Consider the following 55851-nt stretch of genomic DNA (forward strand, 5'->3'; position numbering starts at 1 on the left):
ACGGTCAGGTACCTTGGGGTCGAACTCGACGACGCGTTGAGCATCTCGGAGAAGATCGACATCTGACGGTTTGACGGACGGCAGCAGCCGTTCGTCATCTCAAAACGGGTTTCGTCATCTCAAAACGGGTTCCGAAGTTTAGGCGCGAACGGCCGCTCCTTCGGATACCAGACTTTGGATTATTTGCGTTAAATGACCGCCATGCGGACAATCCTGCCGTTATCTCATCTTCAGTTGTAGAGTCGATCAGGTCGCACCGATCACCCTAGCCGGTGTGCTTTCTCCCGCCCTGTACGTCATCTGAATAGAACCAGTCGTCGGGATATGGATACCACCAATCCGCCTCCTTCGCCTTTGGATCAATCACGACCATCTTGGGTCGTCTGAAAGCCTCGAGGCCTTGAAGGCCTAGCGTGCGCCCAAGCCCAGAATTCTTGACGCCGCCAAAAGGCAAGGCATCGTTGTCTACGAGCGGGTTGTTGACCCAGACCATCCCCACCTGTAGCTTGTTCACCCCTTGAAATGCCTCGTCCAAGTCGCCGGTAAACAGGCATCCGCCAAGACCGAATTGTGACGCGTTTGCCATTTCAAGCGCTTGGTCAAAGTCGCTCACCCGAATGACCGAGGCGACTGGCCCAAAGACCTCTTCCTGAGTTAGCGCCATGTCCGTCGTGACGCCGGTCAGGATCGTTGGTTCGAAAAACCAACCCGGCCCGACGTCATCCGGGATACCGCCTCCTACCTCAACCACCGCGCCTTTCTCAGTTGCATCGCGCACTAGCCGCTCGACCTTGTCGCGCACCCCCTTGGAGACCAAAGGTCCGATTTCCGCCACCCCCATGCCGTCACCGATGCGCAGTTTCCGGGTTCGGGTCACGAATTCATCGACAAAATCGTCGTACACGTCATCCACTACAAAAATCCGTTCAGACGATGTGCAAACCTGGCCCGACTGCAAAAATGCAGCGGTAACCGCCCCGGCGGCAGCGACCGCGATGTCGGCGTGTTTACTGACGATCAGTGGATCGCTTCCCCCAGCCTCGATCACTGCGGGTTTCAGGTTCTCTGCTGCGGCCACTGCGACTGCACGACCTGTCGGCACGGACCCTGTAAAAGCGACCACATGGGTTTTGGGGCTGGCAATCAGCTGTTTGCCCACGTCTGCCCCCCCCGGCAGGCAAGCTATCAGGTCTTGGGGCAACGCTCGAAAAAACTCCATGAACGCCATCGTGCACAAAGTTCCTGCGGGTGAGGCTTTCAACACTACACCGTTACCTGCGGCAAGTGATGCGGCCATCGACCAGCAGCCAAGAATGAGGGGAAAATTGTACGGAACCACATGCACGGATACGCCGTAGGGCTCGAATGTCTGATACTGAAAAGATCCAGTTTGCATCGTGCCGGCGATCTTGCCAGCGTCATTGCGCGCCATCTCGGCATAGTACCGGAAAACCGGCGGGATGTTCGCAATCTCGCCGATCGATTCAGGGTAAGGTTTGCCCGTTTCCAGTGTCATCAAGCGGGCGATCTCAGTCATGTCGCCGCTATCGATGTCGTTGGCGATCTGGTGCAATACCCGCGCGCGAGACTTGCAGTCCATTGCAGACCACTTCCTTTGCGCCGCATTGACCCGGTCCAGAACCTGGTCCACGATCTGCGACGACGGTTCACCAAAAACCCCGACGGGCTGCAAGGTAGACGGGTTGAACAGAGTGGTCCCACCACCCTCCAATGGCACATGCTTGGGGTTAAGGTAGTAGCTGGATTTGAACGGGTCACGCATTTGGCAGCCTCCTTATTTGACAGGCATTGAGCCGTTAGCGGATCATGTACACTTTCTTGACCGTCTCGTGGACAGTGCAAACGCCTTTCCAGTCCTGCGGAAAAAAGGCCGCCGTATCGGGCGTAATCTCAATTACCTCGCCGCTTTCATGGACATAGGTACAGCGGCCTTCCAGAAAGTGGCAGAACTCGTCCTTGGTGACGTGACATTCCCACTTACCGGGAGTGCAGACCCAAAGGCCGCATTCTGACTGGCCGTCAGGCCCCTTGTGGATCAACTTTCCCGAGGTGCGGGATTGCCCTTCAATCATCGTCGGGATTACCCCCCAATCGACAAGATCAGTCTGCTGGAGCGGGTTTTGCATACGTGGCGTGGTCATGTTTCAGGTTCGCGATCCGTTAGGTAGTAGGTGTTGCGCAATGTTTCCTCGACAGTGCATTCCCCTACCCAACCGGCGAGGAATAGTACGGCCGTTCCGGGCGTAACTTCGATGCTTTCGCCTGCATCCGACCGATAGACCGCGCGGCCTTGCACAAAATAGCAGAACTCGTCACGCGGTATCGTTAGGCGCCAGCGGCCTGGAGTACAGACCCATGCGCCGATCTCCGGCCGGTTGTCAGGACCCTTGTGAACCAGCATACCCGATGAATGCGACTGGCCTTCAATCATGTCCGGCTGTAGCCCCCAGTCCGTGAGGTCGGTGCGGGTCGAGATTTCCGAAAGATGCGGGGCGCTGCTCATTCCGCGGCTTTCAGGATTTCGTCGAGAATGCCAGCTGCCTTGGTCGGGCCATGCCGTGACTGCATGTGAGCAGAGGTTGCCGCCATCTTCGCCTGCATTCCTGGATCGTTGATACATTTGTCGAGGGCAATAGCCAATTCATCATCGGTCCAGTCGTATCGGTGAAACCCGAACCCGTGGCCGGTTTCCTGAACACGGGTGGCGTTATCGTGGCCGTCCCAGACATAGGGCATAATGATTGCTGCTTTGCCGAAATATAGGCACTCTGTGAACGAGTTGTTACCGCCATGATGTATCACCGCGTCAACCTGCGGAATTACCGAAGGCTGGGGATACCAGCTCTGTATGTGCACGTTGTCGGGAATGTCTGTGTATTCGTCAATGTAATCCCCGACATTTACGAGCGCCCGGTAGGGCAACCTGGAAATGGTCGAAATGATCCTCTTTAGCAGGTCGGTGTCGCCTGCGCCAAGCGACCCGAAAGATACATAGAGAAGTGGTTTGTCATTGTTGGACTTAAACGTTGGCACCTCAAAGGGTTCTTCTTCGCGCACGCAACCTTCAAGATACTGAAACCGGTTTGGGTCCAGTGGGTTCTGCCGTTCGTACTTTGCCGGCTCGGGATAAAGCAGAAGGTTCATTGTGGGCGACGCTTCGAAAAACTCTCCAATCGGATAGGCGTCTTCGTTGCATCTGGCTAGGAACGCATTGTAGTCGTCGTGGATCGGCTTGATCACATCGTGGAACTTTGCCTCATAGGCCTCCATGCCCTCGCGGTCATCCACCCGGCAGCCCGATAAGTGCGGCGGCACAATCGGGTCCGGGATTTCGTTTTCGGAACATGAGATGATCCGCACCCACGGTACGCCGAACTGCTTGATGGCTGGGAACATAATGACATTATCCACGCAGATCATATCTGGTTTGATTTTTGCCAATACCTCGGGCAGATCTTTTTGCGCCCATTTTGCGCTGTCGACGATCGCCTCCCAGCAATCCTTGACGTAGTTATCGATCTGGTCGATCGGGGCTTTGCGAAAATTTGGGATGTGACCGTTGATGAAATCCTCCCAGAACTTTGCCATCGCCTCGGGTTCCATCGGCTCGGACAGGGCAACAGGATGCGCCTCAAACCCATAACCTTCATATACCTCGACAAAGCCGGGATCGCTTAGAAATACAGCCTTATGGCCCAGTTTCTCGCAGGCCTGCGCGATGCCAACCGAATTCAGCGCAGGGCCAAAGGCAGCTTCGGGGAAGAAGGCGATGGTTTTCTGTGACATTGTAGGTCTCCGGTTAGATTTGGCTTAGCAGTTGGGAAGGATGCGGGAATGTTTCGCGTCCCATACGCAGTGGACATCCTGACCCGGCTGGATATTTTCACGGTCGGCTTGGCTGGCGGGAACGCGGGCGGAAAGGGTGCTCCTCCCGCCGCAAACGCGTACATGCACACCCAGGTCTGACCCGTGATAGGCGACTTCTTCAACAGTGCCGGGAAGGCAGTTGCGTCCATCTTGAGGGGCGGTCTGCATCAGGCTGACCCGTTCCGGGCGCACAGCGATCGTTGCAGCACCGCGCAGCTCGGAAACGCCCCTCAGCATTCCCGCCCCGTCGACATCGACACCGCCGTCGACGGCGTTACCATCCAGAAAGTTCATCACGCCGATAAAATCTGCAACAAAGCGCGATCCGGGGTGTTCGTAGAGCTCGTGAGGAGTACCGACCTGCGCCAGCTTGCCATCATGCAAGACCGCGATCCGGTCGGCCATGACTAGGGCCTCTTCCTGGTCATGGGTCACAATTAGAAATGTAATCCCCACCTCGTGCTGCAACCGTTTGAGCTCCAGCTGCATCTCTTCTCGTAGTTTCTTGTCCAGAGCTGAAAGGGGCTCATCCAGCAACAGGACTTTTGGCCTTTTGACCAGCGCGCGCGCCAAAGCAACCCGCTGTCGCTGCCCACCAGAAAGCTTATCCGGCTTGCGCCCGGCAAATCCCGAAAGTTTCGCACTTTCCAGAACCTCGGCCACTCGCGTGGCAATTTCGTCCATGGGTAATTTCTCCATTTCTAACCCATAGGCGATGTTTTTTTCGACGCTCATGTGCGGAAACAAGGCATAGGATTGGAACATCAGGTTCAGGGGCCGCCTGCTGGGACGTATGTTTGTCACGTCCTGCCCGGCAACGATTACCTGTCCTTCCTGTGGCGTTTCGAATCCTGCCAGCGTCCGCAATAGTGTGGTCTTGCCGCAGCCCGATGGGCCCAAAAGTGCAAAGAACTCGTTATCGCGAATATCCAGTGAAACATTGTCGATCGCGGTCACCAAACCGTATCGCTTTGTTATATTCCTGAGTTGAATCCCTTGGCTCATCGGCTGAAAACCTCTTTGTCGGCACGCTGCGCGAAGAAGACCAGCGTGAACGAAACGAACATGACGATGGTAGCCATCGCATTGATTTCCGGCGTGACGCCAAATCGGATCATTGCGTAAATCTGCATCGGCAACGTGGTCGAGGATTGCCCAGCACCGGCGGTAAAGAAGGCAATAATGAATTCGTCCACAGACAGGGTGAAAGACAACAGCGCCCCGGCGATAACCCCCGGCGCGATGGCGGGCAGCAGGATGCGGCGAAAGGTGGTAAATTCGCTGGCCCCAAGGTCGGCGCTGGCCTCAAGTATCGAATGGTCGAAATTGCGCATCCGCGTACGCACCACGGCGACAACAAAGGCTATGTTAAAAACGACATGGCTGAGGATGATCGAATGAAGCCCCAGCGTCATGTTGAGTAGGGTGAAAAAGGACAAGAGCGCGATGGCCAGAACTATGTCGGGGATGATCATCGGTGCGAACAGAACCGCGTCTAGAACTGAAGAATTACGCCGTGTCTCGACACCGACCGCCAAAAGCGTGCCGATTATTGTCGCCAGAACGGTCGAGATTAAGGCCACGATTAGCGTGTTGCGCGCCGCCGACAGTATTGGATCCGCGGTAAACAACTTGCCGTACCATTCCAACGAAAACCCGGTCCATACAGTTGGAAGTCCGGCCCGGTTAAAGCTTAACGCCATGAGCACAAGGATCGGCACATAGAGAAAGGTGTAAAACAAAACCAGGTGCAGCTTCAGGCCCATGTTGGATCGGTCCCGCATCAGTCCTGCCCTCTCTGTCCCGCTGCGCGATTGGCCAATACCGCCTGTGCGAACAAAAGCCCCATCATAATCGCAATCAGGAACATCGACAGCGTTGCTCCGAACGGCCAGTCGCGGGCGCTCAGGAACTGGTCATAGATCAGGTTTCCAACCATCTGAAGTCGCCCGCCACCAAGCAAATCGGGCGTAATGAAATTGCCGATCGACAATACAAAAACAAAGACACCACCTGCCGCAATGCCGGGAACGGTCTGTGGCAGTATCACCCGGTAGAAAGTGGTCCAAGCGGGCGCTCCAAGATCTTCCGAGGCTTCTATGGTTTCGACATTTATGCGGTTCAGCGACGAATAGATCGCCAGAACCACAAAGGGGGTGTAGTTGTAGACAAGCCCAACGATCACCGCGAAATTGTTATAAAGCAGAGACAGCGGCTCATCGATCAAGCCTGCCCCCTGGAGAGTATTATTGATCAAGCCCTCGCGGTTAAGCATCACGATCCAGGCGTAAGTGCGGATTAGGTAGTTGGACCAGAACGGCAGGATCACCAAGATCAGTAAACCGGTCTGCCAACGGCGCGGCGCCAGCGTGATGGCATAGGCCGCCGGATAGGCGATCAGGATCGCGATTATCGTGGCTAGAAATGCGATCTTGGCCGAGCGTAAGAAGATCCCAAGGTAAAGAGGATCGGCGGCCCGCACAAAATTTTCAAATGTAAAGACGTGGTCGATGCCGCCATAGATACCGCGTTCAAAAAACGCATAGGTAAAAATAAGACCACACGGCACCACCATAAGAAGCGCAAGCCAGCCCAAGCCCGGCCCCAGCAAGATCACCGATTTCAGTCGATTGGTCATATTCTTGGCAATCTGTGGAGTGATGTCGTACAGGCCCGACCCTTTGTTCGGGTCGGGTTTTGCTCAGGGTTTGATCACTTACTGTGCGGCCATGATTTCGGTCACGGTCCGTGCAAAGGGTTTCTGGCCATTGCCGAGATCGCGCAACTGCTCATACTTGGTAAGGTCTGCAGGCGACATTCCCATGTTCGGGAAGGTTTCGATCAAGGAGGGGTCCAGCGCCTCCATTGCAGCCTTGTTCGGCGTTTTGTAAAGGATATTGCTGGCAACCCAGACACCGACGTCCGCGCCCAAGACATAGTTCACAAAGGCATGCGCCGCATCTTTGTTTTCAGATGCATCCGCGATGACTAGCGCATCTACCCACAGATCCGATCCTTCTGATGGTATCGTGTACTTGATGTCCGCGTTTTCACCGATGCCGTAGTTGCACCAGCCATCCCAGGCGTGAACCATCGTTGCCTCGCCCGATACCAACTTCAGATAAAAAGTTGCGTCGTCGTAGGCCAGCAGATCCTGCTTCGCCGCAACCAGCAGGTCCTTTGCAGCCGCCAACGTCTCATCCGACGTATCGTTCAGCGACTTTCCGAGGGCTAGCGCAGCAGCCCCCATCAGCCAGCGATCCGTCGAGAGCATTGTCACTTTGCCTTTAAGGTCGTCAGAGGGTTTGAGCAGATCGTTCCACGAAGTTGGCTCTGGCATCAGGTCTGACCGGTAGCATAAGCCCGTCGTGCCCCAAGCGTATGGCATTGAATAGTTGTTGCCCGGATCATGGGCTAGTTCTTTAGCTTCGCCATACAGGTTAGAGGCATTCGGAACCTTGTCGTGGTCGATTGCAGCCACCAGCCCCAGGTTGTTTAACGCCTCGGCAAAAGGTGACGAGACGAAAAGAACGTCGTAGCCCTTTCCTCCACCGGCTACGACCTTGCCCATGATTTCTTCGTTAGTGCCATGCACCGAGAGCTCGGCCTCGATACCGGTTTCCTTGGTGAAATTCTCCAGCAGGTCCGGCGGCATGTAGCCGTCCCAGTTCGAGATCACGATTTTTTCTGCTTGGGCCGCTCCGGCGAATACGCTGAGTGCGCAGGTCGCCCCGGCGGTGAGCCAAGCAAATGGCAAACGGAACGAATTGGTGAACTTGTTGGTCATGTCTTCCTCCCTTGACATCCGCGCTCGCTTCTGGGGCGAGATATATAATGCAATCACGGTATTTTTTGATGAAATAAAACTCAACAATTTTTTGAATCATTTTTGTATGGCCCGGAGAAGCCATTTAAGATACCGTTTTTATTGTATATTAACTGAGTGTGACGAAAGCCGTCTTCTTATGCCACCAAGCAAATACTTGAAACTTGCTCAAAAAATACTGGATGTTGCGATGGATCTCGATTTGCATCAGGGCGACAGACTGGTGGAAAAAACCCTTGCTGATTCGTGCAGCGTCTCTCGCACTCCGGTTAGATCCGCATTGAGGCTGCTGGAAAAGGAGGGGATGGCACGCAAAGCGGCAGAAGGCGGGTTTGTCCTAGAATGCGAACCCGAAAAGGGGCATTCGATACTCAACCAGCATGCGGTCAGAGCAGGCGTGGATCTCGCTGGTGCCATCCTACGAGATCGCGGCGCCCGACGCCTGGACGGTGCCATCAATGTCACAGACCTGATCCGCAGATATTCGGTTTCCCGCAGCGCTGCACAGCGTGCGCTCGAAGCCCTCCTGGCCCAAGGCGTGATTCAGAAAGCCGAAGGTCAATCCTGGGTTTTTACGCGCATGCCGGGAGACCGCTCCGGACGAATAGAGAGCTACGAATTTCGTCTGATACTGGAACCGCAGGCCATTCTGTCCGACGGTTTCAAGTTGGACACCAAGCGCGCCGATCTGGTCCGCAGCCAGACCGAAGCGCTTCTGGCGCAGTCGGAAAACTCTTTCAATAGCCAGGATTTCCAAGACGCGGATCTTGCCTTTCACAAGCTCATCGCTCGATCGTCCGGAAACCAGTATCTAGCTTCTGCTCTCATGGCCCATCATGGGTTGCGCCACCTGCCAGGCGGATCATTCGGTATGATCGACTTTCGGATGAGGCAGGCGCTCGATGAACATCTGCGTATCCTTGATTTCATCGAACAGGATCATTTCGATCTTGCGGCGGATCAGATGAGGGTGCACTTGCGGCTTTCAATGCACCAAAGGCCCAGCGTCGCCAATCGTGGTGCTCCGGCGCTAGTCCAAGCAACCCGCGGGTCAATCCGGTGAGTGAATGATGAACCGCAAGGAAGCACCCGTAATCGCGTTTTTCCCCGAAGCTAGTTTTGGGGCTGCACTGAATTGTGTGGGGATCGCTCAGGAACTTCGCGCAATGGGTGCACACCCCGTTTTCCTCACCCACGGTGGCTTTGGTGGCGTATTCGCAGATTACGGTTTTGACGAGTTCGCCGTCCCTGTTCAGTCAGAGTTGACAGAAGAGGAAACCCAGACCTACTGGCAGGAATTCCTGAGCCATCATCTGCCGCATTTTAACATGCATCCAACTGACCAACTAACCACCTATGTAGAGCCCGTTTGGAACGCAATCGTCGAGACAGCGGAATCGGTCGAACAGGGGTTGGAAACGGCGCTAGAGCGGATCAACCCAGATGTCGTCGTCCTCGACAACGTCATCATGTTCCCGGCCATCGTACGATCCGAGTGCCCATGGGTCAGGGTTATTTCTTGCGCGGAAACCGAGTTGCCAGACAACTGCCTACCGCCGTACCTGTCCGGTCTGCCGGCATCTGACGCTGCCGGGTGTGCGGCATTTCGAGACCAGTACCTGGAGACCCTTGGCCCAATTCATGCTCGCTACAACAAATTTCGCCAGGATAAGGGGCTTGAGCTATTGCCTGAAGGTGAGTTCCTAGAAACATCACCGCATCAAAACCTTCTTTTAGCGCCATCTATCATTCGCCATGATCGTGATCAGGTGCTGGACTCTGGACAATTCACCTTTCTCGAAGGCTGCGTTCGCCAGGAAGGTCCTTACCGTGTACCTCAAATGCCCCGTAACGACGGGCCTCTGGTGTACGTGAGTTTTGGCAGTCTGGGCGCCATGGATGTCCCATTCTTTGAGAGCCTGTTCGACGTATTCAAGACAATGGACATGAGGTTTCTGGTCAATGTCGGGGCCCAAATCGATGCCTATTCCAGAGTCCCAGACAATGTTCATCTGCAGGAATGGTTCCCGCAGCCTTCCGTGGTTGAACAATGCGATCTGTTTATTCACCACGGCGGCAACAACAGCTTTTGCGAAGCGCTGTATTTCGGGGTCCCGTCGCTGATCCTTCCCTATTGCTGGGACGGACACGATAACGCCCAGCGGGCAGTTGAGACCAGTGTCGGACTCAGGGTAAATCGATGGGATTGGACACCGGATCAGTTGGATAATTCGATTAACCAACTCCTTGGGGACGCGGAGATGAAGGCCCGGCTGGCTGCGAACTCAGAGATCATGCAGTTGAGAAAGTCGGTTCAGTTAGCTGCTCAGAAAATTCTGGATTGTGTAAATCCTAACCGAATCTAGGTTATTCCCGTCGATCATCCGTTTTGTCATGAAGGATGGAAGGGTGCATCGCAATGACCTCTAAATCACTGAACCTAACGTGTCGGTTTGGGCTCAAGGCAGTCATCTGAGAGTTTTTGTCAGATGGCGGCTTAAAAACGGATAGCGGTCATTGTTGGCGGCCATTCCGAGAAATTTCGCCTGTAGGTCTGCATTCAACGGCAGCGGACATTCGCTGAAATCTTCTGAACGGCAGAGTTGCGGGACTTCGCCGCCATTGGCCCGCTTTCACCGAAGGACCGTAGATAGCCCAAACCGGACATTTTCGAAAATTGGCACACTACTACCGAACTTGATAGATTCGAAAAAAGGTTGCTATTGGGAAATGCGCATGACACGCCGACTTGCCGCCATACTTGCCGCCGATATGGTCGGCTACTCACGGCTTATGGCGGCTAACGAGGCGGGAACACTTGCTCGTCTCAAAGACCTACGCCGGGACATCATCAATCCAGGTATCGAAAGTGCCGGAGGTGAGATTATCAAGCTTACCGGTGATGGCCTGTTTGCCCTTTTTAGCTCGGTCGTTTCTGCCGTTGAGGCCGCAGCGGCGCTCCAGAAGGCGCTGCACGCCGCCGAAGCCGAGAGCCCCACCGAAAGCCGGATCAGCTTCCGAATAGGCTTGCACATTGGAGACGTAATCTTGGACGAGGGCGACATTTATGGCGAGGGTGTTAATCTTGCCGCCAGACTCGAAGGCGTCGCTGACCCAGGCGGTGTCATTCTGTCTGACGACGCATGCCGGCAGGTTCGAGGCAAAATTGAACACGACATCATAGACCTTGGCGAAGTAGCGCTCAAAAACATCTCGAAGCCAGTTCGCGCCTACAGATTGGCGATGGAGGGCGAATCTGATTCCACGCAATACCAATCGCAACCCACTGACAAACCCTCAATCGCTGTCTTGCCCTTCCAGAACATGTCCAATGATCCAGAACAGGAATACTTCTGTGACGGCGTTTCCGAAGACATCATCACAGAGCTCTCGCGCTTTCCCGAGCTTTTCGTCATCGCCCGCAACTCCTCGTTTTCGTTCAGAGGTCGCCCCGTCACCCATATAGATGTCGCTCGTGAACTCGGTGTTCGCTACATGCTAGAGGGTAGCCTCCGTCGAGCCCAAAACCGCGTACGCATTACTGCCCAACTCATCGACTGCACAAATGGAGCCCATGTTTGGGCCGAGCGCTACGACCGCACGCTAGACGACATCTTCGCGTTACAGGATGAGATTACACGCAGCGTGGTCGGCGCCATCGCCCCCCAGATATCCATTGCCGAAATAGATCGCGCGTCTGTGGCTCGAGATATCGACTTCAACTCCTACGACCTCTCGCTACGTGCAATGGCGATCTTCTACGCAGGAGGCTTCTACTCTCAGGATAAGTTCGATGAGGTCATAACAGCCTCTGATCGCGCCATTGATCTCGACCCGCGCAATGTCCAGGCGCATTGGATCAAAGCGTTTGCCTACCTGATGCGTTATCTATACCAGTTCGATGAGGACCCCACCGAAAATCTGGGCCTAGCTGAGAAAAGCGTTGAACCTCTGTTTCTTGGTGGTCAACTCGACCCTCGCGCCTTATGCGTTCGCGGTGTGGTTCGTCATTTCCGTGGGGATTTTGACGGGGCCAACGCCGACTTCAGTTTGGGATTCACACTGAACCCGAACTTTGCCCGGAACATCTTCTTCATGGCCTGGCATGAGTCTTTGGTCGGGCGAACCACAGAGGCGCGTGAACATGCCCACCTTGCCCTCCAGCTTTCCCCACGCGACACTGATCTCTGGGTAGGAGACGCCTATCTGGCGCTCGCCCAAGCTGCCTTCGCCGACGCTGATTTTGAAGACGCAATGCGTTGGGGGGAGCGCGCGATTCAGATGACGCCGCGTGCGCCGATCCGCCGGGCTCTTATGATCGCCAGTGCCGCCCACCTCGGGCGTGCCGAAGCAGGCCTGCCACATGAGCAGGCGCTGGCGGATTTTGCCCCAGCGTTTCTAGACAGCATTGTCTCCGGCGCTTTGATCCTCTTCCGTCTACCCGAACACAATGCGCTTTTGGTCGAAGGCCTGAAGAAAGCTGGTGTTAAGCCGTAGAGTTGGTCCAAATGCCAAAGCTCGCAAACTACCGCAGACAAAACGTGCCAAAGGTAGATCCAATTTTGGCGCACTGTTCTCGAAAGGTTCTAAGCAATCGCTCATTGCTTCAATCGGCAACGACTGTTTTAGCCCAAAGCAGACGTTCTCAAGTTTTCACCCGCCGTCTGTTCTACGGGCAACGCAGCCATTCGCAAATAATTGTCGTCGATGCGGCGCGAGCAAGATCCGAGACCAATAAATTCCAATTTGATTATACATAATGTTGGAGTATCTTCCGATGGAGAACCAATATATAGATTGAAGGTGGCGGGGCGGATGATGAAAGGTCTTAAATCAGTAGTTGCAACTGCACTAACTGCAACGTTGATGACATGCCCCAATTTAGGCGCAGCAGACCAAGTCTCGGAACAGATAGAAGCGCTTCTAAGGTCAAATACGAATGCGAGTAGTACACTTTCAAACAGCAAGAGTTTGGACGCAGAAATCCTTGTACCTCGTTTCTATACGGCTAGAGAATTTACGCCAGCTTGGACCAGTATTGAATTGGTTGACGAGCTTTTTGAGGAGTTGGGTGGAGCAATTGATCAGGGCTTTACGCCGAGTGACTTCAAACTAGAGGAGCTTCGATCCGCGTTCAAAGCTTCACAGGGTGGCGATGCCTCCAGTCGAGCATTATTCGATATTCTGGCGACTGACGCGGCCGTGAAACTCGTACACCATTTGGTGTTTGGAAAAGTCGATCCAAATGCGCTAGACGACGATTGGAATTTCTCAAAGCCAGTAATTCAACAAGACCCTTCCGTTGTATTGAGCCAATTTCTTCAAGGTGAAGGCTTCAGCGCTTTGATTGAACGCATTGATATCGACAATGCGCAATATACGATGCTCGTTGATGCATTGCGTAAATATAGAGCTATTGCATCAAAGGGAGGCTGGAACAAAGTCCCCGAAGAAACGGTTCTGAAGCCGGAAATGGTGGATCCTGCCGTCGCCGAACTGCGCAAAAGGCTAGCGACAGAAGGCTACGAGGGAACAAATGAATTTCAAGAAATCAGCCAAAACGTCATAAATCCAGCTTGGGTTTATGACGATTACTTGGTGCAACTGGTAAAAACCTTTCAAAATCGTCATGGCTTGGAAGCAGATGGCGTCGTTGGTGGTAAGACTTTCGCGTCTCTCAACAAACCTGTCGAAGATCGCATAAATAAGTTGCGCCTCAGCCTGGAGCGAGGCCGCTGGCTCATGCGGGAAATCGACGAAGAATTCGTGCTAGTAAACATTGCAGGAGCCCGTACTTACTTAGTCAAGTCCGATGGGACGGTTTGGACCACCCGGTCGATCACAGGATCAGCCTACCGAAAAACCCCAGTGTTCCGAGATGAAATTGAATACATGGAATTCAATCCGACTTGGACCGTTCCCGCCTCGATTTTTCGGAAAGACAAGCTTTCGCGGATCCGCAAGGATCCAGCCTATCTGGCGCGCAACAATTACGTAGTTCGGAACAAAGACGGGCAGACAATTCCTGCCAACGCTGTCAACTGGGGGGCAAAGAACCCCGCCGTGACTTTGGTTCAGCAGCCGGGCCCAGACAATGCGTTAGGTTTAGTCAAGTTCATGTTTCCCAATAAATATGCAGTGTACTTGCATGATACCAACGACCGCAGTCTTTTCGACCGAAATGAGCGGAACCTAAGTTCCGGCTGCGTTCGTCTTGAGTATCCGTTCGAATTTGCCAGCCTTTTGATGGAGGGAGAGCCCGACTGGAGTCGGCAAAAGATGCAATCCATATTGGATAGCGGGAAGACAACGCGCGTTAACCTACCCGAGCCCATGCCGGTCCTTTTGACCTATTGGACTGCTTGGGTCGAAGATGGGGCCGTTCATTTCCGTGAGGATCCATACGAACGAGATGCTCGAATCCTCGCAGCTTTGGATCGATGAACACGTCATCCTCAAAGAGATGCGCAGTTCCATGTTCAAACTGCAATAGTTGTCGTCACCAAAATGAACCAGCGCAGCTGCGTTCAGGACTCACAAGCGCTCGACGCGCGGTGCAGCGCCGAGTGGCCGCTCTGGGCGGTCTAATAGTCTTTGCAATGTCCGGTTTCTGCGCATCGCTGACGTTGATGGCAAGCTCAAAATCGTTCGCTATGAGCTCGGTGCGGTCATTCGGCAGAATTCCGTGAACGTCTGCGTTGCGGACAAAGCTGCCGTCCGTCATTCAACGGCTAACGGCAGCTCTCAGCCTGAAGTAGACATGGTCATTGGGCGCCGAAGCTCTGATGGCCGCTATGGCCGTGCAACACGCCAAAGTCGACGTTGGCAAAAAGTGATCGCTTCTTACGCGGTAAAATAGTTCAAATGCTCTGCAGACTGGCCACTTTGAACACGCAGTTTTGCTCAAACTCAATACGGCTCAGCTTACTCGACAAAACCAAGAATTCGCCGATTTGAACTTCAGATCAGTCATAACCCCAACGCTGCAGCAATTGCTCCGCGAACTCCAATCGGTCTTCGCCGACTTGGTTGTAAGTTACTTCCCGTAGGCACTCCAAACCAGCCTGCGCATCATGTGGATTGGATCCAAGCATCCTCAATAACAAGTAGGCCACAAAACCAGTCCGGTGAATGCCAGCAGAACAATGGATATAAACGTGCGGCGACGGATGGGCTTCTATGACATCAAGAAGCTTGGTCATCAGAGATTTCATGTCAGCAGCTTGAAGGGCAGCGATGTTACCCCCTTCGATGGGCAGCCAAACCCATTCGCAGGTTTGGGTTTCAGAAGCCATTTTCTTGCAAAGGCTTCGGACCTGTTCTGCTCCCTCACGCGCGCTGAGCAAGGTGCAGCAATGCGTGATGCCAAGCTTTTGAAGCGCGCCGATTGACTTTTTTCCCGGTCGTGGCCCGACGGAAATTTTCGTCTGGTCAATTGTTAAGATGCCCATTGTTTCTTGCCTCTCAAATTCAGCAAATCTCTCTTTTTCACAAATCGAATTCCTGAATGCACGTTCAGAGGCTGATTTCTTCTAGAACTAAACCATCTGGCAGCCGTTGTGCAGATCGATTGGAACGAACTGAGCCGATAGTTCGGGGGGAATTCAGCTCAGCAGAGCAGCCAAGTAAGCTTTCGAATTCTGAAGCAAAAAACAGGGATGTTGGCAAGAAATCCGAACTGATCTACGGTGGCTTGCATTATGATTTTCCTCAGAAAAACGGACTATTTTGGTGAATAACATACTACTGGCGGCGGTGGCTTGTGCCGTTTTTGCGGGGCCTGCTCTGGCTGAAAGCAAACTCTGCGCAGATGCACGGGCAATGTGGTCGGATGTCAAAGAAACGTCGTCGATTGTTGCGCTGGAGAGTTTCGCGGCAACCTTTGAGGCGTGTCCGGTTTACGCAACCCTGGCTGACGAGCGGCTGAAACGGGTGCAAAAGCAGGAAAGTTCGCACCAACAGATCGGATCTGAAATCCCGTCCGATGCGCTTTCGTTGGACGAAGAGGTTTGCCTGACGCTGGCCAGCGCTCCGTTTCAACACGAAGATTTTTTGGGCGTGATGGGCCGCGACGTCATGGTGGAGCCCGCTATGGAAGCCTGTCGGGCGGCTAACATGGCGGCAACCCCCCTCGATCCTGAGGTGCGCGCTGCCTACGCGAGAGTGCTGTCGATGTCAGGCGATTATGAGCAGTCCTTTTCCCATGCGTCGCTCGCTGCAAGCGAAGGCAGCGCTCTGGGCATGAATATCATCGCGCGCGCTTACGAAACCGGTCGGGGCGTGGAAAAAGACCGTGACGCCAGCCTCTTTTGGTATGCGAAGGCCGCTGAGATGGATTTCCCGATGGCGCAATTCAACTTGGCGATAGAAGTCTCCGAGGACGATCCAAATCGCGCACTGGAATTGTATGAACGCTCCGCCGATCTCGGATATGGGCCGTCGCAAACAATGCTCGGCAACGTTTATCGGGAAGGCACCTTGGCAGCCAAAAATCTGGACACAGCCATGCGCTGGTATGAGCGGGCAATCGAGGACAATCAGGACATCACTGCCATGTATTGGGCCGCGCGGATGCTAAGCGGGGATGGCGGCGCCTATCCGTTGGATTACGCGCGTGCCGTGACCCTTTATGAGCGCTCTGCGGATGCGGGGAACAAATGGTCCCAACACAATGTTGCTTCACTGCATTTTCACGGTAAGGGCACTGCGCCAGACAGAGACCGCGCCGCCCACTATTGGAAGCTGGCCGCTGAGCAAGGGCATGTGGCGTCCATGCGCAAACTTGGGCGCATTCTTCAAGAGAACGGGGCCGTGAGCGAAGCCATCTATTGGCTGCAAAGAGCCGCTGGAGAAGGCGATGAAGTTGCGGCTGAGCTGTTGGCCAAGATGTTGGATCAATAAGGCTGGTAGATGTTATTTTACCATGTAGAGCGTGTTTTCACCGCGCTCTTCAATTCTGCCGTCAAGCCGCCCGACTTCCGATCCCATGCCATCAAATAGAACAACCTCGGATCCGGTGTCGCGGAACAGATACCCCGCAACCCAGCCGTCAAAGTCGCCAATTTGCTGCCAACTGCTGTGCCAATCCGTGTCCCAGTCAGATCCGCTAAACCGCAAAAAACCGTGGTTTGCCGTGTGCATCAAAAGTCCATCATCAATCGCCGGATACATGCCCCACACTTCATACTGCTGTGGGTCGTAGTGTGATCCGGGAACAGGCACGCCAGCGCGGACAAAATCTGTGCGGTCGTCCTCATGCAGAGCAAAAGTGTCGTCGGTCAGGAAAGCATAATCTCGAAAATGAGCCGTTGCATCGTCGCCCAAGGTGGGGCGTTCGCTTAGGATCTGTCCTGTAAAATCGACTGTGCGCACATGCCGCTCTTCTCCCAATTGCGCGAGGATATGAGGCCGGCCCATTAATGGCACATACTTGTAGAACGCGCCCTGAGACCCCGCATTCAGTATGTCTGGATTGACGGGATCATACATCTCCAAAGCGCCGTCGCCTACCACGGAGAACACGCCTGGAATGGCGTTGGCGATGTTTGGCGCAAGTGCCACCGTGTCCTGCCCGTAAGGCAAGGTGGCAAGCAAAACATAGACATTCGGATCGGTTGGGTCCTCGGACGTAAAAGTATCAAAATAGCCATACCCAAATTCAAAATCGTTGGGCTGAAAGACAGGACGCTCAAAGCGATGTTCAGCGGTCTTTGTCCCTGTGGCATCAAACACTTCAACGACCAAATCCCGCGCGACCCCCGGGCGCCATTTGTAGTCGCTTTCTATTTCCGCACTCACGCAAACAAATTTCCGATCCACACGATGCAAAGTGGCGTGGACGTAAAAACGCTCACTGTAGTGGCCAACCTTGCGCTCTTTCTCGGACTGCGCTTGACCCAAATCCCTCACATAGGCTGGCAGAACGCCATCGTTGTTGCGCAGGGCTACGCGTGCAAGGTCTTTTGACGGGATATCGCCGTTACATCTGAACTCCGGCAAAGGGACTGGGGCAATTTGTTCATCGCTCAGATAGTGTATGAAATCGTATTTGGACGAGGCGTTTGCGCTGTCCGTGGAGGCAGAAGCGTTTGCTTTTGCCTCACGGTTTGACAGCGCGTCTTCCGCCTGCTGCGCCGCCAGGCGTTGTTCTTCAGTCCGCGCCGCGATGTCGGCACGTTCTTGCTCCGCTGCTGTGGCGCTGCTGTTGAACAACAGCTTGCGAAATGTCTCATCCTTGTTGATGGTGTCAATCTTGTCCAAAAAAGGCGCGAGGTTGCTCTTTTGCTGATCAATGGCCTGTTGCGATGCCGCATCGCCTGACTGTTGTTGCAGCTGATCATGCAGGGCTTGAATGTCATCTATCGTGTTGCGCAGGGCCACGATGTTGTCGGGGGCGGTCAATTGTTGGTTGGCGGCAATCCTCTCTGCGACGCCGGGAGGATAGCCCTCAAAAGTCTCCCGTCCCCATTGCGCCAACCTGCTGGCCACTTTGGCCAGCGCCGCCGCGGTGTCATCTTCTTCGCCATAGTTGGATTTGAGCTCTGTCAGGTCAAATTCCGCGTGGGCGACATGCACTTGCACCACGTCAAACCCCGCAGAAAAAATCGCCTTGGCTTGTTCGGCGTCCAGATAGGCATAGTTTTCGTTGTCCCAAAAGTTGGAGCCAAGTCCGGGCAAAGTGAAGAATAAACGATCCCAATTGGGCGAACCAGCGGTGTTGTAACTGTCTTCGCCAGGCTCGTCTGACAAAGCGCCGGGATTGAAAGGCAAGAAAACCCGCGCGCCCGTGACGTCGGGGGCCGAAACCTCTGCCACAAGATCTACGTCAATCGGGCGTCGCTTTTTAAAGGGATCATATTGATCTGGGTTGGTTAGGCGCACAATCTCTGTCCGTCCGTAGGGTTCAATGCACGTGGTGCCGAACCCAACTTGGTTCCATGCCAGCTTTGATTGGACCACGGGTTCACCGAGTAGAAGGTCAATTGAAACAGCAGTTTTGAAACCAAACGACATGCCTTCTTCCGCAGGCCGTCCAGAGAATCCGATACTGCAAGTCGGTGTAAACTGCCCGCTAAGATCAAATGCGAATTGCTGTGCGTGCGTTGCGCTTGCGCTCATGCTCAGGCAGGCGACCGCCGCAGAAATCACATGACGCAAAGGTCGGAAAGGTGTCATTATCGCTTGCCTTAAATGATTGTTTGATAACATTATTGTCCAATCTTCTTTCAGGCAACGGTCATTCTATTAGGAAGTCTCGGGCGTTAATATGAGGTGGCCCTTTTGCAAATACTCTTAGGTTCTGCCTTAGTCTTTGGCTTGTCTGTTGTCGCTTCAGCAACTCAGGCGCAAAGCAATACATGCTTGAACGACCTACTGTCCTCTGACGCAGCCGACGTTTCGCATTCAGCATTCTTCGCTGCCCTGTCAGAGGTCACGCGCACGCCTGAAAGCTGCGATGGGATTTTGGCAAAGGCCGTGAACGGAAGTCGTGACATTGCCAAAACGCATGTGATCGCTGACCTCAAAACTTGCCGGGCCGCTCAGCAAACTTGGCAAGACGTTCGGGAGAGCGAAAGCTCTGCTGTCTTTAAGGCCTTTGCTGATCTGTTCGCGGATTGCCCATTCTACGCTGAATTGGCGCGAGAAAGGCTAAATTAGAGCCAGCAAAACACTTGCCAGCTCGGTTATGAGCTTGGCCTAATCTTGAAGTTGCCTCCCCTTGTTGAAAGTCTTCGGGCTTGGCCGAAAGCCGGCTAATGACGTTAAACGACTGTTCGAATATCGCGCACAGAATGGCGGCTTTAGGCAGTTCGAAGCACTTTGCAAAGTCCGCTTTCCTGCGCACCGCGGGAAACAGTATGTGTTGCAGCAAATTGAGCTTTGGGCTCAGAACAGTCATTCGCTGTACTTGGCATGAGCGGCTGATTTTGAGCGCGAAGCAGACGTTGTTCTTTCTAAAAGACGTAGCCGCTTTTTGTTTTGTCCGCGCTACGCCGCCCGCTCCTTGAAGCTGACAGACTTAGCGATTACATACCAATCGTGGGCGGACAGCCCGCAATTCCCCCAAACATGATGACGCTCGTCTACCGAGCTTTGCCCGTAAGTCGCGGAAGACCGCCGGGGTATGGACCGCCCGAGACATGCTTGCGACCGGTGCGAATGGTCTGGGTCTAGCGCCGATCCACTGATGAGCCTAAGGCAGGGCGAAACCAACAGCATCCAGAGCGTCACGAAAATCGTGATCACCAACCCCGCCCTGGGGTGGTCGCCGGTGGCAACAGCCAACGGGATGCGCATCAAAATGATGAATAGGAGAAATCACATGGAGCAAGATATCCAACTTGAAGCTGCCGCAGCAAGGCACATCGTCCTGATCGCTATGGCCTACTGTGAAGCCCAAACAGCAACGAGCGGCGAGGAACTCCCGATTGTGCATGACCGGCAGTGGCAGGCCTGCTGTGGTGTCGCTGCGCGCTTCCTGAGCGATCCTGAAGCTATGACACCGCAACTCTGCCACCATGAATGGCGGCTCAGCCAAATGCGGCACAGTCATCCGCAGTTCTGGCCTGCTGCCGCATCTCGCACTTGGGATGAACTCGACCCGATGGACCAGTATGTCGAGCGGGCTGGTTTGGCGGCAATGCGTCAGGCGCTGGACGAAACACGGAGGTCCTCGCGGGGTCGCACCGCGGCGCTGCAATGAACGTCGGGCGTTAAAAAGCAGCATTATGCTTGATGTGAACAACAGAAAATATACAGACGGACGAGACACAAAACATCCCAACCTCCCAACCAAACGCCCGACAGGGAAGTTGGGAGGTTTTATTGCATGTCCACCCACAACGATATGGCCGGCCTAGTTCGTTTGGCCTCGTTACAAGCTGTCCCACTTTAAATCAGGCCGTCTTGAGGATAGCATTTTCGAACCGAGCGCCTTTGCTATTGGGTCCTGGAACGAGACGGGGCTCTACATGACGCAAGCGTCGAGCGAAGCTGTTGCGCGCAGGAATTCGGCTGTCCGATACACCTTCTTCGGCACACCACAGACGGAAATTCGAATACAGATCAGCAACAGTGACGACGTTGTTTGCCTTGATGGATAGTCTCTCTGCCGCCCACGCACGAACCCGGTCCGCATCCCTCATCCACGCCTCCTTGGCTATGCGTGATGTCATGGGATCCGCCATGCGCCGCGTGGTCAAAAGTTCCCCAGCCGCAACCACGACAAGATGTAGTAGAAGATCCGCCTCGTGTTCGATTATGCGATCTGCCAATCCCTCGTCGGCCTGCTCTTCAGAATACGCTTTGTCGAAGACCAGAACCTTGAAGCGGCGCTCAACGCCGCTGTCGATCCCCCCGCTAAATGCGGGCAGCTCATTGCAGATGAACACATGCTGCGCCGTGGGAGTGAAATAGAACGGTATGCCGTATGGCAGCCGGGCATGACAGATGTCCCCGGTGATGACCTTTTTTAGCGCGTCGCCTGAAAGATCACGATCCGACGTCTCCTCCGCAACGTTCAGCGCACACCCGCGCAAAACTGAGACGAAGTAGTCTTGTCCCATCTTGGCTGGCGGCACCGACTGAAGCGCATCCGCTGAGATCAATGATGAGATGACCTTGCGCGTGGTACTTTTTCCTGCGCCGCCCGGCCCAATCCAAATAAGGGCCTGCGGGTGTTTCATTTGCGTGCCGATACCAAGTGCCGCTGCGGCGGCTGTCTGCAGGATCAGCTCAATCCGCGCGCTTTTGTCTTGTTCAGCCATGTCCAAGTCGAACTCAAGGTTTGGAGCCTCGTGCTGCAGCCGCCTCAAAGTCGTTTTAGCTGAGAACAAACCCGTGAGCAGCTTCATCACGTCGCTTCCCAAAAGCCGCTTCTCAGCATCCTGCACTGGCCATACACCACGTACGGCATGCCGGGCCCGGTGTTTGCGGGCATGTGGTTCGAGCCGTGGGACATATTCACCTGTTGCAACGTCTTGTTCGAACAAAACGAACCCGCTTTCACAGGTGATCCCAACAGGCGCACCTTCAAAAAACCCATCGTCATCGCGTTTGGACATGAGAAGCGACTTGACACTCTGCGCCTTACTTGACGTGATCTTGACCTCGCCAATGCCGTTGGACGGCGTAGGGTAAGTGGCACCGTCAAAGCGCGCGATGGCACGCGTAAGCCGATTGTCGTTGAGAGCAGTCCAAAGCTTGCCATCGTAAATCCAAACTGTGCCCTCAGTGATGACAATGCGACCAAAGAGATCTTCTAGGTTTTCCAGCACACGATCGGCAATCTCTTCGTCGCTACCGCGGACCAGCTGCTCAACGTTGGACCTGCGCTGCCGCGCGTGGATGCGGTCGGCATCATCCACGGCGGCGGCAACAGCCCGACGTCCCATATCCTGGAGCAGATCGTTCAAATCGGCCTTTTCACCAAGGTTTGACGGTACCGTGACGACATGCACCCGTGCATCTGGGTTTTCTGCCGCCAATTCACGCGCGATCTGGCGGCAGTCCTGCGCTTTGTCGCTGTCGGCAATGATCTCAATCCGACCGGCGTTTGCTCCTATCGTTTCGGGGCGGATAGACCCGAGGCACACCCTGATCTCTGCTGGCCCAGCAAACAATCGGGTCAATCCGGTTTCGATACCTTCGGCGATCGCAATTGTGCCTGTACCCAGTTTGTTTTTGATCCGAACTGAACCATCCCCGATGTAGCCTGCGCTCAGTTTGGTCTTCTTGCCGTTCTCGTCGCGTATCGGTTGCCCATTGGGGTTCAGGATTGTGCCCTGCATGCCAACAATATTTCCATCGTTGTCCGTAACCACCGCAACTAGAGCCGGGCTTTTCTTACCACCCGGTTTGCATTGGAAATCTGGAGCATATCGCAAAGCGTCGTGTTCAAGATCGATCCCAACCAATCCACGGATGTTGCGCAAGTATTCTTCGCCGGGTGAGCCGGCTAAAGGACGTGTCTTCGCAACCTGCTTCTGCACCCATGCGATCTTAGCAGCCTTTTCATCAGATGCCGCGTCGGAGCGTGCTCTTTCCTCCGCTTCTCGCTGCTCGGCTTGTTCATCAGTTTCTTCACGGTTCTCCGAGGCCGCCTGTTCTCCCGGTTCCGATTGCTTCTGCTTCCGCCGTCCTTCAAGAACCCTTTCGCCAGTTATGGCTTCAATCTCGCGTACAGCAGCGTTGAAGTCGGCAAGGCCTCGTACCTTCATTAGCGCATCGGTCAGCGAAACCCCTGTTTCGGGCAGGCACGTGCAAAAAATACGATTAGCGTCTGCATCGTAGCGAAATGAAGGGTTCTTATCTTCATGGTCAGGAAACGGGCAGCGCTGATGCTTTTTTCCAGTTTGTGGTTTGGCACCAATGGCGGCGAGAATTTTGTCCGCGTGTGATTCCTCGACGATGCGGAGACGCTCGGTCAAATTTTTCATTGGTCCCCTCATGCCCGCCACCGCTGTGTTTCGGTCCGGTATGCTGCAGATTTTGCCTGCATGCTTTGTTCCTTTCTTTGGTCTTGGGAGAGCAACAATCATCACTGGCCCCGTTGCGCTCTCCGTGCGGCGGGGTTTCTCTATTCCTATTCCGCTGCCAGATCGGGCGTGTCGATCTTCACAAGCCGCCAGTCGATACCCGCCGCAATTGCGCGGACATGTTCAGCGCGCCAAAAATGCTGGCGACCAATCTGGATGGGTTCCGGCGCATCGCCGCTGTCCACCATACGCAACCACTTGCTTGGCGATCCGGGGAACATGCCCAACGCACCGCTGTGGGTGGAAAGCTGTTTCAGTGTGACGTTCCCTGTTTTCGGGAAGCTGTCGGGGTGGATAGGCATACGGGCGACACTCATGCATACGCCTCCGTCTGAGGTTCTTCGCCATTGGCTTTTTCAATCGCAGCCCGTGACCGCTTGAAAAAACCTTTCTCCATCATTTCCTGGCCCAGCTTCTCTGCCTTCTTGGCTTCAAGGCCTTCGTAGCTACGAATGATGTCACGGGGATCGTGATCGCCACCAGCTTCTATCCAATTGGTGATGTCGCTGCCGAGATACCGGATTTGTCCCGTGGGAAGGTTCATGAATTTCGGGCCGAGATGGTACTCGCGCCAGTGGTCCAACAGATAGAACTCGTCCTCGCTGAGACCGAACAGCGCCGCCAGATACCGCTCATCATAGAGACGGTGTGGAACGGGGACTTCGATGTGATCTGACATTGCCAGCCTCCTACAAAAAGATACTGGCAATTCAGATAATGAAAGCAGGGGGGTAAAAACAAACGTTCTAATTTACCCCCCTGATCAGGTGGGTGAGAACACCTCAAGAATGACCTCTTCAACCGTCATTTGGTTGTGCATTCGAGACACTCTTTCAGTGAGTTTCCGGATCATTTCCTGCGCGGCAAAGTTCAGATTGAGGCGGTAGTTCTGATCACTGATATCTGGAGCTTTCAGCGTGGCTTTATGCCACTTGACTACATCGTCACGACCAATCTGCATTACATTTGCAATCAGAGTTCGCGCGTTTTCCACGTTATAGCCTTGCTGATTGATCAGGTACATGACGCCACCCGCAGCGCCGCCTTGAAAAAGGATTTCCCTCGGGTCTTTCGCGGCATTGCCAGCATTCGCTTTGTGCATTGCAGTTGTGAGATCTGTCAGGTGCTTGTCCAGCGCTGATGACACTATTCCTTCCTGCTCGCGCAAAACATCCAGAATGTCATGCAAGTCAAGAACGTGGGACCATTCGCCAGATTTCACGCGCTCGTTTAAACGTCCACGCAACCAGTCGAAATCTTTTGTTACCGTGTCACTCACACCTTTGCCCCCGCAATCAACGGCACCACGATAGCACCGCCCTCCTGAAGCTGAACCAGAAACTGCGAATAAGCTTCCATCATAACGCGGCGCTGGGCGAGAAACGATGTGCGGTCATATGCGCGGCCATGCTGTTCCTTCGATGCGTGGGATAACTGTGCCTCTGCCAGTTTCTCGTCGAACCCGAGATGCTCGGTCACCAATGTGCGCAGCGTAGCCCGCAGGCCATGTGCGTCGGTCTCTCCATCAAACCCGATCCTGCGGATCATGTTCATTGTGGCCGGTTCAGAAACAGGTCCGTTCTCGCTGGCGAATACATACTCGCGGTGGCCATTGAGCTTGTACATCTCGTTGAGGATTTTGATCACCGGATCCGTCAGGGGTATGGCAAGCGTGATACCTGTCTTGGTGATAGGGTTGTTCCAGACCCGCTCGCCCATGTTGATGTCCGCCCATCGCATTTTGCGCACCTCACCGGCCCTCTGACCTGTATGTGCGATAATCTGCACCAGAGGTTTACCCAAAGTTTGATGCGGCCAAGCGTCCAGCGCCTGCAGAAACAGCGCCAGACGTTCTGGCTCAACGATGGCTGGGTGGTGCTTCTTCGGCTGGGGCTTGAACCTGTCGATCACGTTTGCTCCCGGCACGACAGAGATCAAGCCTTCGGCTTCAGCATAGCCTAGAACCTGCCGCAGGATGCGAATGACCCGGCGTGCAGTCTCATGCGATCCACGATCCGCGATCTTGAGCGCAACGGCCTTGATATCGACTGCCGTGATATCCGCGACCACTACAGTCCCCAACAGAGGGATGGCATCCTTTTCGATCCGGTTGCGGGCGCGGACATAAGTCTTCTCTGCCCAGTGTGGACGCTCCTCTGCCAGCCATGCGCGTGCGACACCGGCGAATGTGGTGTCCGTCAGACCTGACCGAGCCTGTACCCCTGCGCGCATCTCCGCCACGTCGGGGGTGATATTGGTGTCTAGCAGGTTTCTCTGCACCTCGACGCGCTGTCGCGCGTCCTTGAGGCCGACAGAGGGATAGGAGCCCAAGGTCATCTCACGCTGCTTGCCATCGACCCTGTAACGCCAGACCCACGTCTTGCTGCCTTTCGGGTGAACGATTAGAGCGAGGCCACCGCCATCTGCCAGCTTGATCTTCTTATCGCCCGGCTTCGCAGCTTTGATTTGTCTGTCCGTTAGTTTGGTCATCATGCATACTTTCTCACTGGCGAACCCCACACAGACCCCCACAATGGGACTTCTGGCAGAGCCCAAGTTTCCTTGGGGGTGAGAAAGACTGGCACGTCAAAGGCCTTACTTTCAAAGCCGTATGACTGCGAGTGAATTCGAAGTGAGGATAAAGATGGTGGAGCCTAGGGGAGTCGAACCCCTGACCTCTTGCATGCCATGCAAGCGCTCTCCCAACTGAGCTAAGGCCCCATCTAGGGACTGCCGAAGCAGTGGACGGACGTTTATGAGACGGCGGCAGCGAGTGCAAGTCCAAAAATGGATTCTGGCAAAATCTTTCCGGTCATCGTCCGGGAAGGTTCGAGGCGGCGCTGGGCCGCCTCTGAACGGTATTAGTTTTCGTCTTCAGACGACATGTCTTTGATGTCGTCCAGAGAGACGTCATCATTGTTGTCGTCATCATCATCCAGCAGGTCATCGTCCAGATCGACGTCGACATTGTCGTCATCGTCCAGAACAATATCCTCGTCCGACGCATTCTCGCGCGCTTTGGCCGAGGCCGCATCTTCCGCGTCAGCCGCAATCATCCGGCTTTTGCCGGTGTCCAGCTCAACGATCTCGCCGGTATAGGGGCTGACGATCGGGTCCTTGTTCAGGTCGTAAAACCGCTTGCCGGTTGTCGGGCAAACGCGCTTAACGCCCCATTCTTCCTTGGGCATGTGAAATCCCCTTGATATCAGGTGAGTCGTAATAACGATTCAGGTCACGTGCCACATGCAGCGGGCACTGTCAAAGCCTTTGCACAGGAGAACATAACCAATGGGAGAGCACGCACTGCCCGGCACACCCCGTGTGCGGCTGACACTGCGCAAATCAGCGCGTGCCAGGCGGATCAGCCTGCGGATTTCCCAATTGGATGGACGTGTTACACTAACTTACCCCGATGGTGTGCCCGAGTCTGAGGCGTTGAATTTTGCGCATCTCAAGGCAGACTGGATACGCCAACATCTGCAAGATCGTCCGGATCCTGCGGTGGTGCAATTTGGTCAGATGTTACCAATCGAAGGAACCGAACGGCGAATCGTCCCAGCAGAAGGGCGGCGCGTGCTTCTCAGAGGCGACGAAATCGCCGTGCCTGAGGGCGCCGAGGCAAAGCGTTTGGCCCGGTTTCTGAAAGAGCTCGCTCGCGACCGGTTGACCGGTGCCTGCGATGACTACGCGGCGATGTTGGGGCGCAGTTACTCTGGCCTGACTATTCGCGATACGCGGTCGCGTTGGGGGTCATGCAGCTCGGCTGGTGGTTTGATGTTTTCATGGCGGCTGATCCTCGCGCCGTCTGAAATTCTGCACTATGTCGCTGCACATGAAGTGGCCCATCTGGTCGAGATGAACCATTCCCGAGCGTTCTGGGCTCAGGTTGAACGGATATTTGGTGACTACCGTGAACAGCGGCGTTGGTTGCGCGACAACGGGGCGCAGTTGCATCAGTACAGATTTGACGCTCCTGTGAGTTGACCCCAAATCAATTTGTGATCACATGGTCAAATGTTAAACACGCGTTCTTCCGACTCGCAGACAGCTACGCATGACAGGGTGTATCGGACCCTGCGTGCGCGGATCATGCATGGGGAAATCGCTCCGGGTCATGCGTTGACCCTGCGTGGGATCGGTAAAGAATTCGGGGTGTCCATGACGCCCGCACGCGAAGCTGTGCGGCGTCTTGCGGCCGAAGGCGCCTTGTTCCTGTCCTCATCCGGGCGGGTGTCGACACCAGAGTTGACCAATGACCGTATCGAGGAACTTGCAGCTCTGCGCGCGCTGCTAGAGGTCGAGCTTGCCAGCCGGGCCCTGCCGCGCGCGCACATGGCCCTGATCGACCGATTGCAGAGCATCAACATGACCGTTGCCGAGATGGTTACCAAGCGCGATGCCGTTGGCTATATCCGCACAAATCTCGAATTCCACCGCACTTTGTACCTGAGGGCGCAGGCTCCAGCGATGCTGGCGATGGCCGAGACTGTGTGGCTGCAACTTGGGCCGACCATGCGGGCGCTTTATGGGCGGCTGCGGCGTACAGAACCCCCGCATTATCACAAACTGATCATCGCCGCGCTCAAGGCCGGGGATGAGCCCGGTTTGCGTCTGGCGGTGCGTTCGGACGTGACGCAGGGTCTGCGGATGCTGGTAACTTAAGCGGCGATTTGCCGACATTGCCGCGTGCGTTTGTTTCGATACAGCAGTTCTGGCTTGGACGGGTGGTCTGGGTTACTCTGATCCCAAACCACAACAAGAGCAGATTTCAATCATGATCAATCGTCGGGTATTTTCTGTCGGTCTTGGATCGACCCTCTTGGCCGCCTGTTCAGGTGGCACGCAAACCACAGCTCCTGCATCGCGGATGCGGCCGGTTCCGAATGCCGGGTGGGACGCCTGGGTAGCCGGTTTCAAAACTCGCGCCGCATCGCAGGGGATTTCGCAAACAACCCTAAACCGTGCGTTCCAGGGGGCAGGCTATTTGCCCGGAGTTATCGAACGTGACCGCAATCAGGTCGAGTTCAAGCGTTCGCTCGAGGATTATCTGGCTATCGCAGCCTCGGATGAGCGGATCGAGACAGGCCAGCAGATGATGGTTCGGCACGCCGCAACTCTGTCGCAGATCGAGGCGCAATATGGTGTCGACAAAGAGGTTGTCGTCGCTGTCTGGGGGTTAGAGAGCCGATATGGCGCGCGGCGCGGGGATGTGCCGGTGGTTTCGGCAACGTCTACATTGGCCTATGACGGGCGACGCGGTGCGTTTTTCGAAAAACAGCTGATCGCGGCGCTTCAGATCATTCAGGCGGGGGATACGACACCGGACAAGATGACCGGCAGTTGGGCCGGTGCAATGGGGCATACTCAGTTCATCCCGACCTCTTATCTGGCCTTTGCCGTGGATCATACCGGCGACGGCAGGCGTGACATCTGGTCCGAGGACCCCTCGGATTCGCTCGCGTCGACAGCGGCCTATCTAGCTCGTTCGGGATGGAAGCGTGGGCAGCCCTGGGGGGGTGAGGTCGGCACGGTTTCCGGTACACCCGTCGCGGTGCTGCAGCCGCAGGTGCCGGGGCCGCGCATTGCCGTGTTTCGCAATTTTCAGGTGATCAAGCGGTACAACAACTCGGATAGCTACGCGATTGGAGTCGGACACCTGTCAGACCGGATCGCGGGGGGCGCGCCGTTTCAGGCCTCGTTCGGGCCGGATGCGACCGGGCTGACGCTGGAGGACCGCAAAGAGCTGCAGCGCCGTCTGACTGCTGCGGGTTACGACACGCAAGGCGCGGATGGGGTGATTGGTAACAACACCAAATCCGCCATCAGCGGCTATCAGCGCGCCAATGGCCTTCCGGTGACCGGAGAGCCCTCGGTCGCGCTGTTGCGCAGGTTGGGCGGCTAGGCGCTTTAGGCCGCCAGACCTTTCGAGCCGATATCCAGGAATTTCTGGCGGCGGTCGCGTATCAGGGCTGCCGGGTCTTTGCCGTCAAGCTCTTGCAGCATCGAGGCAATCGCCGCACGCACCGATTCAACAGTGGCGGAGGGATCGCGATGGGCCCCGCCCTTGGGCTCGGTGATGATCCGGTCGCAGACGCCAAGTTTGTATAGGTCTTGGGCGGTCAGGCGCAACGCCTCGGCGGCCTCGCGCATCTTTTCGGCATCTTTCCACAGGATCGAGGCACAGCCCTCGGGCGAGATCACCGAGTAGACCGAATGTTCCAGCATCGCGACACGGTTGGCGGTGGCGAACGCAACCGCACCGCCCGAACCTCCTTCTCCGATGATCACGGAAACCAGCGGCACACCGATCTTCAGGCACATCTCGGTTGACCGCGCGATGGCTTCGGACTGGCCGCGTTCCTCGGCCCCTTTGCCGGGATAGGCCCCGGCCGTGTCGATCAGGGTGATCACCGGTAGGCCAAAACGCCCCGCCATTTCCATCAGGCGAACGGCTTTGCGATAGCCTTCTGGGCGGGCCATGCCGAAATTGCGTTCGATCCGCGATTTGGTGTCTGATCCTTTTTCGTGGCCGATCACCATCACGGGCTGATCGTTGAACCGCGCCAACCCGCCGATCACCGCGAGATCGTCGGCAAAATTGCGGTCGCCGGCCAGAGGGGTGAATTCGGTAAACAGCTCTTTGACATAGTCCTGACAATGAGGGCGCATGGGGTGCCGCGCCACCTGGCATTTGCGCCACGGGGTCAGATCGCCATACAACTCATCCAGCAGCTTGGCGGCCTTGGCATCCAGCGCGGCGGCTTCTTCGGCCACGTCCATTTCTTCGTTGGCGCGGGCCAGCGCGCGCAGTTCCTCGGCCTTGCCTTCGATCTCGGCCAGCGGTTTTTCGAAATCCAGATACTGGGTCATGACGCCTCTCAACGCGGAAGTTCCCTGCTATATGACCTGACGTCGCCTGGGATGCAACTCAGCAAGATTTGTGGATCGGCAATATGTTTGTGTGAGGGGGCAAGGAAGAAGGACGAAACCGGATGGCAAACAGCTATGAAACCCGCATCCTGCGTGTGCTTGAATATATCCACGACAACCCCGCAGGGGATCTGTCATTGGATGCACTTGCGGATGTGGCGGCGATGTCGAGATTTCACTGGCACCGTGTGTTTCGGGCAATAACGGGCGAAACCTGTGCGCAGGCAGTGCGCCGGATCCGTTTGCACCGTGCCGCCAGCCGGTTGGTGCAGACCGACGTGCCGGTTGCGCAAGTGGCCAACGACGTGGGCTATCCGAACCTGAACTCCTTCGCGCGGGCGTTCTCTGACGCCTATGGCACCAGCCCTGCCGCCTTTCGCAAGGCCGGTCTGTTCCTGCCAGCACATCCACATTTCAAAACAGGAGACTACCCGATGCACCCCGTTGAAACCCGTACTGAACCTGCCCGCCGGATTGTCGCGTTGAAGCACCGCGGCAACTATGCCGAGATCGGCAGGAGTTTTGAAACTTTCGGCGCGTTGTGCGAATCCCGCAAGCTTTGGCCTCAATTAGGCCCGGTCATTGGTCTTTACCTTGACAGCCCCGACGAGGTGCCCGAGCAGGACCTGCGCAGCTACGCAGGCGCGGAATATCGTGGAGACGCGGCCCCGGACGGGATGGAAGACCTAAGTATCCCCGGCGGTAAGACCGCAGTCTTGCGCTACAAAGGTCCGTATTCCGGTATTCATGCCGCCTATCACAGCCTGTTCGGCAATTGGCTGCCGGACTCAGGCGAAGAGCCTGCGGATCAACCCTGCTATGAGATTTACCTCAACGATCCACGCGATACACCGCCCGATGAGCTGCTGACGGAAATCTGCCTGCCGCTCAAGTAAATCAAGCAGGCCAAAGGACCGGATAGAGCGACGCAACCAGCAGAGTGGCCATGGTCCAATTGAAAACCAACAAGCGGCGCGGGTTCGTGAGGACTCGCGCCATTTGCTGCCCAAGTACCGTCCATGTGCTGACCGATGGCAGATTGACGGCGCCAAAGATCAGCGCCACGATCAAAATGGCCTCGGGCGTGCGGCCCGGTGAATAGGCCGTGGTCGCTGTCAGGGCCATGGCCCACGCTTTTGGATTAACCCATTGAAATGCGGCAGCTTGCAGAAACGTCATGGGCGTTCCAGCCTCGGCCGCTTGACCTGAAGGTGCGGCATTGGCGACTTTCCAGGCCAAGAATAGCAGATAGATTACGGATGCGATTTTCAGCACCGTGTAACTGGTTGGGTATTGGTCGAAGACAGCCGCCAGACCCAGCCCAACTAAAACAACCATGAAGGTGAAACCCAGTCCGATCCCAAGCATATGAGGGATTGACCGGCGGAACCCGAAATTTGCGCCCGAGGCCATTAGCATCAGGTTGTTCGGTCCCGGTGTAATGGAAGAGACAAAGGCAAAGGTGATCAGGGCCAGAAGCAAGTCGTAGGTCATGGCGCGCAGCATTGCCCAGAAATCGGCAAATGAAATTGCAAAATTGTGCGTGTGTCTTTATTTTCAGCAACAAATGTCGAAGATAGACCAAATAAATCAATATATATTGCGCGAATTGACCCGAGATGGCCGTATCAGCAACCTGGAATTGGCCGACCGCGTGGGCCTGTCCCCCTCGGCTTGTTTGCGCCGGGTGCAGGAGCTGGAGCGCTCAGGCGTAATTTCAGGTTACCGCGCAGTATTGAACCCTGCGGCGTTAGGGGTGGGCTTTGTGGCCTATATCGGTGTCGGGCTGGGCGAGCACACAAAAGCGGCGCAGGAAGGGTTCGAACGCGCATTGCAAAACGCGCCCGAGGTGGTTGAATGCCACAACATCACCGGGACGATCGAGTACCTGTTGCGCGTAGAGTGCCAAGATCTTCCCGCCTACAAAACATTCCACACCGACGTTTTGGGAACACTGCCGCATGTCACCTCGATCACGTCATACGTGGTGATGGGTTCTCCCAAAGATATGCGCGGATGACTGCGAAAATGTGATTGTTAACTCTCTTGCCGGGTAATTTCCGACGTCCTAGTGTTGAACAAATGTCCCAACCAAAATGGGGAATAACCTCAAAGGGACCGTATCAGGGAGAAGAACATGAACCTCGTTCGAACCGGAACACTTGCCGCTGCCTTGGCGATTTTCGCCGGGGGTGCGTTGGCTGCACCCTTGAAACTGCAACCGGCAAACCCGCAACCCAATCCCAAACCCGGATTGGATGTGAAATACGCATGGGAAGGGAACCCTCCTCGCAAAATTCAAAACTTGGCCAAAGTTGGTTTTCTTCTGAAGAAAGCCAAGTCAGGTAAACCACTGCGTGGCTTGGATTATCGTGATACGACCGAAGGCGATCCGGTTTTGACATTCAATGAGGCGTTCAACGTCGCAGCCGAAGTTACTGGGTATATCAAGTTCGACTCACCCGGTGTCTATGAGCTTGAGACTTGGTCGAATGACGGTATCGACGCTTGGGTCGGGGGGCAGCAGATCGGCTATGTCAATGGGCGGCAAGGCTGCGAAGCCAATCAGAGAACCGAGGTCGAAGTGCCACAAGCCGGGTGGTATCCGCTGAAGATCACATATTTTCAGAAATATGGCACATCCTGCCTGATGATGAAATCGGGCAAGAAGGGCGAGCGTTTTACATGGACGCCCAACGACGTCTTCGGTCGGTAAAGAAAAAGGCGCCCCGCGGGGCGCCTTGCTTCGTTAACCGTTGGCGGTGATCAGTTCGGCCTGTGCCACGATCACCTCTGCCTGTTTGATCGAAGCGATATCGACCAGACGCCCTTTGTAGACTGTTGCGCCTTCGCCATTAGCCTTGGCCTGTTCCATTGCCGCCAGGATCTCGCGCGCCTCGGACACCGCTTCGTCCGACGGGGTGAAGACCTGATTGGCCAGCGCGATCTGCTTGGGGTGAATCGCCCATTTGCCCACCATACCAAGCGTGGCCGAGCGCTTGGCCTGTGCGATATAGCCCTCATCATCCGAGAAATCGCCGAACGGGCCGTCAACCGGCAGCACGCCATGGGTGCGGCAGGCGGCGACGATGGCGGCTTGCGCCCAGTGCCACGGATCGGACCAGTGCTTTTCGCCCTCGCGCAGCATGTAATAGTTTTCCTGCGTGCCACCGATGCCGGTGGTTTGCATCCCCATCGAGGCCGCAAAGTCTGCTGCCCCAAGGCTCATGGCCTGCAGACGCGGGGAGGAGGCCGCGATGGCTTCGACATGGGCGATACCAGCGGCGGATTCGATGATGACCTCAAAGCTGATCGGCTTGGTGCGGCCCTTGGCGCGCTCGATCGCCGTGACCAGCGCGTCAACGGCATAGACGTCCTCCGCACAACCCACCTTGGGTATCATGATTTGGTCCAGACGGTCGCCGGCCTGTTCCAGCAGATCAACCACGTCGCGATACCAGTAGGGCGTGTCGAGGCTGTTGATGCGGACGGACATGTATTTGCCGCCCCAGTCGATTGTGTTCAGCGCCTCGATCACATTGGCACGGGCCACGTCCTTGTCGGTGGGGGCGACGGAATCCTCAAGGTCCAGATTGATCACATCGGCCGCCGAGGCCGCCATTTTCGGGAACAGCTTGGTGTTCGATCCTGGGCCAAACAGCTGACAGCGGTTGGGGCGGGCAGGGGCGGCGGGTTGAAGGCGAAAGCTCATCTGGACCTCGTGCGAGTAAGGAAATTACGATTTTCTTGCCTCATTGGGTATTAAATTGCGCAAGCCTGCGCAAGCGCCTTTGTGCAGTTGCGGCATTGCATTCGCAGCATTCACTAAAATACGCTGCGTCCCCGGTGGTTAAAGTTTAATCGGTTTGAGAACATGAAAGATTTTTGCGGAATTTTAGGTAGCTGTGCAAGAATTTCCCAACCGGCCTCATGTTGCCCAAGGAATTCGCGAAACTCTCGCCTGCCGGCTCCACTAGGCTGCGTCGGAATCAAAGGAGTGCACCGCAATGATCGAGACACCGTATCTGTTGTTTTTGGGCGATGCGCCCGACCAGTTGGCCGCGAAAGTCGCCATCGGCATCCGGGACTGGCGTCCCGAGAACGCCGTGGGCCAGTACCGGATGGAGGGTTGCAAGGCCGATCTGGGCATGACCGACCTGACTCTGGCCGAGGCCAAAGCTGCTGGGGCGAAAACGCTGGTCATTGGCGTTGCCAACCGGGGCGGCGTGATCAGTGCGGCGTGGAAGAAAGTGCTGATCGAGGCGCTCGAGATGGGGTTTGATCTGGCCTCTGGCCTACATAACCTGTTGCGCGATGAGGGCGATCTGGTGGCCGCGGCGCAAACCCATGGCTGCACGCTGCACGACGTGCGTGTGCCGACTGTTGGCTATCCGATTGCCAATGGTAAAAAGCGCAGCGGCAAGCGGTGTCTGGCCGTGGGGACCGATTGTTCGGCAGGCAAGATGTACACCGCCATGTCGATGGATGCCGAGATGCGCAAGCGGGGCATGAAATCCACTTTCCGCGCCACGGGGCAGACGGGCATTCTGATCACCGGGCAGGGGGTTCCGCTCGACGCGGTCGTGGCCGATTTCATGGCCGGGGCGGTCGAATACCTGACGCCCGAAAATGACGCCGGTCACTGGGATCACATCGAAGGGCAGGGGTCACTGTATCATGTGTCCTATTCCGGTGTGACCATGGCGCTGATCCACGGCGGTCAGCCCGATGCGCTGATCCTGTGCCACGAGCCTACGCGGACGCACATGCGTGGCTTGCCCGAATATTCCCTGCCGTCGCTGCCGGAGCTGCGTGACGCGGCGCTGCCGCTGGCGCGGATCGCCAACCCGGCCTGTCGGGTTGTCGGTGTGTCGATTAACACCCAGAACCTAAGCGAAGACGACGCGCGTGCCTATATCGCCGAGGTTGAGGCCGAGATGGGCTTGCCCGCAACCGACCCGTACCGCTTTGGTGCGGGTAAGCTGGTTGACGCGCTGGCGGCGCTGTAACACGGTCGGACCAAGGTTTTCGTCGAAAAATCTTGGTCACTACTGCAGGGGAAAGATTTTTGATGCGGATAGACGTTTCGCGGGATGTGTTTCGGTTGGCGCAGGTGTTCACCATCTCGCGGGGGTCGCGGACCGAGGCCAAGGTGCTGACCGTTCGGATATCGGACGGGGTGCATCAGGGCTGGGGAGAATGCGTGCCCTACGCGCGCTATGATGAAACGCTGGAGTCGGTTGAAGCCGAGATCGCGGGTCTGCCTGCAGACATCACCCGGCAATCGCTTATGGACCTGCTGCCCGCTGGGGCGGCTCGAAACGCTGTGGACTGCGCGCTGTGGGATCTGGAATGCAAGCGTGCGGGCAAACGGGCGTGGGACTTGGCCGGTCTGCCGGTGCCGGGCCCCGAGATCACTGCCTATACTCTGTCGCTGGACACGCCCGAGGCGATGCAGGCGCAAGCTGCCGCCAATGCGCATCGTCCGCTTCTCAAGATCAAGCTGGGCACACCGGACGACATGCCCCGGCTTGAAGCTGTGCGCGCGGGCGCGCCGAAGGCGCAGATCATCGTCGATGCGAATGAGGGTTGGTCGGCCGCCGTTTATGCCGACCTTGCCCCGCATCTTGTGCGATTGGGTGTGGCGCTGGTTGAGCAGCCTCTGCCTGCCGGTGAAGATGACGCGCTGATCGGGATGGAGCGCCCGGTGCCCGTTTGTGCCGACGAGTCCTGTCATGATCGCTCCAGCTTGCCCGGCCTCAAGTGCAAATACGACGTTGTCAACATCAAGCTCGACAAAACCGGAGGCCTGACCGAGGCTTTGGCATTGCGCGAACAGGCGCTGGCCGAGGGCTACAAGGTCATGGTCGGTTGCATGGTCGGGAGCTCGCTTGCAATGGCCCCTGCGACCTTGTTGGCGCAGGGTGCGATGGTAACGGACCTTGACGGCCCGCTTCTTCTGGCCGAAGACCGCACCAACCCGCTGATTTTTGATGACGCCGGAGTGCATCCGCCAAAAGCGGCGCTCTGGGGCTGAGGAGAGTGACATGACCCGCACCGTTTACGTGAACGGAGAGTATCTGCCCGAGACCGAGGCCAAGGTCTCGATCTTTGACCGTGGTTTCCTGATGGCCGATGCCGTTTATGAGGTGACCAGCGTGCTGGACGGCAAGCTGATCGACTTTGACGGCCACGCTGTGCGTCTGAAACGCTCGCTGGACGAGCTGCAGATGGCCGAACCTTGCAGCAAGGAAGACCTGCTGGAGATTCACCGCAAACTGGTCGAGCTGAACGGGATCGAAGAAGGTCTGATCTACCTGCAGGTCTCGCGTGGCAGCGACGGGGACCGGGATTTCGTGTTCCCTGCGGCCGATACCAAGCCGACGCTGGTTCTGTTCACCCAGAACAAGCCAGGATTGGCCGACAGCCCGGCGGCGCAGAAGGGCGCCAAGATCATCTCGATTGATGACATTCGCTGGGGCCGCCGTGATATCAAGACAGTGCAGTTGCTGTACCCGTCGATGGGCAAGATGATGGCCAAGGCCGCCGGATGCGATGATGCGTGGATGATTGAGGATGGCTATGTCACCGAAGGCACCAGTAACAACGCCTATTTCGTAAAGGACGGCAAGATCGTGACCCGCCCGCTGTCCAACGACATCTTGCATGGGATCACCCGCAAGGCCGTGTTGCGTATGGCTGCCGAGGCGCAGATGGAAGTCGAAGAACGCCTGTTTACGATCGATGAGGCGAAAGAGGCGGATGAAGCGTTCACCACCTCGGCCAGCGCCTTTGTCATGCCGGTAGTCGAGATTGACGGCGTCGCACTAGGCGATGCCACGCCAGGGCCGATTGCCAAGCGTCTGCGTGAGATTTATCTGGATGAAAGCCGCAAGGCGGCGATCTAAGCAAAAGGCTCGCCAAACCGGCGGGCCTTTTTGATTTCAGCGTTCAACCTTTTTTGGTGACGTTTTCGTTAAAGGCGACCTCGAAGGCGGCCTGTTTTTCGGGGCTGGCTTCGGTCTGATAATTGGCTTTCCACTCATCCATGGTCATGCCGTAGAAAATTTGACGGGCTTCGTCCTTGCCCATCTCGATGCCCTTTTCATTAGCCGCTTCCTGATACCAGCGCGACAGGCAGTTGCGGCAGAACCCGGCCAGATTCATCATGTCGATGTTCTGCACGTCGGTGCGGTCTTCCATCAGGTGCTTTTGCAACCGGCGGAAGGCTGCGGCCTGAAGTTCGATTTCGGTTTGCTTGTCCATGTGCTGACTCCGGATGACAGTATCGTTGTCCTTGACCTAGCGGCCAGGAGGCGATGTTTCAACAAACAGGATGTCAGGCCAGTTTCATGGCCAGCCAAGGTACGATACAAAAAATCAATGTAAGGATCTTGTAGTTGGCCAGATACCGGAAATACGCTCGTTTCACTTCCGACCGCTCCATCTGGAATAACTTGCTGTGAATGCCGGCAATCTGCTCCTGCAGCAGTAGGACCATTAATGTTGTGAACAACAGCACTGCGATGTTCAGCGCGGCCATCCAGCCAAACACAGAGGTTGCGAATTCCTGGGTCATGGCGATCCCCTTTCGACGAATATATGGGGATCAGGTGGTATCCTCACAATGAGGTGTGGTCAAAGGTCGCTGGTATCCAGCGCGTCCTGTAGAACCACCGCCAAACGTTCCGCCCAAGCCCGTTGTCCAGCGTGATCGGCGATCAGATCATTGCGCAGCTCGATCAGGGCATTGGGGCGACCAAAGGCGGTGCAGTGCTTGTCGATGGCATCTCCGGGCAGGACACCGGTATAAGGTTCGTTTACGCCGACGCACAGGTCGTCCTCTGCCTGCAACCGGGTGATCAGCGGGCGCGCAAAACGCTCGTCCGGGGTGTGCAGCACGCCCACATGCCACGGGCGGGGGTCGCGCCCCCGCAGCTGTCGGGTAAAGGAGTGCATGGACACAATCACCGCATGGGGTAAGGCCGCCAGCTCGGCCAAAGCATTGTGATAGGGGCGATAACACATGTTCAGCCGCCGTTCCCGCTCGGCCGCGTCGGCGTGACGATTGCCGGGGATGATCGACCCATCATACAGCTTCATCAGTAGGGTCGGGTCATCCTCGCCCCGGTTCGGGTCGATCACCAGACGCGAGAAATTGGCCGCCACTACAGGCGCGTTCAGGATTTCCCCAAGATGTTTCGAGACCTCGTACGCCCCCACGTCATAGGCGATGTGACGCTCCATATCCTCGCGCGGCAGGCCGAGGTCTCCGCCGTTGATGTCGTGTGGGACGGTGTTGGTAGCGTGGTCACATGTGATCAGCCAACGCGAAGGGCGATCTGCGCCGTGGATAAAAAACGGAGAATACGTCATAAGCCTGTCATCTGGTTCGTCGCAGGTGTAGGGCAGTTGCTAATAAAAGGGAATTGCGCAATAAGCAGCTTGAAGCAATGTTTGCGGTAACATTTGCGCGACGCCCAGGGAATACGTGAGGAGAGCACCAACAATGCGACGCCTGAGAAATGTGAAAATCGTGGCGACGCTGGGTCCGGCGTCGAATGACTATGACATGATCCGAGCCCTGCACGAGGCTGGGGCCGATGTGTTCCGCTTGAACATGAGCCACGGTAGTCATGATGAAATCCGCGAGCGGCACCGGATTATCCGTCAGGTTGAAAAGGATCTGGACAGCCCGATTGCCATTCTGGCCGATTTGCAGGGACCGAAACTGCGTGTCGGCGTCTTTGCCAACGACTCTGAGGAATTGGAAGAGGGGGCGGCGTTCCGGCTGGACCTTGACCCAGAGGCCGGGGACATCAATCGCGTTTGCCTGCCGCATCCCGAGATTTTCGCCGCGTTGGAACCCGGCGCACGCCTGCTTGTCAATGACGGTAAAATCCGCCTGATCGTGCAGGAGTGCGGTCAGGATTTCGCCAATTGTACCGTTGAGGTGGGTGGCACGATCTCTAACCGCAAAGGCGTAAATGTGCCTGATGTGGTGCTGCCGTTGGCGGCCCTATCGGCCAAGGACCGCGACGATCTGGAATTTGTTTGCCAATTGGGTGTCGACTGGCTGGCGCTGAGCTTCGTGCAGCGCGCCAAGGACGTTTTTGAGGCGCGCGCGCTGGCCGATGGTCGGGCGGCGATCCTGTCCAAGATCGAAAAGCCCGCTGCGGTCGAGGCATTTGACGACATTCTGGATGCGTCTGACGGGATCATGGTGGCGCGTGGCGATCTGGGGGTTGAACTGCCGGTTTCGGCCGTGCCGCCGATCCAGAAACGTCTGGTGCGCAAGTGCCGGGGCGCGGCCAAACCGGTGATTGTCGCGACGCAGATGCTGGAAAGCATGATTGAAAGTCCAATGCCCACGCGGGCCGAGGTTTCGGACGTGGCAACCGCGATCTATGAGGGCACCGATGCTATCATGCTCAGTGCCGAGTCGGCTGCGGGTTCCTACCCGGTCGAAGCCGTGCAGACAATGAACAAGGTCGCCATCGAGGTCGAGGCGGACCCGACATATGGCCAGATTATTGCCTCGTCTCGTACGGCCAAGGGGACAACGATCGCCGATGGGATCGTTGCCGCTGCGCGCGAGATTGCAGAAAAGACTGATATCAAGGCGATCTGCTGCTTCACCCAAAGCGGGACTACTGCTTTGCTGACTGCCCGAGAAAGGCCCGAAGTGCCGATTATCGCCATGACCCCGGCCACCGGCACTGCGCGGCGACTATGCCTGAGCTGGGGGTGCCATTGTGTGATGACGCCCGAGCTGGAGCGTTTCAAGGGCGCGGTTGTGAATGCAGCCCGTGCAGCTCGTGCTGGGGGCTTTGCCGCTGAAACTGATCAGATCGTGGTGACTGCTGGTGTGCCGTTTAATGTGCCGGGCACCACCAATATCCTACGTATCGCGCCCTGTGATGAGCGTTTGATTTACAACACAGATCCGGGTTGAGGACCTGCATTGCTCAATAAATAGGCAAAATATACACTTTAAAAACATATATATAGGTGAAATTTGAGGGCAATCTGCAGTTTCCCCTCTGTTTTTCGCTGTTTTTCTCGGATACTGATTTTCACGGGTAGTCTATTGAATTCGTTCCAGACTCCGGCTGCCCGCCCGGGGGCACGGGCCCCGGTATAATCAACAATATTGGAGAAACGTCATGACAACCAAGATTGTCATCGGACTGGACGGGACAGAAACCGGAGAGCGCGCGATTGCCTTTGCCAAAGACCTGGCTGAGCGGATCGGAACGTGTGAATTACTTGTGGTTTACGTCATCGAATGGTCCCCTTTTACCTTTCAGACACCGGAAGAAAACGCCCAGCGACACAAGCGGCGCGAAGAAGAAGTTGCATTGGCGACTTCGCGCATCGTTACGCCTGCGGTTGATGCTTTGACCTCGGGCGGGTTCACGGCCCAGGGCATCGTGCGCCACGGCGACGTGGCCGAAACGCTGAACGCTATCACGGTGGAAAACGGTGGCACCCAGATCATCGTCGGGCGCGCCTCGGCGGATGGGTTCAAGAAACGGCTGTTCGGCAGTTCGACCCAGAATCTGGTCATGCATGCCGATGTGCCGGTCACGGTCGTGAACTGAGGGGAGCGATGAAAATGAATATTTATCAGAAAACGGCGCTGGCCGCCGCCGCGATGCTGGGTGCCAGCCCTGCGATGGCGCAAGAGGCAGCCGGTCTGGACGACAAGATCAATCAGGCTTTTGCCGATTTTACCGGCCCGTTCGTCAGCTTTATCTTCGCGCCGTTTCCCGGCACTGGTTTCCCATGGATCGTGGGGTGGCTGGTTGTCGCCGCGACGGTCTTTTCAGTGTATTTCGCCTTTGTGCAGTTCCGTTTCTTCGGGCACGCGATCAGCCTAGTCAAAGGCGATTATTCCGACCCGAATGACGCCGGCGAAGTCAGCCACTTTCAGGCTCTGGCGACTGCGCTTTCGGGTACGGTCGGTCTGGGCAACATTGCCGGTGTGGCCGTGGCCATCGGGATCGGCGGGCCGGGCGCGACTTTCTGGATGATCATGGCGGGCCTTCTGGGCATGGCCTCGAAATTCACAGAATGTACGCTGGGCGTGAAATACCGAAATGAATACGACGACGGCACCGTGTCGGGTGGCCCGATGTATTACATGTCCAAGGGCTTTGCTGAACTGGGCCTGCCAGGTGGCAAGATTCTGGCGGTTCTGTTTTCGATCTTCTGTATCCTTGGCGCGCTGGGCGGGGGCAACATGTTCCAGGCCAACCAGGCGCACCAGCAGATTGCGGGCATCGTCGGAGATTATCCCGGCTGGATCACCGGTTTGGTCTTTGCGGGTATCGTATTCGCTGTGATCGTGGGTGGCCTGAAGTCCATTGCGCGTGTGACCGAAAAAGTCGTGCCGTTTATGGGTGTCATGTATGTTCTGGCCGCTCTGGTCATTATCATCATGCATGCGGATCAGATCGGGTGGGCCTTTGGTCAGATTTTCGCAGGCGCCTTCACCGGCCTCGGCGTTGCTGGCGGTATGGTCGGTGCGCTGATTCAAGGCTTCCGTCGTGCGGCATTCTCGAACGAAGCGGGCGTGGGCTCGGCTGCGATCGCGCACTCGGCGGTGAAAACCAGCGAGCCGATCACCGAAGGGTTCGTGTCCCTGCTGGAGCCGTTCATCGACACGGTTGTGATCTGTACCATGACAGCGCTGGTAATCATCATCACCCAACAGCTGATCGTTGATCCGGCAACTGGCCTGTACGTGCTGAACGAAGCGGGCAACGGTATCGCAACCGTTGACGGCAATTCGGGCGTCAGCCTGACCTCGGCGGCCTTTGGCAGCGCCTTTGGCTGGTTCCCGTTCGTGTTGGCCATCGCGGTGGTTCTGTTCGCCTTCTCGACCATGATCAGCTGGTCCTATTACGGCCTTAAGGCCTGGACCTATCTGTTTGGCGAGGGTCATACCAAAGAGCTGATCTTCAAGATCATCTTCTGTGTGTTCGTGGTGATCGGTGCGGCGGCCAACCTTGGTCCGGTCATCGATTTCTCGGACGCGGCGATCTTTGCCATGGCGGTTGTGAACGTCTTTGCGCTGTATTTCCTGATGAAGGTCGTGCGCGAAGAGCTGGCGAGCTATGCGGCCCGGCTGAAAAGCGGCGAAATCCGCAAATTTGGCCACTAAATCATTTCACCGGGGCGGTCTGCGTCGCCCCGGTTCCTGACCAGTTGCAGAATCCGCAGATTCTGGTCCAAACCCCCTTGCCAGTATGATCGAACTTGCGTAAACGGCGCATCTGTTGCGTGACCGGCCGAGATGGCATGCCGAGTCGCGTCTGAAACCGAACCCTGGAAGGAGACGGAAATGCCTAAGATGAAGACCAAGTCGAGCGCCAAGAAGCGCTTTAAGGTGACTGCGACCGGTAAGGTCCTTGCTGGCCAGGCCGGCAAACGGCACGGCATGATCAAGCGGACCAAAAAGTTCATCCGCGACGCCCGTGGCAACACCACCCTGTCCGCCCCCGACGCCAAGATCGTCAAGGGCTACATGCCCTACGACCGCTAAGAGGAGATACCAACATGTCCCGCGTTAAAGGTGGAACCGTAACTCACGCCCGTCACAAGAAGGTTATCAAGGCCGCCAAAGGTTACTATGGCCGCCGCAAGAGCACCTTCAAGGTTGCCCGTCAGGCCGTCGACAAGGCCAACCAGTATGCAACCCGCGACCGCAAGAACCGCAAGCGCAACTTCCGCGCGCTGTGGATCCAGCGTATCAACGCTGCTGTCCGTTCGCATGACGAGGCTCTGACCTATTCCCGCTTCATCAACGGCCTGAACCTGGCCGGTATCGAAGTGGACCGCAAAGTTCTGGCCGACCTGGCCGTGCACGAACCGGAAGCGTTCGGCGCGATCGTCGCCAAAGCTCAGGCCGCTCTGGCTGCCTGATCCTCTGATACAGAGACAGTGAATGAAAGGCCGTCCCGCTTGGGGCGGCTTTTTTTGTTTTATGATTTCAAGTTGTGGAATTGGAACTCAAATTGACGAGGGCTGCAATAATAGCATTTGTGATGTCAAACTCTGAAAGTTCACATTGCCCTACATCACCGTAAACGGCGAGTGCTATTTGGCCCAGCCCAGTTCATCTATTCTAATGCGATAACTCTAGCTATGTCGCGGATATCGCCAATCTGGAGTTGAGAAAATTCACCTGATAATTCAGCCACTTCGGCTTCAATGTCAAATTGGGGCGTGGTGATTTGCTGTACCAATTCAAAGGCGCCCTTGCGACCAAATACAAATCGGTATTCATTCTCAATTGCGAACTTGCTCTCCTTCATAAATGGAAGACTATAAGGATCTTTGATATCGAGCGGTGCGGGTTCTCTTTCGCTGTAGTAGTGAACGTCATTGGCGATAATCCCACGGCTATCAATGGGTTTTGTACTACCGTATTTGGGCAAAGCCTTTCGCATTCTTCGCAAAAACTCATTCGGGTGATCAATTTTGATGCATTGTTGCGCTCCTTCAAAATGGACCAGATGATCTTTACTGATGGACTTCGAAAAGCACAGACAGAAAATACGATCAGGGTGCTTAACTCTGTTGTGGAAAGAAAAATCACCAGTCACTTCAAATCCCGTTGAAAGATTCTTTATCTTCACACCGCCGCCTGGGCGATCGACATGGCGCCCCTCATTAACATCTCGACGGGATCTATCCTCAATGTTTTGATAGTAGGACAAACTTCCAAATCTAAGTTGTCCATCTAAGAAAGCACTGGCATATCGGTCGGGAACATATCTAAAAAGCGAAATAGAGGTGGTAGAGATCATCGTACTTGATTTTCAAACCGTTGGTCCCTGAAGTGTTAGCATATACGTGACAAGAAACAATCGCTACATTCAGGAGGTAGTTGTCCGCTTCCTGAACTCCAATCGCAGCTTTATCTATTTAACTGCTATTCAATAGAAAAAACCGACGCGTTCCGCGCCGGTTTTAATAGGTTCATTGAGGTGACTTACCCGAACACCCGCCCCAGCGCGCCGTCCACCGCGTCGGTGATTTGGTCAATATCGTCCGGAGTGGCAATCAGCGCGGGTGAGAAGCACAGCGTGTTGTTCTTGCCCGGGACCGAGCGATTGGTCACACCGATGATTACGCCCTGCGCCATGCAGTCGGCCACAACCGCTTGTGCCATCTTTTCGTTGACCGGCTCGCGGCTTGCGCGGTCCGAGACCAGCTCAGCACCAAGGAACAGGCCCTTGCCGCGCACGTCGCCGATGACTTTGTGCTTTTCCATCAGCTCTTGCAGGTTACCCATCATGCGCGCGCCCATGTCGGTGCAGTTTTGCAGCAGGTTTTCATCTTCGATGATCCGCATGTTCTCGATCGCCGCCGCCGGGCCTGCAGTGCAGCCGCCGAAGGTAGAGATGTCGCGGAAATAGTTCATCGGGTCGTCTGCATTGTCTTTGAACATGTCAAAGATTTCCTCGGTGGTGACCATGCAAGCGATGGCGGCGTAACCCGAGGCGACGCCCTTGGCCATGGTCACAAAGTCGGGCTTCACACCATATTGCTGATAACCAAACCATGTGCCGGTGCGGCCAACACCGCAGACAACTTCGTCGATATGCAGCAGGATGTCGTACTTGTCGCAAATCTCCTGCACGCGCTGCCAATAGCCTTCGGGGGCCTCAATCACACCACCGCCAGCGGTCACGGGTTCGAGGCACAGTGCACCGACAGTATCGGGGCCTTCGCGGACGATGACCTCTTCGATCTGATCAGCAGCCCATTCGCCGAAATTCTCTTCGGGGGCGCCGTCCAGCTCGTGCTTGCGGTATTCCATGCAGTGCGGCACGCGCACAAAATCCGGCGCGAAGGGGCCGTATTGCGCGTTACGCTCATCCTGACCACCCGCCGACATCGCCGCGAGGGTCGAGCCGTGGTAGTCGCGATCGCGGTAAAGAATCTTGGTCTTCTTGCCGCCGTATTTCTTGTGGGCGATCTGGCGGACCATCTTAAAGGCTTTCTCATTCGCCTCAGAGCCTGAGTTCATGTAGTAAACGCGGCTCATCCCCGGCATCTTGCTGATCAGCTTTTCCGCAAAGATCGAGCCCGGAATCGACCCGGCCGAGTTGGCGAAGTAACACAGCTTCATCAGCTGGTCGTAGACCGCCTTGCAGATCGATTCGCGGCCATAGCCCACGTTGACCGTCCAGACCCCGCCGGATACGGCATCCAGATGTTCCTTGCCGTTCTGGTCCCAAACGCGCATGCCTTTGCCTTCGACAATGATGCGCGGATCATTGGTTTCAAAGGGTTTGTGCTGGATCAGGTGGTGCCAGATATGGGCGCGGTCGGCTTCGACCACGCGGGAAAGATCGTTTTCGTTGAACGTGCCGTCCATGACATGTCCTTTCACAAAGTATGGGTGCGCAAGGTGCGGGAACTGGGTCCCGGCCTGTGTGTTCTTGATGGCTCAGATCACCGCGAATGGCCATCCGTAGATAGGGCCAGATTGCATCATCGCGTATCGCCAGTCCATGACTGTGCGCGTATTTCTACGAATTTGTCTTGCCTGCGGGATTGTGATCAAGTCCCGTGCAATAAGGGAGGGGCAAACGATGACCGAAGCCAATATCTATGAGCGTCACCTGGATAGGAACCGGGCAAATTATACGCCCTTGTCGCCGCTAAGTTTCATAGAGCGGACCGCGCAGATTTATCCCGACTATCCGTCCGTTGTTTACGGCGCGCGCCGGTACACATGGGCCGAGACATATACCCGGTCCCGCCAAATGGCTGGCGCTTTAGCCGCGCGCGGGATCGGCAAGGGCGACACCGTCTCGATCATCGCCGCCAACATCCCCGAAATGTACGAGGCGCATTTCGGTGTCCCAATGTCCGGGGCGGTGCTGAACGCCATCAACACGCGACTGGATGCACCGATCATCGCGTTTATCTTGAATCACGCAGAGTCCAAGGCCCTGCTGGTTGACCCAGAATTCTCGGGCGTCGTCAAAGAGGCGTTGAAACAGGTCGATCACGACGTACTGCTGATCGACATAGAAGATGACAGCTTTGAGGGCGGTGAAAAGCTTGGGGCGCTGACCTATGACGCGCTGCTTGCTGAAGGCGACCCAGAGTTCGCGTGGTCTTTGCCAGATGACGAATGGAACGCAATCACCCTGAACTATACGTCGGGTACAACGGGCAATCCCAAGGGTGTTGTGTACCATCACAGGGGTGCGATGCTGAACGCGCAGTCTGATCTGTTGGATTGGGATATGCCCAAACACTCGGTCTATCTGTGGACCTTGCCAATGTTTCACTGCAACGGTTGGTGTTTTCCGTGGGCGATGGCGGCGAATGCGGGGGTTTCGGTTTGCTTGCGCGCTGTGCGGGACGAGCCGATCTATGCTGCTTTCCGCGATGAAAAGGTCACGCATTTCTGCGGCGCGCCGATCGTTCTGAACATGCTGGCGAACGCGCCGGATCACCTCAAGGATTTCGACCACCAGATCAAAGTGATGACCGCTGGTGCTCCGCCACCTGCGGCAGTTATCGCGAATATGGAAGGGATGGGGATCGAGGTCACCCATGTCTATGGGCTGACCGAGACATACGGCCCTTCGGTTGTCTGCGCTTGGAAAGACGAGTGGAACACTAGAGATGCAGACGAACGCGCTGCGTTGAAGGTACGGCAGGGTGTGCGGTACACGGCTTTGTCCGGGCTGATGGTAGCCGACCCTGAAACGCTGGCCCCTGTGCCCGCCGATGGCGAGACCATGGGCGAGATATTCATGCAGGGCAATGTCGTGATGAAGGGGTACCTCAAGAACCCAGATGCGACCGACAAGGCGTTCAACGGCGGATGGTTCGCCTCGGGCGATCTGGGGGTGATGCACCCCGATGGCTACATTGCGCTCAAAGACCGGTCCAAAGACATCATCATCTCGGGGGGCGAGAACATTTCATCGGTCGAAGTGGAAGATATCCTGTATAAACACCCCGCCGTGATGGAGGCTGCCGTGGTCGCCCGGCCCGATGATAAATGGGGCGAGACGCCCTGTGCATTTGTCGAACTCAAGCCCGGCGCGCAGACGAGTGACGCAGACATCATTGCATTCTGTCGCGATCACATGGCCCATTTCAAAGCGCCCAAGACGGTGGTGTTCGGGCCGCTGCCCAAGACGTCGACCGGCAAGGTCCAAAAGTTCAAGCTGCGGGATCAGGCTAAAGCGCTGGGCTAAGCACCCATTCGGTCAAAGATCGACAGGTCCAGCTTCAGCGTCTCGCCCATCCAGATGGCGCGATCCCGATGGTCCTCAAGATGCTGACCGGTTTCGGGATGCGTAAAGATGGTCAATCCTTGCCGGTTCAGCATCAGCCACGGAATGACCTGATCGAAGGCGTCCGGGGCAAATGCCAATTGGCAACTCCAACGCGGATGCGGGCCGACAATTTTGGCGTGCATCCGGCCTATCTCAACAGGGAACAGGCGACCTGCTTCTTGGCAAAGCTGTTGCGCGATTGTTTGAGTATCAGCATCGAAATAGACATGGGCGTGATAGCCGGTGATCTCGGGCATAGGGGCCTCCATTCTTGCTGAGAAGACTTTATGCCACCGCGGTTCTATTTCCTACTAACGTGCGCACACAGACCCTGTGCGGTCAGTCAGGCGCGTGCCGGTCCGGGTGCGCCTGTGCAAAAGCGGGCAGGTCTGCGCAGGCAGCGTCGACACTCAGGATACGGGGTAGCCCGGTCAGATCGACCTGCCAGCGACGTGCGTTGTATAGCTGAGGGATCAGACACAGATCGGCCAAACCGGGCTGTGCGCCTGTGCAGTAGGGGGATTGTTCAAAATCGCCCAAAAGGGTTTCGAACGCCAAAAGGCCGGGGCGGATGAAATGGCGCATCCAGTCGCCGGGCATATTGTCGGCATCGTGGCTCAGCGAAGTAGCGTGGCGCGCAACCGAAAGGTTGCAGACCGGGTGCAGATCCACCGCGATGGATTGTGCCAGGGCCAATGACTGTGCGCGGGCTGCGGGTTCAGCGGGCAACAGACCCAGCCCCCGCGTGTTGTCCAGATAATCTATGATCGCCAGCGATTGAGTCAGCCGCAGGCCGTCAATCTCAAGCACGGGAACCAACCCCTGCGGATTACGTGCCAGATGCGTGTCAGACTTTTGGTCACCACTGGCCAGATCGACAGAAACCGCGCGATACGCGACCCCAGCCAAATTCAGCGCGATGCGCACGCGGTAACTGGCTGAAGAGCGCCAGAAATCATACAGTATGACGCTCATCCTTACCTCCTGTCAGTCTTGGTTGTCATGCAATTCTGCCGTTTTCAAAGCCTGAGACAAGACGCCGGCGTCACCGATATGGTTGGCCAACACCAGGACCAGCCGTGCGTTGAGCGCGTCGCTGTCTGTCTTGTCCAGCCCGTCATGCAGGGCCAGCAGGTTGGCATAAAAGTCGTCCGCATTGTCGAAATTCGGTGTGAGGATCAAGTCAGCCATCCCACTTACTCCTTTCCGGTTGCACGGCGCATCGCCTGCCGAAACGCGTTTTCTTCGAAAGTGTCCCGCCGGGCGGCCACATGCTGGTCGGGGCGGATCAAATAGATGGCGCTGTCCGCATCCTCCAGATAGCGACGCTTTAACTCCAGCGTCAGGTCATCCTTCACGGACAATGCCAAGCGCGTGGCTTGGATGCCGCCTTCTTCAAGGAGCTCAGGCGCTTCGGCGTCTATCGTCAGCAGCGTAAATTTTCCGGCCAGTTTCGGCAGCAGGAATTCGTCGCCCAAAGGCGCGTCCGGACAGGCCGAACCCGGGCATGTGATATCTGGGCCATTCAATGCGTCCGCCGAACTGAGCGATGATCCCTTGTACGTGCACGGCGCGCTAAGACGTCCGGAATTTACCAGAGGGCGTGCGAATTCGTATTGCTCGCTCAGGTCCAGTACCGCGTCGCGCAGCAAACGGGACATTTCGGATTTGGGCGTGATAAAATCGGTCGAGCGGGTCGACATGGTGATGTTCTCATCTGCTGCCTGAACGCGCTCGCGGCTATAACTATCAAGCAGCAGTTCAGGTGCTTTCCCGTCGATCACCAGTTTCAGCTTCCAGCACAGGTTGTCGGTGTCCTGAATGCCCGAATTTGCCCCGCGCGCGCCGAACGGGCTGACCTGATGGGCGCTGTCTCCGGCAAAGAGGACACGTCCATGGCGGAACTTCTCCATCCGGCGGCACTGGAATGTGTAGATCGAGACCCATTCGAGTTCGAACTCCACATCCTCGCCCAGCATCGCCTTAAGGCGAGGGATGACGTTTTCGGGGCGTTTCTCGCGCTCTTTGTCGATGTCCCATCCCAGTTGCAGGTCAATGCGCCAGACACTGTTAGGCTGTTTGTGCAATAGGGCGGACTGGCCCCTGTTGAAGGGTGGGTCGAACCAGAACCAGCGCTCGGACGGGAAATCGGCCTCCATCACCACATCGGCGATCAGGAAGTTGTCTTCGAATATCCGCCCGTCGAAATCCAGCCCCAGCATCCGTCGGGTCGGAGAATGCGCGCCATCGCACGCAATCAGCCAGTCGGCTTCGACGTTATAGGGGCCTTCTGGCGTTTCGACTTCAAGCTTGACGTGGTCGTCATGGGTGCCGATCGCCTCGACCTTGTTGCGGCCGCGAATTTCGATCGGTGCACCTTCGGCCTGCAAAGCGCGGACACGGTCGACCAGAATTTTCTCAAGATGATATTGTTGCAGGTTCACGAAGGCGGGGTTGGCAAAGCCTTTTTCGGGCAGCAAGTCGAACTCATAGACTTTGCGGTTGTCGAAAAAGACCTTGCCCGCCTCCCATTGCACCCCGGTTTCGGCCATCGGATTGCCGCACCCCAACCGGTCGGCGATATCCAACGTGCGTTGCGAAAAACAGATCGCGCGGCTGCCAAAGCTGACCTTGTCGTTGTCGTCCAGAACAACGACCCCAACACCTTGCTGGGCCAGGTCGATGGCTGCGGTCAGGCCGACCGGACCGGCACCAACAACGATGACCCTGTGGCGTACAGGTGTCGCAGTGTCCTGATCCGGGCCGCGCTCATAAGCGTAGAGCGGTGTTTCGAAGATCTTGTTCATGGTTTCTCTCCCCGATGCGTTGACGCAACTGCTTGCCTCTGACGAGGCCAAGCCAGAGCCCTATGGGAATGGTTCCATCGAATACGCCGACGAAAAACGATCTGGATCAAATGCGACGGTTTGTCCTTAACCTTGCAGGGCCTCCCACATGTCCAGATCGCGTTGGGCGGTCCAGATGCGTGGCGTGTCAATACCGCGCGCCTCGTCATAGGCGCGGGCTACGTTGAAAGGCAGGCAGTGTTCATAGATCGCGTAATCCGCGAATTTCGGGTCACATTCAGCGCGCACGGCGTCCCATGCTTCTTTCAAAGAACCACCACGTGCCGCGATCTTTGCTGCAGGGCGATATGTGCTGTCGACGAAATCACGGGTGCTTTCAATAGCCGCATTCACCATCTCTTTCCCGATCAGGGCGTCTCCGCGTCCCGGAGCGATGGCGTCGACGTCGAACAGGCTGATTGCATCCAAGGTATCACCCCAGTCGCCGAAATGCCCATCGCCGCAATAGCAAGCCGAGTGGTATTCGACGATGTCGCCGGTGAACATGACGTTCTGATCGGGTACATGAATGACGATATCACCCGCCGTATGGGCGCGGCCCAGATGCATCAGGTCAACCCGGCGATTGCCCAGATAGACCGTCATTGTGTCGCTGAAGGTGGTGGTGGGCCATGTGAGGCCGGGAATGCTCTCGTGCCCTTCAAACAGGCGAGGGAAGCGTTGGAATTCGCTATCCCAATCCTCCTGCCCGCGTTCCACGACCATCGCACGGGCCATGTCAGACATCAGGATCTGCTGTGCTCCATACGCGCTGGCGCCCAGTACACGCACGGCGTGATAGTGGGTTAGCGCAACGTGGGTGATTGGCTTGTCAGTAACCGAGCGGACGCAGTCGATGACTTTTTGTGCCAAACGCGGTGTCGCTTGGGCCTCGACAATCATGACGCTGTCATCGCCGATAATCACGCCAGAATTCGGGTCGCCCTCGGCGGTGAACGCATAGAGCCCGTCACCGATTTCGGTAAATGAGGTCTTCTTCTCGGACATGTCCCCCTGGGACGCGAATGCTTTGGCCATGTTGGGTTCCTTATCGTGCGAATGGGTTTTCTAGTGCGGGCAATACTGTTCCCACGCAATCGCCAAAGCCGATCGAATAACCGTCGCCTTTTGCCGCGCCGGTCAGGGTCATGGTGTCGCCGTCTTCGATAAAGCGGCGGGTCTCGCCCGTGTCCAGTGTAAGCGGTTCCTTCCCGCCCCAGCTGAGTTCCAATAGCGAGCCGCGTTCAGGTTTTGTTGGCCCCGAGATGGTGCCTGAGCCCAGCAAATCACCAGTATTCATTGGGCAGCCCGACGTCGTGTGATGCGCCAGTTGCTGCGCGGCAGAGTAATACATCTCACGGTAATTGGTGCGGGCGATGGTGCTTGCTGGTTTTCCGGACGGAGCCATCGTGATGGAAAGGTCGATGTCGTACAACATTGGGCCGCAATCCATGAGGTGATCCAACAGCTCATGCTCGCGCGCGGGTGTGTCACAGCGGAAGGGCTCAAGCGCTGCCTTGGTCACGATCCACGGGCTGATTGACGTGGCTGTAGCTTTGGCCTGAAACGGTCCGAGCGGCTGGTATTCCCACGCCTGGATATCGCGCGCGGACCAATCGTTTAGCAGAACATAACCAAAGATGTTGTCGTCCGCCTCTTGGACCAAGATCGGACCGTCCGATGGTGTTCCAACGATGGCGCCCATCTCAAGCTCAATGTCAAAGCGGCGGCTGGGCAGAAAGGCGGGACGGTCATGATCGGGCGATTTCAGCTGGCCCCAAGGACGGCGAACATCTGTGCCCGACACAACGACAGAAGAGGCGCGGCCATTATAGCCGATCGGAATGTGCAGCCAATTGGGGGGCAGGGCATTCTCTGATCCGCGGAACATGGTGCCGACATTTTGCGCGTGGTGACGACCTGCATAAAAGTCTGTGTACTCACTGACCGCGAAGGGCATATGCAATACGGCGTCGCTCTGCGCGACAAGCAGAGGCTCAACCCTGTCTTGCTCTTCTGATCCCTCGGCCAAAAGGCTGGTCAGGCGCGCGCGAAGGGCAGCCCAGACGGCGGGTCCTTGCTCCATCAATGGGTTCCAGAAGGGCAGGTCGAACAGGGGTTCGTCAATCAGGTTAACCAGACCTTCGGTCTCGGCGCCGGTGATGTCGAAAATCATGTCCCCGATTGCAACGCCACAGCGCGGCTCGGCACCTTCTGTCGCGAAAACACCATACGGTAAATTGTTCAGCGGAAAGGGATGGGTCGCGTTATTGGCCGAGGCGATCCAGGATTTCAAAAGGGTCATTGGCGTTCCTTGTCGTCTTTATCGGCGCGACTCGTTAAGGGGCGCGCCGTTTGTGCCTGTTTCTGTTGATCAGTCGCTCAAGTCGGTTCCGCCGGATGAGCCGTCCTGCCGGTGGCCGGGCATTGGATTGTGGTTGTAGTGGTCCCGCTTGCCGTTCCAGCGCGCACGTCGACTCCAAAGAAACAAGCATGCAAAGCTCAGGAAAACAGCAATTACTATGTAACCAGCATCCATCACTTTTTCCCTGCCGTTCCGTCGAACGTTTTCTCAAGAGAGGTCCAACAGTCAATGTAGTCGTCCTGCAGGGGCGCTTCGTTTGCGGCAAACGGGGTCAGGTGCTGCGGAAAGCGGGTTTCGAACATGAAGGACATGGTATTGTCCAACTTGTCCGGCCCGAGGTTTGCATTCGACGCTTTGTCAAAGGCTTCGCGGTCCGGCCCGTGTGGCAGCATCATGTTGTGCAGGCTCATCCCGCCGGGAACAAAGCCCTGAGGTTTGGCGTCATATTGGCCGTAGATATTGCCCATTAGCTCGGACATGATGTTCTTGTGATACCAGGGCGGGCGGAAGGTGTCTTCGGCCACCATCCAGCGTTCGCGGAACAGGACAAAGTCGATATTGGCCGTCCCCGGCTGACCTGATGGGGCCGTCAGCACGGTAAAGATCGACGGGTCGGGGTGATCAAACAGGATCGCGCCGACCGGGCAATAGGTGCGCAGGTCGTATTTGTAAGGCGCGTAATTGCCATGCCATGCGACCACGTCCAACGGGCTTTGGTCGATTTGCGTTTTATGGAACTGCCCGCACCATTTGACGGTGACGGTCGAGGGCACTTCTCGGTCTTCAAACGCCGCGACCGGGGCCTTGAAGTCACGCGGGTTGGCCATGCAGTTGGCGCCGATCGGGCCACGTCCCGGCAGTTCGAATTTCTGCCCGTAGTTTTCGCATACAAAGCCGCGCGCAGGACCGTCCAGAACTTCTACGCGATACACAAGTCCGCGCGGTAGAATCGCGATCTCTTTGGGTTCCAAATCAATGATCCCCAGCTCAGTTGCGAAACGCAGGCGGCCTTCCTGTGGCACCACCAGCAGCTCGGAATCGGCTGAGAAGAAATACTCGTCCACCATGGAATCTGTGACCAGATAGATGTGGCTGGCCATGCCCACTTGCGTGTTTACGTCGCCCGCCGTGGTCATGGTGCGCATACCTGACAGCCATGTCAGGCCCTCGTCGGAATGCGGTACTGCATTCCAGCGATACTGCCCCAGGCTGATCACATCGGGATCGACGCAAGGGGCAGATTTCCACAATGGCAGATCGACCTTCTCATACCTGTGTGAATGCTTGACCGAAGGCCGGATGCGATAGCACCACGTCCGTTCGGGCGGGTTTGCAGTAAAGGCCGTTCCGCTCAGCTGTTCACCATAAAGGCCGTAGTTACAGCGTTGTGGGCTGTTCATCCCTTGTGGCAACGCGCCGGGCAGGGCCTCGGTTTCAAAGTCGTTCCCGAAGCCGGGCATATAGCCTGCATGTGTGCCAATGGTGCTGCTGGCTTGGGTCATCTGGTGTGGATCAGTCGGACGGTTCATCCTGTACTCCTCCTCATTGTTGCTTGTGAAATAATAGTTGATTTTGTAACTAACAAGCATGACCGACACTGAACCCACAAAAAATGATGCCTTTGATCTGCAGGATTTCCTTCCTTATCTGCTGAACAGAGCGGCCGAAGAGTGCTCGTTAGAGTTTCAACGGGTCTACAAAGAACGGTACGGGATGCTTCGCACCGAATGGCGGGTGTTGTTTCATTTGGGTAATTACGGTGAGATGACGGCCAAAGAAATTGGTGAGTGGGCTCGCATTCACAAAACCAAGATCAGTCGCGCCGTCAGCAAGCTTGAGCAACGGCGATACTTAACGCGTACACCCAGCCAGAATGACCGCCGGGTCGAGCATCTGACGCTGACCTCGGCGGGGCAGTCGGTTTACCGGGACCTGCGCGAGGTCGCCAAGCGATACGACGCCAGATTGGCGAACATGATAGGGCTGGATGACGCCTCTCAGCTCCGCGGGATGTTGAGAAAGCTGGCGGATATGGGGTGACCTCTGGTAATTGTCGTCCATTGCCCCCAGATGACGTGCAGAGCGGACATAGGATAACAATAAATGACAGCCCCGAACCCTAACGCGGCGAAATCAACCGATTTGATCAACTGGATAGTGACACGCGGCCTTGAGGGCGCGGACAAGGAAGAATTGCTGGATGGGTATTGTACCCGTCTGGTCGAACTTGGCGTGCCATTGATGCGGTTTCACGCGGCCCAATCGGCCCTGCACCCTGTCTATGGCGGTACTGGCTACAGCTGGTATCAGGGACGAGGTGGAGATTATCAAAAATTCAAGTATTCCGAAGATGTCAGCGAGGATTGGCAGAACAGTCCTTTGTTCGCGATCCTCAATGACGACATCGACTATGTGCATGAACGCATTGTCGATCAGAACGAACCCAGTAAATACCCTCTGATCAATGAGCTTCGAGAGGTTGGTGCAACTGATTACTATGCCACCAGCGTGGCTTTTGACGTGCCAACGCACAACATGCCGCCCGATGCCAAAAAGACGGTGGACGGGGTGCTTTTGTCCTGGACTTCGAACGCGCCGGAAGGGTTTCGAGACAGCGATCTGGAACTGATCCACACCGCGTTGCCTCATCTTGGGTTGGCGCTGAAATCGGCTTCGAATGCACGAGTCTCCAAAGATCTTATGCGTGTGTATCTGGGCCGCGATGCCGGCCGCCGTGTGCTGTCCGGCGAGATTCGACGCGGGTCATTGCAGCAAATCGATGCAGTGATTTGGAATTTCGACCTTGAAGGGTTCACCAGCCTGTCCGAAGAGCTGCCGGGAAACGAGATCATCGACATGCTTAATGATTACCTGGCGGTTGCGGTGGGCGTGGTGCATGACAACGACGGAAATATCCTGAAGTTCATGGGCGACGGGTTGATGGCCATGTTTGATGTTGGCGATATTGACGCGGACGCGCGGGCTGCGCTAAAGGCTGTGCCGTTGCTGCAATCCCGGATCGAAGAGTTGAATGTCGCGCGCGAAGCAGATGGTTTGCCGGTGGCCAATTACACGCTGGCCCTGCATTCCGGCGAAATTCTCTATGGCAATATCGGGTCGGAAAGCCGGTTGGATTTCA

55 protein-coding genes and 1 tRNA gene (1 of these 56 only partly in view) are annotated in these 55851 nt (G+C 56.2%); 24 read left to right on the forward strand and 32 right to left on the reverse strand.

Annotation, left to right across the window (positions count from 1 at the left end):
- Positions 1–265 precede the first annotated feature (265 nt).
- From ACR0DX_RS15985 to ACR0DX_RS16020, 8 genes are all read right to left on the reverse strand, one after another.
- The gene (locus tag ACR0DX_RS15985; protein WP_170486025.1) at positions 266–1783 is read right to left on the reverse strand and encodes an aldehyde dehydrogenase family protein; all 1518 of its coding nucleotides are present in this window, start codon (positions 1781–1783) and stop codon (positions 266–268) included.
- 34 nt (positions 1784–1817) lie between these two features.
- The gene (locus tag ACR0DX_RS15990) at positions 1818–2162 is read right to left on the reverse strand and encodes a cupin domain-containing protein (RefSeq protein WP_010442245.1); all 345 of its coding nucleotides are present in this window, start codon (positions 2160–2162) and stop codon (positions 1818–1820) included.
- Entirely contained in the window at positions 2159–2524 is a 366-nt protein-coding gene (locus ACR0DX_RS15995; RefSeq protein ID WP_170463251.1) for a cupin domain-containing protein, read from the reverse strand. Before ACR0DX_RS15995 ends, ACR0DX_RS15990 begins: the two co-directional genes overlap by 4 nt.
- Positions 2521–3807, reverse strand: coding sequence for a nucleotide disphospho-sugar-binding domain-containing protein (locus tag ACR0DX_RS16000; protein ID WP_170486026.1), 1287 nt, complete (start codon positions 3805–3807; stop codon positions 2521–2523). The genes ACR0DX_RS15995 and ACR0DX_RS16000 overlap by 4 nt, the downstream gene beginning before the upstream one ends.
- Before the next feature lie 24 nt (positions 3808–3831).
- Positions 3832–4845, reverse strand: a complete 1014-nt coding sequence (locus tag ACR0DX_RS16005; RefSeq protein WP_371810796.1) for an ABC transporter ATP-binding protein — start codon at positions 4843–4845, stop codon at positions 3832–3834.
- 44 nt (positions 4846–4889) lie between these two features.
- On the reverse strand, positions 4890–5672 hold the full coding sequence (locus ACR0DX_RS16010; protein WP_170486028.1) for an ABC transporter permease: 783 nt from the start codon (positions 5670–5672) through the stop codon (positions 4890–4892).
- Positions 5672–6526 carry an ABC transporter permease gene (locus ACR0DX_RS16015; protein WP_170463247.1) on the reverse strand — a complete coding sequence of 285 codons (855 nt, stop codon included), beginning with the start codon at positions 6524–6526 and terminating at the stop codon, positions 5672–5674. The genes ACR0DX_RS16010 and ACR0DX_RS16015 overlap by 1 nt, the downstream gene beginning before the upstream one ends.
- A gap of 78 nt (positions 6527–6604) precedes the next feature.
- Positions 6605–7675, reverse strand: coding sequence for a polyamine ABC transporter substrate-binding protein (locus tag ACR0DX_RS16020; RefSeq protein WP_170486029.1), 1071 nt, complete (start codon positions 7673–7675; stop codon positions 6605–6607).
- Here ACR0DX_RS16020 and ACR0DX_RS16025 point away from each other — a divergent pair.
- From ACR0DX_RS16025 to ACR0DX_RS16040, 4 genes are all read left to right on the forward strand, one after another.
- Positions 7674–8777, forward strand: coding sequence for a GntR family transcriptional regulator (locus tag ACR0DX_RS16025; protein ID WP_170682105.1), 1104 nt, complete (start codon positions 7674–7676; stop codon positions 8775–8777). The genes ACR0DX_RS16020 and ACR0DX_RS16025 overlap by 2 nt on opposite strands.
- A gap of 7 nt (positions 8778–8784) precedes the next feature.
- Entirely contained in the window at positions 8785–10080 is a 1296-nt protein-coding gene (locus ACR0DX_RS16030; RefSeq protein WP_170486075.1) for a glycosyltransferase, read from the forward strand.
- 364 nt (positions 10081–10444) lie between these two features.
- A complete protein-coding gene (locus ACR0DX_RS16035) occupies positions 10445–12211 on the forward strand; it encodes an adenylate/guanylate cyclase domain-containing protein (RefSeq protein WP_353394342.1) in 1767 nt (588 codons plus the stop codon).
- A 321-nt stretch (positions 12212–12532) separates the two neighbouring features.
- Positions 12533–14158, forward strand: a complete 1626-nt coding sequence (locus tag ACR0DX_RS16040) for a L,D-transpeptidase family protein (protein ID WP_480846709.1) — start codon at positions 12533–12535, stop codon at positions 14156–14158.
- Positions 14159–14679: 521 nt separating this feature from the next.
- Here the strand turns inward: ACR0DX_RS16040 and ACR0DX_RS16045 are convergent.
- Positions 14680–15165 (reverse strand): protein-tyrosine phosphatase family protein, encoded by a 486-nt coding sequence (locus tag ACR0DX_RS16045; RefSeq protein ID WP_480846712.1) that lies wholly within the window; start codon positions 15163–15165, stop codon positions 14680–14682.
- 280 nt (positions 15166–15445) lie between these two features.
- On the opposite strand from ACR0DX_RS16045, the gene ACR0DX_RS16050 reads away from it, so the two are divergent.
- Entirely contained in the window at positions 15446–16615 is a 1170-nt protein-coding gene (locus ACR0DX_RS16050) for a tetratricopeptide repeat protein (RefSeq protein WP_480846714.1), read from the forward strand.
- A 12-nt stretch (positions 16616–16627) separates the two neighbouring features.
- On the opposite strand, the gene ACR0DX_RS16055 is transcribed toward ACR0DX_RS16050, so the two are convergent.
- Positions 16628–18727: a hypothetical protein gene (locus ACR0DX_RS16055; protein WP_480846716.1), complete on the reverse strand. Its 2100-nt coding sequence runs from the start codon at positions 18725–18727 to the stop codon at positions 16628–16630.
- 1309 nt (positions 18728–20036) lie between these two features.
- On the opposite strand from ACR0DX_RS16055, the gene ACR0DX_RS16060 reads away from it, so the two are divergent.
- Positions 20037–20417 (forward strand): hypothetical protein, encoded by a 381-nt coding sequence (locus ACR0DX_RS16060; RefSeq protein WP_170554788.1) that lies wholly within the window; start codon positions 20037–20039, stop codon positions 20415–20417.
- Between the two features lie 193 nt (positions 20418–20610).
- Here ACR0DX_RS16060 and ACR0DX_RS16065 read toward each other — a convergent pair whose 3' ends face one another.
- The 7 genes from ACR0DX_RS16065 to ACR0DX_RS16095 form a co-directional block, all read right to left on the reverse strand.
- The gene (locus tag ACR0DX_RS16065; RefSeq protein WP_170645096.1) at positions 20611–23151 is read right to left on the reverse strand and encodes a phage/plasmid primase, P4 family; all 2541 of its coding nucleotides are present in this window, start codon (positions 23149–23151) and stop codon (positions 20611–20613) included.
- Between the two features lie 146 nt (positions 23152–23297).
- Positions 23298–23567: a hypothetical protein gene (locus ACR0DX_RS16070; RefSeq protein ID WP_170554784.1), complete on the reverse strand. Its 270-nt coding sequence runs from the start codon at positions 23565–23567 to the stop codon at positions 23298–23300.
- Positions 23564–23929 (reverse strand): hypothetical protein, encoded by a 366-nt coding sequence (locus ACR0DX_RS16075; RefSeq protein ID WP_170486022.1) that lies wholly within the window; start codon positions 23927–23929, stop codon positions 23564–23566. The genes ACR0DX_RS16070 and ACR0DX_RS16075 overlap by 4 nt, the downstream gene beginning before the upstream one ends.
- An 84-nt stretch (positions 23930–24013) precedes the next feature.
- Positions 24014–24529, reverse strand: a complete 516-nt coding sequence (locus tag ACR0DX_RS16080; RefSeq protein ID WP_170486021.1) for a hypothetical protein — start codon at positions 24527–24529, stop codon at positions 24014–24016.
- Positions 24526–25740 (reverse strand): integrase arm-type DNA-binding domain-containing protein, encoded by a 1215-nt coding sequence (locus ACR0DX_RS16085; protein WP_170668896.1) that lies wholly within the window; start codon positions 25738–25740, stop codon positions 24526–24528. The genes ACR0DX_RS16080 and ACR0DX_RS16085 overlap by 4 nt, the downstream gene beginning before the upstream one ends.
- Before the next feature lie 155 nt (positions 25741–25895).
- A tRNA-Ala gene (locus ACR0DX_RS16090) sits at positions 25896–25971 on the reverse strand.
- Between the two features lie 140 nt (positions 25972–26111).
- The gene (locus ACR0DX_RS16095) at positions 26112–26438 is read right to left on the reverse strand and encodes a TIGR02300 family protein (protein WP_170356065.1); all 327 of its coding nucleotides are present in this window, start codon (positions 26436–26438) and stop codon (positions 26112–26114) included.
- Positions 26439–26538: 100 nt separating this feature from the next.
- Between ACR0DX_RS16095 and ACR0DX_RS16100 the strand changes: the two genes are divergently transcribed.
- From ACR0DX_RS16100 to ACR0DX_RS16110, 3 genes are all read left to right on the forward strand, one after another.
- Positions 26539–27234, forward strand: a complete 696-nt coding sequence (locus ACR0DX_RS16100) for a YgjP family zinc-dependent metalloprotease (protein WP_170724727.1) — start codon at positions 26539–26541, stop codon at positions 27232–27234.
- Between the two features lie 30 nt (positions 27235–27264).
- Complete coding sequence (locus tag ACR0DX_RS16105; protein WP_170356067.1) at positions 27265–27912, forward strand: GntR family transcriptional regulator; 648 nt, start codon at positions 27265–27267, stop codon at positions 27910–27912.
- A 112-nt stretch (positions 27913–28024) separates the two neighbouring features.
- Entirely contained in the window at positions 28025–29152 is a 1128-nt protein-coding gene (locus ACR0DX_RS16110) for a lytic murein transglycosylase (protein WP_170356068.1), read from the forward strand.
- Positions 29153–29157: 5 nt separating this feature from the next.
- Here the strand turns inward: ACR0DX_RS16110 and ACR0DX_RS16115 are convergent, their stop codons facing one another.
- Positions 29158–30120 carry an acetyl-CoA carboxylase carboxyltransferase subunit alpha gene (locus ACR0DX_RS16115; RefSeq protein WP_170356069.1) on the reverse strand — a complete coding sequence of 321 codons (963 nt, stop codon included), beginning with the start codon at positions 30118–30120 and terminating at the stop codon, positions 29158–29160.
- 122 nt (positions 30121–30242) lie between these two features.
- On the opposite strand from ACR0DX_RS16115, the gene ACR0DX_RS16120 reads away from it, so the two are divergent.
- Positions 30243–31076, forward strand: coding sequence for an AraC family transcriptional regulator (locus ACR0DX_RS16120; protein WP_170356070.1), 834 nt, complete (start codon positions 30243–30245; stop codon positions 31074–31076).
- A 1-nt stretch (position 31077) separates the two neighbouring features.
- Here ACR0DX_RS16120 and ACR0DX_RS16125 read toward each other — a convergent pair whose 3' ends face one another.
- Positions 31078–31674, reverse strand: coding sequence for a LysE family translocator (locus ACR0DX_RS16125; protein ID WP_170356203.1), 597 nt, complete (start codon positions 31672–31674; stop codon positions 31078–31080).
- Between the two features lie 73 nt (positions 31675–31747).
- On the opposite strand from ACR0DX_RS16125, the gene ACR0DX_RS16130 reads away from it, so the two are divergent.
- Both ACR0DX_RS16130 and ACR0DX_RS16135 read left to right on the forward strand, forming a co-directional pair.
- A complete protein-coding gene (locus ACR0DX_RS16130; protein ID WP_170356071.1) occupies positions 31748–32200 on the forward strand; it encodes an Lrp/AsnC family transcriptional regulator in 453 nt (150 codons plus the stop codon).
- Positions 32201–32317: 117 nt separating this feature from the next.
- Positions 32318–32896, forward strand: a complete 579-nt coding sequence (locus tag ACR0DX_RS16135) for a PA14 domain-containing protein (protein ID WP_170356072.1) — start codon at positions 32318–32320, stop codon at positions 32894–32896.
- Between the two features lie 33 nt (positions 32897–32929).
- Here the strand turns inward: ACR0DX_RS16135 and ACR0DX_RS16140 are convergent, their stop codons facing one another.
- On the reverse strand, positions 32930–33892 hold the full coding sequence (locus tag ACR0DX_RS16140; protein WP_170356073.1) for an L-malyl-CoA/beta-methylmalyl-CoA lyase: 963 nt from the start codon (positions 33890–33892) through the stop codon (positions 32930–32932).
- 295 nt (positions 33893–34187) lie between these two features.
- Here ACR0DX_RS16140 and dgcN point away from each other — a divergent pair, with 295 nt between their 5' ends.
- The 3 genes from dgcN to ACR0DX_RS16155 all read left to right on the forward strand — a co-directional run bounded on the left by dgcN (position 34188) and on the right by ACR0DX_RS16155 (position 37088).
- Positions 34188–35189, forward strand: coding sequence for an N-acetyltransferase DgcN (dgcN, locus tag ACR0DX_RS16145; RefSeq protein WP_170356074.1), 1002 nt, complete (start codon positions 34188–34190; stop codon positions 35187–35189).
- A gap of 62 nt (positions 35190–35251) precedes the next feature.
- Positions 35252–36217 carry an N-acetyl-D-Glu racemase DgcA gene (dgcA, locus tag ACR0DX_RS16150; RefSeq protein ID WP_170356075.1) on the forward strand — a complete coding sequence of 322 codons (966 nt, stop codon included), beginning with the start codon at positions 35252–35254 and terminating at the stop codon, positions 36215–36217.
- Between the two features lie 10 nt (positions 36218–36227).
- Positions 36228–37088, forward strand: coding sequence for a D-amino-acid transaminase (locus ACR0DX_RS16155; RefSeq protein ID WP_480846724.1), 861 nt, complete (start codon positions 36228–36230; stop codon positions 37086–37088).
- 43 nt (positions 37089–37131) lie between these two features.
- Here the strand turns inward: ACR0DX_RS16155 and ACR0DX_RS16160 are convergent, their stop codons facing one another.
- The 3 genes from ACR0DX_RS16160 to ACR0DX_RS16170 form a co-directional block, all read right to left on the reverse strand.
- Positions 37132–37446, reverse strand: a complete 315-nt coding sequence (locus tag ACR0DX_RS16160) for a DUF1244 domain-containing protein (RefSeq protein WP_170356077.1) — start codon at positions 37444–37446, stop codon at positions 37132–37134.
- Between the two features lie 73 nt (positions 37447–37519).
- Positions 37520–37759 carry a DUF6868 family protein gene (locus ACR0DX_RS16165; RefSeq protein ID WP_170356078.1) on the reverse strand — a complete coding sequence of 80 codons (240 nt, stop codon included), beginning with the start codon at positions 37757–37759 and terminating at the stop codon, positions 37520–37522.
- A gap of 59 nt (positions 37760–37818) precedes the next feature.
- Entirely contained in the window at positions 37819–38556 is a 738-nt protein-coding gene (locus ACR0DX_RS16170; protein WP_170356079.1) for an N-formylglutamate amidohydrolase, read from the reverse strand.
- Between the two features lie 133 nt (positions 38557–38689).
- On the opposite strand from ACR0DX_RS16170, the gene pyk reads away from it, so the two are divergent.
- From pyk to rplT, 5 genes are all read left to right on the forward strand, one after another.
- On the forward strand, positions 38690–40135 hold the full coding sequence (pyk, locus tag ACR0DX_RS16175; protein ID WP_170356080.1) for a pyruvate kinase: 1446 nt from the start codon (positions 38690–38692) through the stop codon (positions 40133–40135).
- Positions 40136–40346: 211 nt separating this feature from the next.
- On the forward strand, positions 40347–40784 hold the full coding sequence (locus tag ACR0DX_RS16180) for a universal stress protein (protein ID WP_170356081.1): 438 nt from the start codon (positions 40347–40349) through the stop codon (positions 40782–40784).
- A gap of 14 nt (positions 40785–40798) precedes the next feature.
- The gene (locus ACR0DX_RS16185; RefSeq protein ID WP_170356082.1) at positions 40799–42349 is read left to right on the forward strand and encodes an alanine/glycine:cation symporter family protein; all 1551 of its coding nucleotides are present in this window, start codon (positions 40799–40801) and stop codon (positions 42347–42349) included.
- Between the two features lie 180 nt (positions 42350–42529).
- The gene (gene rpmI, locus ACR0DX_RS16190; RefSeq protein WP_010443552.1) at positions 42530–42730 is read left to right on the forward strand and encodes a 50S ribosomal protein L35; all 201 of its coding nucleotides are present in this window, start codon (positions 42530–42532) and stop codon (positions 42728–42730) included.
- 14 nt (positions 42731–42744) lie between these two features.
- Positions 42745–43110: a 50S ribosomal protein L20 gene (gene rplT / locus ACR0DX_RS16195; RefSeq protein WP_008756009.1), complete on the forward strand. Its 366-nt coding sequence runs from the start codon at positions 42745–42747 to the stop codon at positions 43108–43110.
- Between the two features lie 197 nt (positions 43111–43307).
- Here rplT and ACR0DX_RS16200 read toward each other — a convergent pair whose 3' ends face one another.
- Complete coding sequence (locus ACR0DX_RS16200; RefSeq protein WP_480846728.1) at positions 43308–43997, reverse strand: hypothetical protein; 690 nt, start codon at positions 43995–43997, stop codon at positions 43308–43310.
- Between the two features lie 185 nt (positions 43998–44182).
- Positions 44183–45574, reverse strand: coding sequence for an aminotransferase class III-fold pyridoxal phosphate-dependent enzyme (locus tag ACR0DX_RS16205; protein ID WP_170356084.1), 1392 nt, complete (start codon positions 45572–45574; stop codon positions 44183–44185).
- 217 nt (positions 45575–45791) lie between these two features.
- On the opposite strand from ACR0DX_RS16205, the gene ACR0DX_RS16210 reads away from it, so the two are divergent.
- Complete coding sequence (locus ACR0DX_RS16210; RefSeq protein ID WP_170724724.1) at positions 45792–47420, forward strand: acyl-CoA synthetase; 1629 nt, start codon at positions 45792–45794, stop codon at positions 47418–47420.
- Here the strand turns inward: ACR0DX_RS16210 and ACR0DX_RS16215 are convergent.
- The 4 genes from ACR0DX_RS16215 to ACR0DX_RS16230 all read right to left on the reverse strand — a co-directional run bounded on the left by ACR0DX_RS16215 (position 47417) and on the right by ACR0DX_RS16230 (position 50308).
- Positions 47417–47758, reverse strand: coding sequence for a DOPA 4,5-dioxygenase family protein (locus ACR0DX_RS16215; protein ID WP_170356086.1), 342 nt, complete (start codon positions 47756–47758; stop codon positions 47417–47419). The genes ACR0DX_RS16210 and ACR0DX_RS16215 overlap by 4 nt on opposite strands.
- 82 nt (positions 47759–47840) lie before the next feature.
- The gene (maiA, locus tag ACR0DX_RS16220) at positions 47841–48476 is read right to left on the reverse strand and encodes a maleylacetoacetate isomerase (protein ID WP_170356087.1); all 636 of its coding nucleotides are present in this window, start codon (positions 48474–48476) and stop codon (positions 47841–47843) included.
- Between the two features lie 12 nt (positions 48477–48488).
- Positions 48489–48692 (reverse strand): DUF2783 domain-containing protein, encoded by a 204-nt coding sequence (locus ACR0DX_RS16225; RefSeq protein WP_170356088.1) that lies wholly within the window; start codon positions 48690–48692, stop codon positions 48489–48491.
- 5 nt (positions 48693–48697) lie between these two features.
- Complete coding sequence (locus ACR0DX_RS16230) at positions 48698–50308, reverse strand: FAD-dependent oxidoreductase (RefSeq protein ID WP_170356089.1); 1611 nt, start codon at positions 50306–50308, stop codon at positions 48698–48700.
- On the opposite strand from ACR0DX_RS16230, the gene ACR0DX_RS16235 reads away from it, so the two are divergent.
- Positions 50307–50438, forward strand: coding sequence for a hypothetical protein (locus ACR0DX_RS16235; RefSeq protein ID WP_480846732.1), 132 nt, complete (start codon positions 50307–50309; stop codon positions 50436–50438). The genes ACR0DX_RS16230 and ACR0DX_RS16235 overlap by 2 nt on opposite strands.
- On the opposite strand, the gene ACR0DX_RS16240 is transcribed toward ACR0DX_RS16235, so the two are convergent.
- From ACR0DX_RS16240 to hmgA, 3 genes are all read right to left on the reverse strand, one after another.
- Positions 50435–51385, reverse strand: a complete 951-nt coding sequence (locus tag ACR0DX_RS16240; protein WP_170356090.1) for an MBL fold metallo-hydrolase — start codon at positions 51383–51385, stop codon at positions 50435–50437. The genes ACR0DX_RS16235 and ACR0DX_RS16240 overlap by 4 nt on opposite strands.
- A 10-nt stretch (positions 51386–51395) precedes the next feature.
- On the reverse strand, positions 51396–52652 hold the full coding sequence (fahA, locus tag ACR0DX_RS16245; RefSeq protein ID WP_170356091.1) for a fumarylacetoacetase: 1257 nt from the start codon (positions 52650–52652) through the stop codon (positions 51396–51398).
- 233 nt (positions 52653–52885) lie between these two features.
- Positions 52886–54241, reverse strand: a complete 1356-nt coding sequence (gene hmgA, locus ACR0DX_RS16250; RefSeq protein ID WP_170356092.1) for a homogentisate 1,2-dioxygenase — start codon at positions 54239–54241, stop codon at positions 52886–52888.
- A gap of 58 nt (positions 54242–54299) precedes the next feature.
- Between hmgA and ACR0DX_RS16255 the strand changes: the two genes are divergently transcribed.
- Together ACR0DX_RS16255 and ACR0DX_RS16260 are read left to right on the forward strand one after the other, a co-directional pair.
- On the forward strand, positions 54300–54752 hold the full coding sequence (locus tag ACR0DX_RS16255) for a MarR family transcriptional regulator (RefSeq protein WP_170356093.1): 453 nt from the start codon (positions 54300–54302) through the stop codon (positions 54750–54752).
- A 63-nt stretch (positions 54753–54815) separates the two neighbouring features.
- A protein-coding gene (locus tag ACR0DX_RS16260) for an adenylate/guanylate cyclase domain-containing protein (protein ID WP_170356094.1) crosses the window boundary here: on the forward strand, positions 54816–55851 show its 5' portion. 200 nt of this gene lie beyond the right edge of the window; only the first 1036 of its 1236 coding nucleotides appear in the window; it begins with the start codon at positions 54816–54818; its stop codon lies beyond the right edge, outside the window.

The organism is Ruegeria sp. D3, assembly GCF_056534465.1.

Excerpts from the sequence above, each read along its gene's own strand:
- ACR0DX_RS15985 (WP_170486025.1), bottom strand. The coding sequence starts at position 1,783 with ATGCGTGACCCGTTCAAATCCAGCTACTACCTTAACCCCAAGCATGTG.
- ACR0DX_RS15990 (WP_010442245.1), bottom strand. The coding sequence starts at position 2,162 with ATGACCACGCCACGTATGCAAAACCCGCTCCAGCAGACTGATCTTGTC.
- ACR0DX_RS15995 (WP_170463251.1), bottom strand. The coding sequence starts at position 2,524 with ATGAGCAGCGCCCCGCATCTTTCGGAAATCTCGACCCGCACCGACCTC.
- ACR0DX_RS16000 (WP_170486026.1), bottom strand. The coding sequence starts at position 3,807 with ATGTCACAGAAAACCATCGCCTTCTTCCCCGAAGCTGCCTTTGGCCCT.
- ACR0DX_RS16010 (WP_170486028.1), bottom strand. The coding sequence starts at position 5,672 with ATGCGGGACCGATCCAACATGGGCCTGAAGCTGCACCTGGTTTTGTTT.
- ACR0DX_RS16015 (WP_170463247.1), bottom strand. The coding sequence starts at position 6,526 with ATGACCAATCGACTGAAATCGGTGATCTTGCTGGGGCCGGGCTTGGGC.
- ACR0DX_RS16025 (WP_170682105.1), top strand. The coding sequence starts at position 7,674 with ATGTCTTCCTCCCTTGACATCCGCGCTCGCTTCTGGGGCGAGATATAT.
- ACR0DX_RS16020 (WP_170486029.1), bottom strand. The coding sequence starts at position 7,675 with ATGACCAACAAGTTCACCAATTCGTTCCGTTTGCCATTTGCTTGGCTC.
- ACR0DX_RS16030 (WP_170486075.1), top strand. The coding sequence starts at position 8,785 with ATGAACCGCAAGGAAGCACCCGTAATCGCGTTTTTCCCCGAAGCTAGT.
- ACR0DX_RS16035 (WP_353394342.1), top strand. The coding sequence starts at position 10,445 with ATGCGCATGACACGCCGACTTGCCGCCATACTTGCCGCCGATATGGTC.
- ACR0DX_RS16040 (WP_480846709.1), top strand. The coding sequence starts at position 12,533 with ATGAAAGGTCTTAAATCAGTAGTTGCAACTGCACTAACTGCAACGTTG.
- ACR0DX_RS16045 (WP_480846712.1), bottom strand. The coding sequence starts at position 15,165 with ATGGGCATCTTAACAATTGACCAGACGAAAATTTCCGTCGGGCCACGA.
- ACR0DX_RS16055 (WP_480846716.1), bottom strand. The coding sequence starts at position 18,727 with ATGTCGTTTGGTTTCAAAACTGCTGTTTCAATTGACCTTCTACTCGGT.
- ACR0DX_RS16060 (WP_170554788.1), top strand. The coding sequence starts at position 20,037 with ATGGAGCAAGATATCCAACTTGAAGCTGCCGCAGCAAGGCACATCGTC.
- ACR0DX_RS16065 (WP_170645096.1), bottom strand. The coding sequence starts at position 23,151 with ATGAAAAATTTGACCGAGCGTCTCCGCATCGTCGAGGAATCACACGCG.
- ACR0DX_RS16070 (WP_170554784.1), bottom strand. The coding sequence starts at position 23,567 with ATGAGTGTCGCCCGTATGCCTATCCACCCCGACAGCTTCCCGAAAACA.
- ACR0DX_RS16075 (WP_170486022.1), bottom strand. The coding sequence starts at position 23,929 with ATGTCAGATCACATCGAAGTCCCCGTTCCACACCGTCTCTATGATGAG.
- ACR0DX_RS16085 (WP_170668896.1), bottom strand. The coding sequence starts at position 25,740 with ATGACCAAACTAACGGACAGACAAATCAAAGCTGCGAAGCCGGGCGAT.
- ACR0DX_RS16095 (WP_170356065.1), bottom strand. The coding sequence starts at position 26,438 with ATGCCCAAGGAAGAATGGGGCGTTAAGCGCGTTTGCCCGACAACCGGC.
- ACR0DX_RS16100 (WP_170724727.1), top strand. The coding sequence starts at position 26,539 with ATGGGAGAGCACGCACTGCCCGGCACACCCCGTGTGCGGCTGACACTG.
- ACR0DX_RS16105 (WP_170356067.1), top strand. The coding sequence starts at position 27,265 with ATGTTAAACACGCGTTCTTCCGACTCGCAGACAGCTACGCATGACAGG.
- ACR0DX_RS16110 (WP_170356068.1), top strand. The coding sequence starts at position 28,025 with ATGATCAATCGTCGGGTATTTTCTGTCGGTCTTGGATCGACCCTCTTG.
- ACR0DX_RS16115 (WP_170356069.1), bottom strand. The coding sequence starts at position 30,120 with ATGACCCAGTATCTGGATTTCGAAAAACCGCTGGCCGAGATCGAAGGC.
- ACR0DX_RS16120 (WP_170356070.1), top strand. The coding sequence starts at position 30,243 with ATGGCAAACAGCTATGAAACCCGCATCCTGCGTGTGCTTGAATATATC.
- ACR0DX_RS16125 (WP_170356203.1), bottom strand. The coding sequence starts at position 31,674 with ATGACCTACGACTTGCTTCTGGCCCTGATCACCTTTGCCTTTGTCTCT.
- ACR0DX_RS16130 (WP_170356071.1), top strand. The coding sequence starts at position 31,748 with ATGTCGAAGATAGACCAAATAAATCAATATATATTGCGCGAATTGACC.
- ACR0DX_RS16135 (WP_170356072.1), top strand. The coding sequence starts at position 32,318 with ATGAACCTCGTTCGAACCGGAACACTTGCCGCTGCCTTGGCGATTTTC.
- ACR0DX_RS16140 (WP_170356073.1), bottom strand. The coding sequence starts at position 33,892 with ATGAGCTTTCGCCTTCAACCCGCCGCCCCTGCCCGCCCCAACCGCTGT.
- dgcN (WP_170356074.1), top strand. The coding sequence starts at position 34,188 with ATGATCGAGACACCGTATCTGTTGTTTTTGGGCGATGCGCCCGACCAG.
- dgcA (WP_170356075.1), top strand. The coding sequence starts at position 35,252 with ATGCGGATAGACGTTTCGCGGGATGTGTTTCGGTTGGCGCAGGTGTTC.
- ACR0DX_RS16155 (WP_480846724.1), top strand. The coding sequence starts at position 36,228 with ATGACCCGCACCGTTTACGTGAACGGAGAGTATCTGCCCGAGACCGAG.
- ACR0DX_RS16160 (WP_170356077.1), bottom strand. The coding sequence starts at position 37,446 with ATGGACAAGCAAACCGAAATCGAACTTCAGGCCGCAGCCTTCCGCCGG.
- ACR0DX_RS16165 (WP_170356078.1), bottom strand. The coding sequence starts at position 37,759 with ATGACCCAGGAATTCGCAACCTCTGTGTTTGGCTGGATGGCCGCGCTG.
- ACR0DX_RS16170 (WP_170356079.1), bottom strand. The coding sequence starts at position 38,556 with ATGACGTATTCTCCGTTTTTTATCCACGGCGCAGATCGCCCTTCGCGT.
- pyk (WP_170356080.1), top strand. The coding sequence starts at position 38,690 with ATGCGACGCCTGAGAAATGTGAAAATCGTGGCGACGCTGGGTCCGGCG.
- ACR0DX_RS16180 (WP_170356081.1), top strand. The coding sequence starts at position 40,347 with ATGACAACCAAGATTGTCATCGGACTGGACGGGACAGAAACCGGAGAG.
- ACR0DX_RS16185 (WP_170356082.1), top strand. The coding sequence starts at position 40,799 with ATGAATATTTATCAGAAAACGGCGCTGGCCGCCGCCGCGATGCTGGGT.
- rpmI (WP_010443552.1), top strand. The coding sequence starts at position 42,530 with ATGCCTAAGATGAAGACCAAGTCGAGCGCCAAGAAGCGCTTTAAGGTG.
- rplT (WP_008756009.1), top strand. The coding sequence starts at position 42,745 with ATGTCCCGCGTTAAAGGTGGAACCGTAACTCACGCCCGTCACAAGAAG.
- ACR0DX_RS16200 (WP_480846728.1), bottom strand. The coding sequence starts at position 43,997 with ATGATCTCTACCACCTCTATTTCGCTTTTTAGATATGTTCCCGACCGA.
- ACR0DX_RS16205 (WP_170356084.1), bottom strand. The coding sequence starts at position 45,574 with ATGGACGGCACGTTCAACGAAAACGATCTTTCCCGCGTGGTCGAAGCC.
- ACR0DX_RS16210 (WP_170724724.1), top strand. The coding sequence starts at position 45,792 with ATGACCGAAGCCAATATCTATGAGCGTCACCTGGATAGGAACCGGGCA.
- ACR0DX_RS16215 (WP_170356086.1), bottom strand. The coding sequence starts at position 47,758 with ATGCCCGAGATCACCGGCTATCACGCCCATGTCTATTTCGATGCTGAT.
- maiA (WP_170356087.1), bottom strand. The coding sequence starts at position 48,476 with ATGAGCGTCATACTGTATGATTTCTGGCGCTCTTCAGCCAGTTACCGC.
- ACR0DX_RS16225 (WP_170356088.1), bottom strand. The coding sequence starts at position 48,692 with ATGGCTGACTTGATCCTCACACCGAATTTCGACAATGCGGACGACTTT.
- ACR0DX_RS16235 (WP_480846732.1), top strand. The coding sequence starts at position 50,307 with ATGGTTTCTCTCCCCGATGCGTTGACGCAACTGCTTGCCTCTGACGAG.
- ACR0DX_RS16230 (WP_170356089.1), bottom strand. The coding sequence starts at position 50,308 with ATGAACAAGATCTTCGAAACACCGCTCTACGCTTATGAGCGCGGCCCG.
- ACR0DX_RS16240 (WP_170356090.1), bottom strand. The coding sequence starts at position 51,385 with ATGGCCAAAGCATTCGCGTCCCAGGGGGACATGTCCGAGAAGAAGACC.
- fahA (WP_170356091.1), bottom strand. The coding sequence starts at position 52,652 with ATGACCCTTTTGAAATCCTGGATCGCCTCGGCCAATAACGCGACCCAT.
- hmgA (WP_170356092.1), bottom strand. The coding sequence starts at position 54,241 with ATGAACCGTCCGACTGATCCACACCAGATGACCCAAGCCAGCAGCACC.
- ACR0DX_RS16255 (WP_170356093.1), top strand. The coding sequence starts at position 54,300 with ATGACCGACACTGAACCCACAAAAAATGATGCCTTTGATCTGCAGGAT.